Origin of the sequence: Agrobacterium sp. 10MFCol1.1, from assembly GCF_000381165.1 — a bacterium.
Taxonomy (GTDB): Bacteria; Pseudomonadota; Alphaproteobacteria; order Rhizobiales; family Rhizobiaceae; genus Agrobacterium; species Agrobacterium tumefaciens.
Genome location: NZ_KB906078.1, coordinates 228,188 through 285,108, shown reverse-complemented (window position 1 = coordinate 285,108; position 56,921 = coordinate 228,188). Strand labels below are relative to the sequence as shown.

Below are 56,921 nucleotides of genomic sequence, written 5' to 3'. Positions count from 1 at the left end.
AGGACATGGAGCTGCGGATCGGCCCAGACGGCGTTCGCCCGGTTATACGTGATCGCGACCGCGACATGGACCGACGAGGACCTCCGCGCATGCGTGGCTGCGGCGAACGCGAAGCCCGCGCCGCCGCCCGCGAGGCAGGCCTGCGCGACCCCGAAATCGTGCGCGTCACCCCCGGTCGCGTCGTCGTCCAGGGCTTCACCCGCCGAGGACCGGAGCGCATCACATTCGCGAATGAACGCGGCTGTCCTGAACTCTAATACACTAATCAACGGAACCCGCCGACAGGCGGGTTTCTTCATTTCGGTGATACAAGAAATTTCCAAGCTAAAGTACACCGCGTCGCTAACGCTGCCGGTCCTGTTGATTTCAAACTGTCTGTTTGGAATTTTATGGCAGATGGGGTGTCTGCCACGTTTAAGCACCTACCGCGTTGAAATCGTCCATGCGAAGAATATTGCGATGCAATCGAGCGCCTAGTGAAAGATGTTGACCCGTAAGAAAATGCTGATTTAATATATTACTTATATTTGAGGTAATTATTATGTCAGCACTTAGATTTTTGGTTTCATTGTATATTGTTGTCTATCACATGCTGGTGGTTTCACCGTGGGATTTGCGGGTGGTCTCTCCAATTTTCCACAAAGGCTGGATCGGAACCGACTTCTTTATAATCTCGTCGGGTTTCATCATAGCAATCGCATATAAAGAAAAACTCCAATCGAAAAAACTTTCTCCCCGTGATTTCATGAGGGGTCGATTACTTCGCTTGTGGCCACCACACGCAATAATCATGATGCTTTTTCTATGTTACTTTCTGCTCACAAAGGCGGCTGGATTTACAACTAACGACCCTTCATTTTTTGCGCCCTCCGCATTCGTGTCGCAACTATTCCTGACTAATAGTTTTATTTTTACGGATCAGGCTTGGAACGTACCCACGTGGACGCTGTCTGCACTCTTAGTCTGCTACGCGATCTATGCCTTTTCCATTCCCTATTTCCCAAAGGTTGGCAGTCCGCACCATATCTTGGTGGGAGCTACTTTTTGGTTGTCTGCAGCAGCGATCGTCGTTTTTGTTTTATTAGGAAAGTCGATTGCGCACTTACATGAGGACTTGGCTCTTGTTCGCGCCATACCGCTTTTTTTCTACGGGGCGATATTAGGCCATTTTTCACTGGCGATTGGATCGCAGCACATTAAAAATCGAGGCACGCGCGCCATTTTCTTGGTAATCTTTGCGTTAATCGTCGCGCATTCATCGTCAGGAGCCATAGCAGACACTATCATCTTGCTGCTGACGTCGGGGCTAGTGTTACTATGTTCTGATCTACGCAGCGGGAGGCTCATGCATGCCCTCGGGCGTCTATCTTTCGCAATCTATTTGCTGCACGTTCCGATGATCTACGTCTATTTCCCAATCATCAGAAGAATTGCTGGTCTAGATAGGACGGATGGCGCGTACATAACGCTTTGGCTGACTTTCCCCCTGATAGTCGTTGCCGCAGCTTATGTCTTTGAGAGATTTGTCGAGCGACCTTTGGCCAAGCGTCTCAAGCCGGCGGCGCAGGAGCATCGGACAATAAGTGCCACCGCTTAGGTCACACGTAGAGATACCGATCGACAACGGGTGGAACTGTGACAATATCGCGAAATGAGCATGCCATCTCAGACCGCAAGCAGTCCCTTCGGCGGCAATCCCTCAGTGATAAGCACGCGCTGGACGATAAGAGGATCTTGGTCGCAGGGTTTGGAACCTGCTGCGACGGGAGGCGCGCAAGGGCCAATGAGAACATATGCGACACGAAAGTGGCAGATGGGGTGGGATTCGAACCCACGGTACGCTCTCACGCACGCCGGTTTTCAAGACCGGTTCCTTAAACCACTCGGACACCCATCCATCGGTGGTGAGGCTTTATAGCGTTTTGAAAAAGGCCGTCAATCCCGATGGCGCACGCGCGCACAGCCTCTTCGCATCCGTCAGCAACTCATTGTCCTTGTGTCGTTGCAGGCGGCAGCAGAGACCCCTCGCCCGAAGGAAGTGCCGGACTTTGCTGAGGCGAGTGGAATAGCGCCAGACTTAGCACGATTGCCACAAGCACCAATAAAAGCGCCACGAAGAAGATTCCGGATTTATCCATGCGTCTGCTCATGTCCAGTTATGTTAGGCGCGAATATGTGCAATTCGAGGCAATCGAAGAATAAAACGACCTCCTGTCAAGTTGCCTGACAGATTTGGACAGTTGATCTTCCTAAATTCCTCCTGCTTGAGCAAATTTTATGCGTAGGCGTACTGTTTGGGACGGAAGTGGCCTATCGCGTCAGTAATATTGTCATTTATATAGCCGCATCGCTCCCGGGCATTGCCCAACTTTCCCCGAGCGATCAACCTGCCCCGCCCGTTTGCGGGGCTTTTTTCTTTTATACTACCGAAAAACTGCGACCGGCGGATAAAGGCTGGGTGTGCGTTACCTGCTTTATGGTTTAGACACCGATGCTCGGTCCGCCATCGCCGTGCCGAAAACCGCCCCGGAAAATATCCTCGAAAAGGTTCAGCAGCGCCGGCGGTAACGTGTCGGAAAACTCCATAATGATCTCGTTGGCGCGATTGTAGCAATAGATGGCGCAAAGCGTCAGCACCAGCAGCACGATCCACGGCCAGATTGGCTTGCGCCTAGGCGGCGCCCCATTGGGTTGTTGCGGTACAGTCATCCCGGTACCTTCCGTTTAGGCCTTGACGCGCGGTTCGCCTCCCGGCGCATAGGCGGTTTTTTGCAGGAAACGGAATATGTTACCGCACTGACCGCAGCGGATCATGAATTCCGTTGGATCGACCGAGGCACGCTCGGTGCGGAATCCACGCGGCATTTCATCAACGCGAAAATCAAGGTTACGGCGGTCTTTCTCATCCGATTCCGACACCTCGGCAAAACCCTGATGACCGCATTTGGAACATTCGAGTTTCCGGGAATATCTGTCGCGCGCTGCCATATGCCGTCCTTTGCTTGCACCCTATCAGGTAGCAGCGGCAAAACAGCATTTCAATGGCGATCGCCGCAGGTTAAAGCTTTGCCCGTCTGTTTTCAGTGTGGAAAACGCGTCCAGTGGCAAGAACAAGTCGGAAGCTCATGCACAACGAAGCCCCCCTGCTTTCATCCTCCCTGATACGGCGCGCAATCATCATTGCCGTCATTATTATATGCTTTGTTGCTGCCCTCAATATCGGCGTTAAATGGTACGGCGAGCGGATCCTTCAGGCGGGCCACACGACAGCAACCGACGCGGTGGAGATCACAATCGGCAATGACCGGCTGAAACTTGCGAAAAACACGCTGCGTGTACCTTCCGACCGCCATGATGGAGAGCGAGAGCGGGCCGATCTTTATCTCACCTGGCCGGATCTCAAGGGATATGAAGACTCCAATCGCGCTGTTTTCGATGATCCGGCGCAGGCAGCAGGGCTTATTTTCATCCAGCTATCGCAAAGCACGATGTCTGAGGACATGTCCGGCCGTTTCGGGCCGATCTATGCCCGGTTGACGGACGGAGAGCCTGTGCCGCTGAAACACGGCCTCACACTGCACCGCCTGCGTGCCGACGCAGGTTACGGCAAGGAAGTCATATTGACCGGGCAGCGCGTAGGCGAAAGCGACTATGTCGTGCGCTGCCTTCTGCCGCAAACCCAGCAGGCGTCGACGGGCAGCGACTGCCAGAGGGACATCCACGCCGGCCAGGACCTCAGCCTGTTCTACCGATTCTCCGCAACCTTGCTCCCGCAATGGAAAGAACTCGACGCAGGCGTGAAACGCTACATCGAGCAGCGCCTCGTAAAAGACTGAAATCCGTGAAAAGGCGTGAGACAGATTGCGCCCGAAAAGTCGCATTTTATGGAGCGTGGATACCTTTCATAAACCACTTGGTAACGCCATCCCGATAAAGTTTCTTCCCGGAGCACTCGGGCGGGGCGCGTCCGAGCGGAACAGAAATATGCGATTGAAGAGTTCAGCAGTGTTGAAAAGTCTATTTGGGGCAGATTCGCGCAAAGCGGGTGCGACGTCTTTGGTAAGGTTCGTTGCGTTGACCCTTGCTGCGGCGTTCATAACCGCAACATCCGTTGGCACCGCACAGGCGGACCCGAAATATGCGGGCATCGTCATTGATGCCAAGACCGGCAAGGTTCTCTATGGCGAGGATCCGGATGGCCTGCGCTATCCTGCCTCGCTGACGAAGATGATGACGCTTTATCTTACGTTTGAGGCGCTCAATTCCGGGCGCATTTCGCTCGATTCCAAGGTGCCGGTTTCGGCCAACGCCGCCAAGGAGCCTCCTTCCAAGCTCGGCGTGCGCGCCGGTGGCAGCATCACGGTCGAGCAGGCAATTCTTGCGCTCGTCACCCGTTCCGCCAACGACATGGCCACCGCACTCGGTGAATATATCGGCGGCTCCGAAGACCGTTTTGCCAGAATGATGACCGCCAAGGCCCGTGCGCTCGGCATGACCCGCACGACCTATCGTAACGCCAACGGCCTGCCAAACACGGCGCAGATGACGACGGCGCGTGACCAGGCCCGCCTTGGCATCGCCCTTCGCCAGCATTTCCCGCAATATTACGGCTACTTCTCCACGCGCACCTTCAATTTCGGCAAGCAGGTCATCGGCAACCACAATCGTCTCGTGGGAACCGTTCGCGGCGTAGATGGCATCAAGACCGGTTATACCCGTGCTGCCGGAAGCAATCTTGCAACATCGGCGCAGCTAGACGGTCGCTCCATCGTCGCCGTCGTTCTTGGCGGCCGCTCGAGCGCTGCCCGTGACGCCACCATGCGCAAGCTTGTTGCAACCTACCTGCCGCAGGCTTCTCGCAGCGGCAACAGCAACCTGATTGCGCAGACGAGATCGGCACCTGTCGAAGAGCCAGTCGCTGTGGCTGTTGCTGCTCCACCTGTGGCAGTCGCGGCTCCGTCCGCAGCTGTCGCTGCGACAGATTCCGGCCTGCCGCATGCCGGCCCCGTACCGCAGACCCGTTACGAGGACGCGCCGGTTACTGCCTTTGCAGGCTCCTCTTCCAATGCGGCCGTAAAGGCCATGGAAGCCGCCACCTGGCAGAAGGGCAAGGATCCTATTTCTCAGGTAGCCGTCGCGCCTGACCGCAAGTTGATTACCAACTCGACCAAGGTGGACAATATCGTCACCGCGTCCACGCCGGCATCTGTACCCTCCACCCCTTCCGTTTCGGCAAAGGCTGAAGCTCCGCAGGGCGGCTGGGTGATCCAGATTGGCGCATCGCCGGATGAAAACTCGGCACGTGGCCTGTTGCAGAATGCGCAGGAAAAAGGCGGCGCCGCCCTTCGGTCCGCAAAACCCTTCACGGTGGCCTTCAGCAGAGAAGGCTCCCAGGTATACCGCGCCCGCTTCGGCGGCTTCGACGGCCAGGCCGCCGCGGTAAATGCATGCAATGCATTGAAAAAGAAAGGCGTCAGCTGCTGGGCGTCACTCCAGTAATCGACGTTCGCGCAGGCGGTGTCTTATTTGTTGAAACATCGCCTGTCTCCTCGAATTGTGTAATGTGTAGCGAGGCTTTCCAAGATGGCAGTTAACGAGAACTATTCGGACATTGCGTCTGGCAACGGGCAAGGCAGTCTGTCGGTTCTGCATCCCATTCACGAGGCGGCAATGCGTATTGCCGATCTCGGTCTTAACCGCTCCAAGGCAAAGACGCGTGATCTCGTCAGCCTGCTTCTGTCGCACGGCGCCCGCGCCTGGCGTGCCAATCAGCCGGAAGCCAATATCCACCTTCATGTCGGCCGCCGCTGCGGGCGTGCACCGGTCCATATCCGGATCCGCTGACAAACCGAACATAACCGGACGAGACAAAGAAAAACCCCGCGGAGCCTGTGCACCGCGGGGTTTTTGTTGATTGACAATGAAGAAACGAGGCGGCTTACGCCTCGCTCTCCGGTGCCTCTGGCGTATCCGGCAGAGTGTCTGCCACATCTTCGCTATTGCCGTTTTCCGCCTCTTCGTCGCCCTCAGGCTCGTTGATACGTTCCACGGAAACCACCTTCTCATCCTTGGCGGTGGAGAAGATCGTCACGCCCTTGGTGGCGCGGCTTGCGATACGGATGCCGTTTACCGGCACACGGATCAGCTGGCCGCCATCGGAAACCAGCATGATCTGGTCGCCTTCGTCCACCGGGAAGGCCGCAACGAGTTCGCCGATTTCCGTCGTCTTCGAGGTATCGGTGGCGCGGATGCCCTTGCCGCCACGACCCGATGTGCGGAAGTCGTAAGACGAAGAACGCTTGCCGTAGCCTTTTTCAGAGACGGTCAGCACGAATTCTTCGCGTGCCTTCAGTTCCTGATAACGCTCTTCGCTGAGTTCGCCTTCTTCCGCGACTTCCTCGCCAACCAGTGCGATATCTTCCTCATCGACCCCGGCGGCACGCCGCTCGGTGGCCGAACGCTTGAGGTAGGCCGCACGCTCCCACGGTTCAGCTTCCACATGGCCCACAATGGTCATGGAGATAATGCGGTCGCCATCCGCCATGTTGATACCGCGCACGCCAACCGAGTTGCGGCCGGCGAAGACGCGGACATCGTCGACGGGGAAGCGGATGCACTGGCCGAGTGCCGTCGTCAGCAATACGTCATCCTGGTCGGTACAGGTTTCGACGGAGAGGATTTCATCGCCCTCCTCGTCCAGCTTCATGGCGATCTTGCCGTTGCGGTTGACCTGCACGAAATCGCCGAGCTTGTTGCGGCGAACCGTGCCGCGCGTCGTCGAGAACATCACATCGAGCGTTTCCCAGGTCGTTTCGTCCTCGGGCAACGGCATGATGGTGGTGATGCGCTCGCCTGGTTCCAGCGGCAGCATGTTGATGAGGGCCTTGCCCTTCGACTGCGGCGTACCGATCGGAAGGCGCCAGACCTTTTCCTTGTACACGATGCCGCGCGAGGAGAAGAACAGCACCGGCGTATGGGTATTGGCGACAAAGAGACGGTTGACGAAATCTTCGTCGCGCGTCGCCATGCCGGAACGGCCCTTGCCACCGCGACGCTGTGCCCGGTAGGTGGTCAGCGGCACGCGCTTGATGTAGCCGAGATGCGAAACGGTGACGACCATATCTTCGCGGGAGATGAGGTCTTCATCATCCATGTCAGGACCGCCTTCAACGATCTCGGACCGGCGTGGCGTGCCGAACTCGTCGCGGATGGCAATAAGCTCATCCTTGACGATCTGCATGATGCGCAGCCGTGAAGACAGGATTTCGAGATATTCGCTGATTTCCGCACCGATCTTGTTCAGCTCGTCGCCGATTTCGTCGCGGCCAAGCGCCGTCAGGCGGGCAAGGCGCAATTCGAGAATGGCGCGTGCCTGCTCTTCGGAGAGATTGTAGGTGCCGTCTTCATTGATGCGGTGGCGCGGATCGTCGATGAGACGGATCAGGCTTTCCACATCCTGCGCCGGCCAGCGCCGCGTCATCAGCTCCTCACGGGCCGAAGCCGGATCGGGAGCATGACGAATGACGCGGATGACTTCGTCGATATTGGCAACCGAGATCGCCAGACCGACCAACACATGCGCGCGGTCGCGCGCTTTGCGCAGCAGATACTTGGTGCGGCGGCTGACGACATCCTCACGGAAGGACACGAAGGCGCGCAGCATGTCCAGCAACGTCATCTGTTCAGGCTTGCCGCCGTTCAGCGCCACCATGTTGCAGCCGAAGGAGGTCTGCAGCGGCGTGTAGCGATAGATCTGGTTCAGGATGACTTCGGCATTGGCGTCGCGCTTCAACTCGACGACGACGCGATAACCCTGGCGGTCGGACTCGTCGCGCAGATCGGAAATACCCTCGATGCGCTTTTCCTTGACCAGTTCGGCCATCTTCTCGATCATCGTCGCCTTGTTCACCTGATAGGGAACCTCGGTGATGATAATCTGCTCGCGGTCGCCGCGCATCGGCTCGATGGTCGCACGGCCGCGCATGATGACCGATCCGCGACCCGTCTCATAGGCTGAGCGAATGCCGGAACGGCCCATGATGAGCGCGCCGGTCGGGAAGTCCGGGCCGGGAATGATCTGCATCAGTTCAAGCAGCTCAATCGCCGGATTGTCGATGAGGGCGATACAGCCGTCGATGACTTCGGAAAGATTGTGCGGCGGAATATTTGTCGCCATGCCGACGGCGATGCCACCTGCACCGTTGACCAGAAGGTTCGGGAATTTCGCGGGAATGACGACCGGCTCATGCAAGGTGCCGTCATAGTTGTCGCGGAAATCCACCGTTTCCTTGTCGAGATCGTCGAGAAGCGAATGCGCTGCCTTTTCGAGACGGCACTCGGTGTAACGTTCGGCCGCCGGCGGATCGCCGTCGATGGAGCCGAAGTTGCCCTGTCCGTCGATCAGCGGCAGGCGCAGAGACCAGTCCTGCGCCATACGCGCCAGCGCATCGTAAATCGCCGCATTGCCGTGCGGATGGAATTTACCCATCACGTCACCGGTGACGCGGGCGCATTTGACGTATTTCTTGTTCCAGTCGATGCCGAGTTCGGACATGCCGTAAAGAATACGGCGATGAACCGGCTTCAGACCGTCACGGACATCGGGAAGCGCGCGGGAAACGATAACGCTCATGGCGTAATCGAGATAGGACCGCTGCATTTCCTCAATGATGGAAATCGGTTCAATGCCTGGCGGAAGTTTTCCGCCGCCGGGGGGGCTCTGGTCAGTCAAAACGGATCACATTCTCTGTTAAGAATCGGATGGATTTTTATAGCGGAAACAGCCACGTTAAGCCAATTTCCCGGCGAGTTTTGAACAGTCTTTTGCGTCATTTGCAAGACATACCCCGCTTTTCGCCATTTAGGTTGGCAAAAGCGACGCCGCTCCCTTTCAAAGCGAGTACGACTTGCGTAGGCTTCGGCCTAAAAACAGAACAGGCGGGGAAAGAATGGCCAGCAGCGAAACGCTCATCAACGCGCTTACAACACTTCTGGTCACGCTCGATCCGCCCGGTCTCGCGCCCGTATTTCTCGCACTCACGGTTGGAATGACGCGCGACCAGCGCGCCCAGGTGGCCCTGCGTGGTTCGATCATCGCCTTCGGCATTCTCGCCATCTTCGCCCTGTTCGGTCTCACCATCCTCAACCTTCTCGGCATTTCGCTGGGTGCCTTCCGCATCGCCGGTGGTCTGCTGCTGTTCTGGATTTCCTTCGAGATGATTTTCGAGAAACGCCAGGAGCGCAAGGAAAAGACCTCGGAGATTGCCATCACCAAGGACCATCTGCACAATCTGGCGGTCTTTCCGCTCGCCTTGCCGTTGATCGCCGGGCCTGGCGCCATTTCCGCGACCGTGCTCCTGGCGGGAACGATGAAGACGACGCTCGAAATGGTCGTGCTTATTCTCATCCTCGCCTTCGCCATGGCCCTCGTCTACGCCACCCTGATCGTCTCGGAACGCATGGACCGTTTTCTCGGCAATACCGGCCGCGCGATCCTGACAAGGCTGCTCGGCGTCCTTCTTGCCGCGCTTTCCGTGCAGTTCGTAGTGGACGGAATAAAATCGGCCTTCGCATTCTGACGACCATCGGTTCACAACAAAATGCCGCAACCGGCCGGATTTGCGAAAAATCCGCCCTTTGAATCCGGCTCCTGCCTCGGTTAAAAGACGCGCATCTTTTTTCCGCACCAGAAAGCTCTCTCCATGCGATCCACGCTGCGCCGCCTCATCCCGGATGCCGCTCCCGTCAGTAACCGGGAAAGGCTGCGCGCTGCGGCGGGCGCCTTCGTCGGCATTTCGCTGACCGGACTTCTGGGCAGCCTTGCTTTCCGCTTAGACCCTAGCCTGCCCGCCATGATCGCGCCGATGGGCGCCTCGGCGGTGCTTTTATTCGCCGTGCCATCCAGCCCCCTTGCGCAGCCCTGGTCGATCCTCTGCGGCAACATCGTGTCGGCTTTCGTGGGCGTGACGGTGGCTCTACTCGTTCCGGATATTTTCCTTGCCAGCGCGCTTGCCATAAGCCTTGCCATTGCTGCCATGATGGCGCTGCGCTGCCTGCACCCGCCCAGCGGCGCGGTGGCGCTGACGGCCGTTCTCGGCGGTCCCGCCGTGCATGGTCTCGGCTATGGCTTTATTCTCTGGCCGGTCGCCGGAAACTCGCTCATCCTTCTCATCCTCGCGCTCGTTTATAACAATGCCACCGGCCGCGCCTATCCGCACGGCCTGAGGTTGGGAAAGGCCAGCCACGGCACGGCAGACCCGACTCCGATACAGAAAATCGGCTTTTCCTCAGCCGATCTGGACGAGGTGCTGAAGGAATATGACGAGGTTCTCGATATTGATCGCTATGTGCTGGAGATGATTTTGCGCAAGACGGAATTGCGCTCCTGGCGCCGCCGCGCCCTCCATCTCGATTGCGCCAGCGTCATGTCGCGCGATGTGGTCGGCGTCGCCCCGGATGATAGTCTGCGCCACGCCCATTCACTGATGCGCAACCGCCATTTCAAGGCTCTGCCCGTGACCAACGACAGGGCCGAAATCCTTGGCATCGTCACTCAGACGGATTTTCTTGAAAAGGCTAGCTGGAGAAACGGCCGCCCTTCCATCGGTTTCCTGCAGCGCCTGCGCCTTATTCTCTCAGGCACAAGCGCACCCAACGATACCGTCAAGGATATCATGACATCGCCTGTTAGAACCGTGCAGCCGGAAACGGCGATCGAGGAAGCAATCATCCGCTTTGCGGAGGAAGGCCTGCATTACCTGCCGGTGATCGACGCCAACGGCAAAATGGTGGGTATTCTTTCGCAGTCCGATGTCATGGTTGCGATGCTGGCGGACAAAGCCGCGGCATAGGTCGTCGCGACCTTGAAGCGGGCAACCGGTTCGACCGGCCCCCGCCCCGTCAATCACGGTCCCGATCAGAACGGGATATCGTCGTCCATGTCACTGGAGAAGCCGCCGGAAGGCTGGCTGCCGCCACGCGAGGCACCGCCGCGGGCCGCCGGCTGCTGGTCGTAACCGCCACCGTAGTTACCGCCGCCGCTGCCATAATCTCCACCGCCGATGTCGCCACCGCTGCGGCTGCCGCCGCCACCTTCGCCGCGACCGTCGAGCATCGTCAGCGTGGAGTTGAAGCCCTGCAGTACCACTTCGGTTGAGTAACGGTCGTTACCGGTCTGGTCCTGCCACTTGCGCGTCTGCAGCTGGCCTTCGATATAGAGCTTGGCGCCCTTTTTCACATATTGTTCGACAACCTTGCACAGGCCTTCGTTGAAAACGACGACCGTGTGCCATTCTGTCTTTTCCTTGCGCTCGCCGCTGTTGCGGTCCCGCCACGTCTCTGAGGTGGCGATGCGCAGATTGGCGATCGGACGGCCGTCCTGCGTCCGGCGAATTTCGGGATCGGCGCCAACGTTCCCAATCAGAATTACCTTGTTTACGCTACCAGCCATCTCGTCATCCTGTCCGCCAGCCATCGTGACCGGCAATTGCATTTCAAAAAATCCCGCACACAATAACCATCGCCGCCCGCAAAGGGCACCGCAACGGGGAACAATCCACAGCGAATAATCCCGACTTTCTCAGAGAGTATATTCGCACTTGCAATTTGTTCCTTTTTTGTTCTATTAAATCACGAAATTCGAGTCAAGTGAGCCGAAAAGCCATCGATCGATAGGGAATAAACCTCGACACGTCCGGTTGCGTCACTACATAAGGACGCGCCGCCATCAGGCCTGTTAATTTTGTCCGAGCTTTATCATGAGTGAACTGAAGACGATTTCCATCCGTGGTGCCCGTGAGCATAACCTCAAGGGTATCGATCTGGATCTACCGCGCAATAAGCTGATCGTCATGACCGGGCTCTCCGGCTCGGGCAAGTCGTCGCTCGCCTTCGACACAATCTATGCCGAGGGCCAGCGCCGTTATGTCGAGAGCCTCTCGGCCTATGCGCGCCAGTTCCTCGAAATGATGCAGAAGCCGGATGTAGACCGCATCGAGGGGCTTTCTCCGGCGATTTCCATCGAGCAGAAAACCACCTCGAAGAACCCGCGCTCCACGGTCGGCACGGTCACGGAAATCTACGACTATATGCGCTTGCTGTTTGCGCGTGTTGGTGTGCCCTACTCGCCGGCGACGGGCCTGCCGATCGAAAGCCAGACGGTCAGCCAGATGGTCGACCGTATCCTTGCCTTCGAGGAAGGCACGCGCCTTTATATTCTCGCGCCGATCGTGCGCGGCCGCAAAGGCGAATATAAAAAGGAACTCGCCGAGCTGATGAAGAAGGGCTTCCAGCGCGTCAAGGTGGATGGCCAGTTCTACGAAATCGCTGACGTTCCCGTCCTCGACAAGAAGTACAAACACGATATCGATGTGGTGGTGGACCGCGCCGTCGTGCGCCCGGATATGGCAGCACGCCTTGCCGACAGTCTCGAGACCTGCCTCAAGCTTGCCGACGGGTTGGCAGTGGCCGAATTTGCCGACAAGCCCCTGCCGCCGGAAGAAACCTCGGCTGGCGGCTCCGCAAACAAATCGCTCAATGAGACCCACGAGCGTATGCTGTTTTCGGAAAAATTCGCCTGCCCGGTCTCCGGCTTCACCATCCCGGAAATCGAGCCCCGGCTTTTCTCCTTCAACAATCCCTTCGGCGCCTGCCCCACCTGTGACGGTCTCGGCTCGCAGCAGAAGGTGGACGAAAACCTGATCGTGCCCGAACCTGCACGCACCCTGCGGGATGGCGCGATCGCCCCCTGGGCCAAATCGTCTTCCCCCTATTACAACCAGACGCTGGAGGCGCTGGGCAAGGCCTTCGGTTTCAAGCTGTCGAGCAAATGGACGGACCTTTCTAAAGAGGCGCAGCACGCCATTCTTCAGGGCACTGACGACAAGATCGAGTTCAACTATCAGGACGGCGCGCGCTCCTACAAGACGGTGAAGAATTTCGAAGGCATCGTTCCCAATCTGGAGCGTCGCTGGAAAGAGACCGACAGCGCCTGGGCGCGCGAGGAAATCGAGCGTTATATGTCGGCAGCCCCCTGCCCGGCCTGCGCCGGCTATCGCCTGAAGCCGGAAGCGCTCGCCGTCAAGATCAACAGGATGCACATCGGCGAAGTCACCCAGATGTCGATCCGTATGGCACGCGACTGGTTCGAGACGCTGCCGGAAAATCTGAACGCCAAACAGAACGAGATCGCGGTTCGCATCCTCAAGGAAATCCGCGAACGTCTGCGATTCCTCAACGATGTCGGGCTGGATTATCTCAGCCTGTCACGCAATTCCGGCACGCTTTCCGGCGGAGAAAGCCAGCGCATCCGGCTTGCTTCGCAGATCGGCTCCGGCCTCACCGGCGTTCTCTATGTTCTGGATGAGCCGTCCATCGGCCTGCATCAGCGTGACAATGCCCGTCTGCTCGATACGCTGAAACATCTGCGTGATATCGGCAATACGGTGATTGTGGTCGAACACGACGAGGATGCCATTCTGACGGCGGATTACGTTGTCGATATCGGCCCCGCCGCCGGCATTCACGGCGGTCAGGTCATCGCCGAAGGCACGCCGCAGGAGGTGATGGCCAATCCGAAATCGCTGACCGGCAAATATCTATCCGGCGAACTTGGCGTCGCCGTGCCGGCAGAACGCCGCAAGCCGAAAAAGGGCCGCGAAATCAAGGTTTTTGGCGCACGCGGCAACAACCTGAAGAATGTGACTGCGGCCGTTCCCCTTGGCGTTTTCACCGCCGTTACCGGCGTGTCGGGTGGTGGCAAATCCACCTTCCTGATCGAGACGCTCTATAAGTCGGCAGCACGCCGGGTGATGGGCGCGCGCGAAATTCCGGCCGAGCATGACCGCATCGATGGTTTCGAATTCATCGACAAGGTGATCGATATCGACCAGTCGCCAATCGGCCGCACGCCACGATCAAACCCCGCCACCTACACCGGCGCATTCACGCCGATCCGTGACTGGTTCGCCGGTCTGCCGGAGGCGAAGGCGCGCGGTTATGCACCTGGCCGTTTCTCCTTCAACGTCAAGGGCGGCCGCTGCGAAGCCTGCCAGGGCGACGGCGTCATCAAGATCGAGATGCACTTCCTGCCTGATGTCTATGTCACCTGCGACGTCTGCCACGGGAAACGTTATAATCGCGAGACGCTGGATGTGACCTTCAAGGGCAAGTCCATTGCCGACGTGCTTGATATGACGGTGGAAGAAGGCGTTGAATTCTTCGCCGCCGTTCCGGCCGTGCGTGACAAGCTGCAAGCGTTGTTCGATGTCGGTCTCGGTTACATCAAGGTCGGCCAGCAGGCCAATACGCTCTCCGGCGGCGAGGCGCAGCGCGTCAAGCTCGCCAAGGAACTGTCGAAACGCTCCACCGGCCGCACGCTTTACATCCTTGATGAGCCGACGACGGGTCTCCATTTCCACGACGTCAACAAGCTTTTGGAAATGCTGCAGGCGCTGGTGGATCAGGGCAATTCCGTCGTGGTAATCGAGCACAATCTCGAAGTCATCAAGACGGCCGACTGGATCATCGATATTGGCCCCGAAGGCGGCACGGGCGGCGGCGAAGTGGTGGCAACCGGAACGCCGGAAGACATCGTCAAGAACGAGCGCTCCTATACCGGCCATTTCCTGAAGGAACTTCTGGAACGCCGGCCAGCCGGAAAACGCGAGGCTGCGGAGTAATCCGCACCTTTCGCAGCAAGGGTACGTAAGGCCGATAGCCCGAGGAGGAACAGTATATGTCGACATCAGGCACGATCCGCACCGGTATCGGCGGCTGGACTTTCGAGCCGTGGGAAGGCACGTTTTATCCGGAAAAACTGCCGAAGAAACGCCAGCTGGAACATGCTAGCCGGCAATTGACGGCGATCGAGGTGAACGGCACCTATTATAGCAGCCAGAAACCCGAGACCTTCGCCAAATGGGCGGCGGACGTGCCTGAGGATTTCGTTTTCTCCCTGAAGGCAAGCCGCTTCGTCACCAACCGCAAGGTGCTGGCCGAGGCGGGTGAATCCATGACGAAGTTCCTGACGCAGGGACTGACGGAGCTCGGCCACCATCTCGGCCCGATTCTCTGGCAATTCGCGCCGACTAAAAAATTCGACGCCGAGGATTTCGGGGCGTTTCTGGCATTGCTGCCCGAAAAACAGGACGGCATTAGCCTTCGCCACGTGGTCGAAGTGCGAAACCCGACATTTCAGGTGCCGGAATTCATCGATCTTCTCGCCAAACACAAGGTCGCGGTCGTCTGCGCCGACCATCACGATTATCCGATGCTGCCTGACGTAACTGCCGATTTCGTCTATTGCCGCCTGCAAAAGGGCGAAGACGATATCGAGACCTGTTATCCGAAGGCCGAGATTGACCATTGGGCAAAACGGGTCAAGACCTATGCGGCGGGCGGTGTTCCGGATGACCTGCCGCTGATCGCTCCCGATAGAAAAGTCGATAAGACCCCTCGCGATGTCTTCGCTTTCTTCATCACCGGCGGCAAGGTCAATGCACCAAACGGCGCACAGGTATTGCAGAAATTGATCTGACTGGCTCAGCCAGCCATTTCTTTCGCCGGGTTGAAATCGACTGCCGCGAACGCCGCCTCGATCACCTCGGTTCCAGCGCCCGGCCGTGTGGCGTCGCTTGAAAGGATTTGCCGGAAACGGCGCGCGCCGGGCATGCCCTGAAACAGGCCGACCATGTGGCGGGTAACGTGGTTGAGGCGCCCGCCGGCGGCGATGTAGTCGGCGGCGTAGGCTATCATCGCATCACGCAGCCCCATCCAGTCAGCTTGCCGGGCCTCTTCGCCATAAATGCGATGGTCGACATCGGCAAGGATGGACGTATTGTGATAGGCCGCACGGCCAAGCATCACGCCGTCCATATGGTGCAGATGGAGGCTTGCCTGATCGAGATCGGAGATACCGCCGTTGATGCCGATGAAGATGTCAGGATTTTCCCGCTTCATGCGATAGACGAGATCATAATCGAGCGGCGGCACCTCACGGTTTTCCTTCGGCGAAAGCCCTTGCAGCCAAGCCTTGCGCGCATGGATCCAGACCGCATCCGCGCCCGCCGCCACAACCCGCGAAAGAAAATCCGGCAGCACGGCTTCCGGCTCCTGATCGTCCACGCCGATGCGGCATTTGACCGTGACCGGCACCTTCGCAACAGCCTTCATTGCCGCCACGCATTGCGCGACAATCTCTGGCTCGCGCATCAGACATGCGCCGAAAGTGCCGGATTGCACCCGGTCCGAAGGACAGCCGACATTAAGGTTGATCTCGTCATAGCCATAATCGCCGGCGATCCGCACCGCCTCCGAAAGCTTGACCGGATCCGACCCACCGAGTTGCAATGCGACCGGATGTTCCTGAGTGTGATAGTTGAGCAACCTGTCGCGCTGGCCATGGATGATGGCGTCGGCAACGATCATTTCCGTATAAAGCAGCGCACGCTTCGACAATTGCCGGTGCAGAAATCTGCACCTCGTATCGGTCCAGTCGATCATCGGGGCCACGGCAAAGATGCGAGACCCTGATGTCACCGCTTTTTTGTAGAAATTCAACTATTTACGCTCGCTTACTAGGGTAAAATTCTGTGATAGTTTTTCATCGAGCAGCACCAATGTTCATGACTCTTGGTCACTATCACGGCAAGAAGATAATAGACGTCTCGATTGATTATACCGCGCAGATCCTTTGAAAAAAAGGCAAGCGTGTAGTTTTTAACAAAGCGAAGAAATTCGACCAGAACCCTAACGCTGAAGCATATACGGTTTATCTAGAGCGAAATCGATGAGGCTGGTGGGCTTGAACGGTTGAATTCGGATCGCTTAACACTATCCGATGCGAGCGATCGCTAGGTCAAAAATTGTGGGCGATGGTGCCGCTCGTGACGAGCCTCAGCTCGTTCTGGGAACAATTCCCAAGGTCGCGCATTAGTGGTCGTAGACGGCACTAAACACGTACCAATACGCCAAGCAGCGCGGGCGTCGTCCAATTCTTAATGGAGATTACTTTTCGGGCTCATAGAGTCGGACCGAAGTTCGGTTCCGAAATGAGAAATTATATAATCGCCTGACCAGTATTCTCTGATCGACGTAATATTAATTTTTGTGGGGCGCGGATGAGTTTTGGTTCGAAATTTTTGAAAAGTTTGTTTCAAAGTTCTCGTGAGGCGGAGCTTGAAAAATCATGGCCGACTGATTTTTACTCAACTGTTCCACATCGCTATTCCGTAAATCTTCACAGGTACAAAAAGATAGAGTATCAGCTCGATCCCAAAGCATTGTCGAGCGGCTTTACTCACAATGAAGAGCATCATAAACGTGACATGAACCGCTTCTTCACGTTTTGCCTCATATATGATCAAATTAAAAAAGAAAATATATCGGGTGATATCGCTGAACTTGGAGTATATAAGGGAAACACATCTTATATATTGGCGAATTTCGCAAGGGCGCTGGGGCGTACTGCATATCTGTTTGATACGTTCGAAGGCTTCGATCCGAAAGATATCCAGGGCATTGATTCATCGATCCCTTTGCAGTTTTCCGATACCAGTCTTGAAAAGGTGCGGGAATTTGTTGGCGAGGACAATGTCGTCTACGTAAAAGGGTATTTTCCAGAGTCGGCTACGCAAATTCCGGACAACCTAACGTTTTCCGTCGTTCATCTTGATTGCGACCTTTACAATCCGATGATGAGTGCGCTGAACTATTTCTACCCAAGAATGGTCGAAGGTGGGTTTATCGTTGTCCATGATTATTCGAGCTTGCACTGGGATGGCGCCGAGAATGCAGCTGACGAGTTCTTTTCAGACAAGCCTGAATGCTTGATACCATTAGCGGACAGCGGCGGCAGTGCGATAGTGCGAAAGGCACGGGCATCTTCCGATAAATTCAACAATTGGCGAATTAAGCGACTTCATGATTTGTCGGTAGGATCCTGGGTTCCCCCCCGAGTTTTAAAAACTTATTTGAAAGACGGATGGGCTGAAGTTGAAGACTGGGGTGTCTGGGGCCTGGGCGATCGCCATACGATGTCCTTGATAATTCCATTCGTACCGGAAACAGCCATTAGACTGATATTTGATGTCGATGCTCTCTTACTTGGCAGACAGATAGAGCAGACTGTTGCCGTTCTGGTCGATGGTACCAATATTGCCGAGTGGAAATTTACATCCAAAAATAAACGTGGCGATCGGGAATTGATCATTCCTTTACACTTGCTGCGAAGGGACCAGAATGATGAATCTCCCCCGACTATCTTCTTCGAATTTAGACCCGAGTTTTTTACATCTCCACATTCCCTGAAGCCATCAAGTGAGGATACGCGTCCGCTTGGACTTGCGATTCACAAATTGAAGATAGAGGTTGAGTAGAGAAACTGGCCATTGCCCCATTTCGAGAAGGTCTCGGGTCTTTTTTTTGCCGCTGGCTTTTCTGACGGGGTACGCTACCGACCAAGCGATGATCAACGATTGAGTTTTCCGAGGATCGTCTTGCAAACTCGCACATATATCAGGGCGGAGAACTCGGCCTCTGAACGATCGTCTGGTCGCTGGCGGTACCCACCTGCTCCTGCCGCAAAAGAAGATTAAGTTCGGTCGGCCAGCCGGGAATTCGTCTGACAAGGAGGTCGGGCGCGAATATGTGATTGTCTTTGTGTTTCGGCTACCAGGTGGTGACGGGAAGGGAACTAAGCCCGCAACTGCGCATTGTCTAAATGGTAATCAACAAACCGGAGGAATCCCATGAAAACACTTGCGGACATTTTCGAGCACACATTGCAGGACGTCTACTACGCGGAGAACGCCATAACGAAAGCGTTGCCCAAAGTCGCGAAGGCAGCCAAAAGTGCCGAACTAAAGAAGGCCGCCGAAGATCACCTTGCAGAGACCAGGGATCAGATCAAGAAGCTTGACCAGGTCTTTAAATCCATTGGCAAGAAAGCCTCCGGGGAAAAGTGCGACGCCATTGAGGGCTTGATCAAGGAGGCCGAAGGTCTCATGGAGGAGGCAGAAGGAACTGCGCTCGACGCTGGCCTCTTGGCGGCCTGCCAGGCAGTCGAGCACTACGAGATCGCTCGCTACGGTTCGCTCCGCGAATGGGCGAAGGATCTCGGCCACGATGAAGCCCACAAAATTCTGAGCGAAATCCTCGACCAGGAGAAAGCGACGAACAACAAGCTGACTAACCTTGCGGTGACGGCCATCAATAAGACGTCCGCCGCCAAGAAAGCTGCGTAACTCGCGTTTGCGAAGGTCTCCCCAATTTGGGAGACCTTACTTTTTTGAACACTTAAAACGCGAGCCCTACCCCTCCTTCAAGTCTCATCTTGAGCCCACCTTACTGCAGCCTCGACGCGAGCCTAAATTTCACACCTCGTAACCGCCGAATCGAGAGACCTGTAAGAGCTGCTATTTTCACTGAGCAAATTCGATCATCGGGTGCCAAGGCTAAGATTTTTTCGCCGTTTGCAAGCGCTTGTCTATACCGGAACTACCTCTTTACGGCTGCGGTCATTTTGAACTGGAAATCGCCCAGGAATCGGGGGACAAGACTTGCAGTTCTAAAAAAGACGACAGGAAATCCCATGGCCGCCACCGTCATTCCAGTTCCAGAACCCGTTCTTCTGCCCGTAGAGGGCACAAACGAGATGTTCCCCGTGCGGCGGGTCTATTGTGTCGGCCGCAATTATGCCGATCACGCCATCGAGATGGGCCACGATCCTTCAAGGGAACCGCCGTTTTATTTCCAGAAAAATCCGGACAACCTTCTGCCTGCGGGTCAGGATTTCCCCTACCCTTCGCTGTCGTCGAACGTGCATTACGAAGTCGAATGCGTCGTGGTGTTGAAAAGCGGCGGTGCGGATATTCTGGCAGGCGATGCGCTGGGCCACGTCTGGGGTTACGCGGTTGGCATCGATATGACACGCCGCGACCTTCAGGATGGTTTGAAGAAGATGGGACGCTCGTGGGAGGGCGCAAAAGCGTTCGAATATTCCGCGCCGGTCTCCGCCATCGTTCCCGCAGACAAGATCGGCCATCCGTCGACCGGTGCGATCTGGCTCAATGTCAATGGTGAGCGCAAGCAGACAGGCGATCTGGCGCAGATGATCTGGAAAGTGCCGGAAGTGATTGCCGAGCTTTCCAAGCTGTTCACGCTTGCCGCTGGCGATGTCATCATGACCGGCACGCCCGCGGGCGTCGGCCCTATCGTGCGCGGCGATCGGATCGAGTGTGGTGTAGACGGTGTCGGCACTCTGTCCGTAACGGTCGCCTGATCGCTATCGGCGCATAATCCAAAGGGAGAGAACCGCCATGCCGCTTTATCGCCTCGCAGATCGGGTGCCGCAGACCCCCGCCACGGATCGCTACTGGGTCGCACCCGATGCGAATGTCATTGGCTCGGTGATACTTGCCGAGGATGTCGGCATCTGGTTCGGCGCGACGCTGCGCGGCGATAATGATCCAATCAGCATCGGTCGCGGCACCAATATTCAGGACGGCGTGATGGTGCACAGCGATCTCGGTTTTGCCGCCACGATCGGCGAAATGTGCACTATCGGCCACCACGCCATCATCCACGGCTGCACCATCGGCGACAATTCGCTCGTCGGCATGGGCGCAACGATCCTGAACGGCGCAAAGATCGGCCGCAACTGCCTGGTCGGCGCCAATGCGCTGGTGACGGAGGGCAAGGAGTTTCCCGACAATTCCCTGATCGTCGGATCGCCGGCGCGTGCCGTCCGAACGCTGGATGACGAGGCCGTCGCCAGCATCCGCCGCTCGGCGGAAAATTACATCGAAAACTGGAAGCGTTTTTCGAAGGATCTGGAAGTCATCGAAGAATGACGGATGGCGGGCAAGAACGCCCGCTGTCGCCAAACGGAGTTACCCCGCGCAGGCGGCACACAGACCACGAATTTCGATAGTGGTCTTTTCCGCTTTGAACCTGCTGTCCTTGACCCAGCGCTCGAGGCGATGGTCGATCTCGTGATCGTGGAACTCGTTCACCTGGCCGCAGGATTCGCAAATGGCAAAGGCGACGGTGCCATGGTGATGCGAGCAGCATTCGGCTTGCGTATGGGTGCAGGCAACAAAGGCGTTGAGACTTTCAAGCCGGTGCACGAGACCATATTCCACCAGCTTTTCCAACGCCCGGTAGACCTGCAGCGGCGCGCGAAAACCATCGTCGCGCAGCTTGTCGAGGATCACATAGGCGCTGAGCGGCGCATGCGCATTCGACAGGGCATTCATGACCAGCGACTGGTTTTTGGTAAGGTTCTGCGCATTCATGACTTGCCTCCTTCATCTGCGGAGCGGGAAAAACCCGGTGCCGGCAACAGGCTTACAACGAACAGGATCACGGCGGCAACCACGATGGACGGCCCTGATGGCGTGTCGTAACTCAGCGATCCGAACAGGCCGCCAACGACGGCAACCGCTCCGATCAGAGACGCGACCACAGCCATCACCTCAGGCGTGGAAGAAAAACGTCTGGCTGTCGCCGCCGGTATGATGAGCAGCGATGTGATCAACATGATGCCGACCACCTTCATGGCGATGGCAATCACCAGCGCCATCAACAGCGTGAAGATGAGCTTGGCGCGTTCCGGGTTCAACCCCTCGGCCTCGGCCAACTCGGTATTGACTGTGGAGGCCAGCAGAGATCGCCACAGGAACACCATGGAAACCAGCACCACCAGCCCGCCGCCCCAGATCAGCGCGATATCGCTGCGGGTAACGGCCAGAATATCCCCGAACAGGAAGGAGACGAGATCGATGCGCACCCAGCTCATGAAGGCAACAATGACGAGGCCGATCGCCAGCGCCGAATGAGAGAGTATGCCGAGGAGCGCATCGGCGGAAAGCGCCTGCCGCCGTTGCAGAAAAATCAGCAGGATCGAAACCGCCGAGGCTACAAGAAAGACGCTGACGATGAGGTTGATCTGCAACAGCAGCGACAGCGCAACGCCAAGCAGTGCCGAATGGGCCATCGTATCGCCGAAATAGGCCATGCGCCGCCACACAACGAAGCAGCCAAGAGGCCCGGCGGTGAGCGCAACACCGATGCCGGCGATCATGGCGCGAACGAAGAAATCGTCAAACATGCCGCTCTCCCTGCTGGTGGCTTGAAGTGGCGTGTCCGTCATGCTCGTGGCCGCAGCCGCAGTCCCCGTGGTCATGATTATGGTCGTGATGCTGCTCATGCGCATGATGATGGCCATCATCGGGGTGGCAATGTTCGGTCACCGAACCATCCGCGTGCTGCACCCGGCCATCGGGCAGATGGGTGTGGTCGTGATGGTGGCTGTAAACGGCAAGCGCCTTGGCGGCCGACCCACCGAAAAGTCGCATATATTCCGGGCTCTGGCTCACCGCCTGCGGCGTTCCCCGGCAGCAGACATGACCGTTCAGGCATATTACGGTATCGGTTTCCGCCATGACCACATGCAGGTCATGCGAGATTAACAGAATTCCGCAATTGTTTGAATTCCTGATATTTTTTATCAAATCATAAAGCGCGATCTCCCCGGAGAAATCAACGCCCTGCACGGGCTCATCGAGAACCAGCAGATCGGGCTTGCGCGCAATGGCGCGGGCAAGAAGCGCCCGCTGGAACTCTCCGCCAGAAAGATGCTGCACCTCCGCGTCTGCCAGATGCGCGATACCCGTGGCGTTCAGCGCGGCGTCGATTTCGCGCGCGGGAAGCGGCCCGGTCAGCGTCATCAACCGGCGCACAGACAGCGGCATGGTCCAGTCGACCGAAAGCTTCTGCGGCACATACCCGACCCTCAGACCGGCAATGCGCGATACCGCGCCCTCGCTCGGCTTCAAGACACCGATCGCCATTTTCGCGCTGGTTGATTTGCCCGAACCGTTCGGCCCGATCAACGTGACGATCTCACCCTTGCTGACGGAAAACTCCACGCCGCGCACGAGCCAGCGACCGTTGCGCTGCACGCCGGCATTGGAAAGTGACACCAGTATCTCTTTGCCCTCATGGGCGGAATGAAGCATGGGATTGTCCGATCGGCGATGTTGCTTACCGCTATCGCATACGTTATAGAGTTACGCAATAAATGTAATAACATAACTATACTTCTTCAAGTGGAGTGCATTTCATGAGATCGTTCGTGATCCCGCTCATGGCATCGGTAGCAATAGCGGCGGCCGCCTCCGGCGCCACCGCCGCCCCAAATGTCGTGGTCTCGATCAAGCCTGTCCATTCCCTCGTCGCGGCAATCATGCGTGGCGTGGGCGAACCGCAACTCATTGTAGACGGCGCAGCCTCACCGCATACCTATAATCTGCGGCCTTCCAATGCCCGCACGCTGGAAAAGGCCGATCTGGTCTTCTGGGTCGGGCCTGGACTGGAGGCATTTCTGCAGAAGCCGCTGGAGGCGTTGACCAGCAAGGCAACAGTGGTCGAACTGGAAGATGCCAAGGGGCTGGCAAAGCTTCCCTTCCGCGAAGGCGGCCCTTTCGAGGCGCATGACGATGGCGAAGAGGCCCATGGAGAACATGCCGGCCATGCGGACAGCGAAGACGCTCATGCTCATGATCATGCGCACGATGACGGCGACCATGAACACGGCGCGTACGACACTCATCTGTGGCTCGATCCGGCCAACGCCAAGGCCATGGCCCAGACGATAGAAACCGCGCTGATTGCCGCCGATGCCGGCAATGCGGAAACCTATCAGGCCAATACGAAAAAACTGATCGACGATCTCGATGCGCTCGACAGCGAAATTGCGGAAACGGTCAAGCCTGTGAAGGACAAGCCTTTCATCGTCTTCCACGATGCCTATCAATATTTCGAGCATCGCTATGGCGTAAAAACGGCGGGATCTATCACCGTCAGCCCCGAAACCCTGCCCGGTGCCGATCGCGTCAGGGAGATGCAGGAAAAGGTTCGCCAACTTGGCGCGACCTGCGTTTTTGCCGAACCGCAATTCGAGCCGAAACTGATCTCCGTCATAACCGAAGGCACGGCGGCAAAGTCTGCGACGCTCGATCCCGAAGCGGCCACGCTTGAACCGGGTCCCGATCTATACTTCAAGATGATGCGCGGCATCGCCGGCTCGCTGAAGGATTGCCTGTCCTGATCCGGACAGGCGTTCCTTCTATCAAGGCTTCGGCGCCATTGAGGACCAGACCGGGCGGCTGATGCTTTGCAGCGTTTCTGGCGGCGCACCGTTGATGCGTGCCAGCAGAGCCTTGGCAAGCTCCCTGCCCGCAAGCTTGATGTCCTCGTTGACTGTGTGGATTTGCGGCTGGATCCAGTTCAGGAATTCGGCGGATTGTTTCGACACGATATCGATATCCTTGCCGATCCTGACACCGGCTGCCTCAAACCCCGCCACAAGCGCAATCGTGCTGCTGCCGCTGATGGAGACAATGCCGTCAGGGCGATCGTCTGATTGCATCAGGCGCTTGCCGAAATCGCGGATCTTGTCGAGCGGCGTCTCGATGGTGATGGCATCCAACGGGAATTCGGAAACGCCGAAATCCCTGATACCGCGGGTGAACCCCTTGCGGGCGTGGTCGTGGAACGCAAACCGCGATGGCGGCACGATGATGGCGATCCTCTTTCGCCCACATTGCGCCAGCCGCTCTACGGCCTCATAGGCATAAGCCTCGTTATCGAAATCGTGATAGGCGTGCTCAATGCCCATGTCGGACCGCCCATGGGTAACGAAGGGCATTTTGCGCTCCGTCATAAAACGGACGCGCGGATCGTTCGGCTCGATTTTAGAGATAATCACCCCGTCCGCCGAACCGGTTTCGAGAATGTAGCGGATCGGCACCATGGAATCCTTGGCGTGGGTATGAGGGGTAACGACGAGGTGATATTGCGTCGTCGCAAGAACCTCGGTGATGCCGAATACCATCTGGCTGGTGAAGCCCATCAATTCCTCGTCGACGCTCAGCACCAGCGCGATCACATTGGTCTTGCCGGTGCGAAGGCGCACACCAGCTCGGTTCGGCTGGTAACCGATCTGCTGGGCAATCAGCCGCACGCGCTCCTTGGTTTCTGCGCCGATGTCAGGCGCATCCTTAAGCGCGCGTGACACGGTGGTGATGCCAAGACCCGTCATGTAGGCGATGGTCTTCAAGGTCGGGCGCTCGCCCGTTGTCGCTTTCGCTTCGTCCCTGCCGGAATTACCAGTATCGTTCATGTCATTTCGCCACGCTTTGCAGAACAATAATCATAGATAGCTTTTTGTTTCTTGCAAAGGCAAACGTCGCCGGTCGTCGTCACACCCGATCCGATCTTCGGGCCTTTGGCTATAACGATGTAGGGCGTGAAAAATATCGAACAGACTTATTCCGGATTACCGGCCTTAAGCGCTCGCGAAACTTCCGCTCAAGAGAGAAACAATGCCAAGAAACTAGATTAATTAGTATCAATAATTAATTGATATTTATAAACAAAGGTCAATAGATATCAAGGCATCCGTACCCGTGGTTTTCCAATAGTACCAACGGGCATTTTTCGCGCATGAAGTTTCACTCCGAAGACATGACGGAACGATTGTTTTACGGTAACGTTGCCGGAGGGAGGAGATTGCCGAGCTGAGCGAGCTGGATAACGGCTGGCTGGCGGGCATGCATCTTCCCCAGATTCCGACACAAGCCTGCGTCATAATGGCCAGCTTATCCTATTTGAATTCGTCCATGCAGGGTCCCATCATGATTTCTTCCTCCACGCCCGAAACCGTCATCGATCTGGCCGGGCTCTGGCGCCTGACCTCGGTGGAAGGAGACTACACGACCGACCTTACCGTGCCGGGAGACGTTCACAGCGCACTCAAAAACGCGGGCATCATTCCAGACCCCTATCATGGTGCCAATGAAAATGCGGTGCAATGGGTCGCGCATCGGGACTGGATCATAGAGCGGACCTTCATCCTCGATGACGCTGATGCCAGCTGGTATCTCGATATCGATTATCTCGATACCGTCGCGATCGTCTTCGTCAACGATGTCCCGGTCTTGAGTTCGGACAATTGCTTCCGACGTTACCGTCCCGATGTGTCTCGCGCCGTGCGGCCCGGTGAAAACACCATTCGTATCCATTTCCACTCCAACATCGCAGCCGGGGCGGAACGGCAGGCGCGGCAACCTTTTTACATTCCCTATCATGAGGGCAACTCGCCGATTGCCAACGGCAACATGTTGCGCAAGCCACAGTGCCATTTCGGCTGGGACTGGAATATCGCGATTGCTCCGCTCGGCCTTTACGGCAAAATCCTGCTGAAGCGCCTCGATACGGCACGGGTCGAACACGTCGTCACCTCACAACATCATGTCGAGGGCGGCGTCGAGCTGCATGTGGCAATCACGCTGTTTGCCGAAGGTCCGGCCAGCCTTCCGCTCTACCTTTCCCTCAACGATGAAAGGCTGCGGCTTGATTGCGGCGTGGGTGCGGGTGAGACGGTGGTGCGCCACGTTTTCTTCGTGGAAGACCCCGCGCTCTGGTGGCCGGCGGGCAGCGGGGAACAGACGCTCTACACGTTGGCGGTGGAGTTGCCGGATGAAACCGTCACCCGCAGGATCGGCTTCAGGACCATTGAACTTCTGACGGACAAGGATGAGGCCGGTAGCCGATTTGCCTTCCGCATCAACGGCCGAGAAATCTTCTGCCGTGGCGCGAACTGGATTCCATCCGATGCGCTTTATTCGCTGACCAGCCGCGAAAAAACCGAAGACCTTCTATGTTCGGCCGTCGAGGCCAATATGAACACGATCCGCGTCTGGGGCGGCGGGTTTTACGAGGAAGACTGGTTCTACGATCTCTGTGACCGTCTCGGTCTTCTGGTCTGGCAGGATTTCATGTTCGCCTGCAACCTTTACCCCTGCAGCGAAGACTTTCTCGACAATGTCGAACACGAGGTCGACTATCAGGTAAAACGCCTGTCCTCCCATCCGTCCATCGCGCTCTGGTGCGGCGACAACGAATTGGTGGGTGCCCTCACCTGGTTCGAGGAGCCCCGCAACAACCGCGACCGTTATCTCGTGGCTTACGACCGCCTCAACCGCACCATCGAAAAGGCGCTGAAAAAAGCCGCCCCCGAAGCACTCTGGTGGCCCTCCAGCCCGGCTTCAGGCTACCTCGATTATGGTGATGCCTGGCATGCGGATGGTTCCGGCGACATGCATTACTGGTCCGTCTGGCACGAAAACAAATCGTTCGACAATTACCGCTCGGTCAAGCCGCGCTTCTGCTCCGAATTCGGTTTTCAGTCCTACACTTCCATGCCTGTCATCCGCACCTATGCGGAAGAGAAAGACATGAACATCGCCTCCCCGGTGATCGAACTGCACCAGAAGAATGTCGGCGGCAATGAGCGCATCGCTGGCACCATGTTCCGCTATTTCCGCTTTCCGAAGGATTTCGAAAATTTCGTGTATCTGAGCCAGGTACAGCAGGCGCTGGCCATCCGAACCGCGGTCGACTACTGGCGCTCGCTGAAACCCCATTGCATGGGAACGCTCTACTGGCAGCTCAACGATACTTGGCCGGTTGCCTCATGGTCGAGCCTGGATTACGGCGGCGGCTGGAAGGCGCTGCACTATGCTGCCCGCCGTTTCTTCCAACCGGTCTCGGTTTCCGCCATTCCCTCGGAAGACGGACGCCGATTAAGTTTCTCCATGGTCAACGACACCGCGGAAGATGTCGAGATCGACATGAATATTGTCGCCCTCACGATGGAGGGTAACCGCGTGCCGCTGAAATCTGCCAACGGCACGTGCGGTACGGACAAGGCGGCGACGCTGACCGAAATCGACATGGACAGCCTGCCTGATGGCTCCATTCTTGCCTGGAACTTCATAGCATCCAACGGCATGACAGGCGAAGGCCATCATGTGCGCGACACCTACAAGTCTCTGGAGCTCCAGCCCGCTGGGCTGACGTTCTCCACCGCCACATTGAAAAACGGCCAGCTCGAAATCGATGTCACCGCAGCCGGTCTTGCCCTCTTCGTCATGCTGGAGGCCGATCAGCCCGGGCGTTATTCCGACAATCTGTTCGATCTCGCAGCGGGCGAAACACGCCGGATCATCTTCACCCCGAAGGCGGGCAGCGGGCAGCCGCAGTTCCGTATCTTCGATCTTTATACCTGCCAATCCTCGCATTGAAACCACGCGGCGAAAGGCTTAACCATCCTTAGCGGAACGGCAGGCAACGTTGCGCCTGCCCTCATCTTTCAAAGGTTTGCCGGCTTCTCCGGCAACCATTCATCAGCAAGTGGAGGAAGACCCATGGTTTGGCAACCGGCCGAAAACCGATATACATCCATGAAATACAATCATTGCGGAAAGACTGGCCTGAAGCTGCCGGCGATCTCTCTCGGGCTGTGGCACAATTTCGGCAACGACACACCGCACCAGACCAAACAGGCCATTTGCCGCCGCGCCTTTGACCTCGGTATTACCCATTTCGATTTGGCCAATAATTACGGCCCACCACCCGGCAGCGCCGAAACTGCCTTCGGCGAAATTCTGAAGACGGATTTTAGAGGCTACCGCGATGAAATGATCATCTCGTCCAAGGCGGGCTATAACATGTGGCCCGGTCCCTACGGTGAATGGGGCAGCCGCAAATATCTGATATCGTCCTGCGACCAGAGCCTGAAGCGCATGGGGCTGGACTACGTCGATATCTTCTACTCCCACCGTTTCGATCCCAACACGCCGCTTGAGGAAACCTGCGGCGCACTGGACCAGATCGTGCGCTCGGGCAAGGCGCTCTATGTCGGCATCTCGTCATACAACTCGAAACGCACCCGTGAGGCCGCCGCGATCCTGAAAGATCTCGGCACGCCCTGCATCATCCACCAGCCGAGCTACTCCATGATCAATCGCTGGATCGAGGAAGACGGTCTGGTCGATACGCTGGAAGATCTTGGCATTGGCTCCATCGTCTTTTCGCCGCTGGCGCAGGGCATGCTGACGACGAAATATCTGGGTGGCGTTCCTGATGGCAGCCGTGCATCGCAGAGCAAGTCACTCAACCCCGCCTTCCTCAACGAGCGCAATGTCGAAAACATCCGCGCGCTCAATCGCATTGCCGAGCGGCGTGGCCAAACGCTCGCGCAGATGGCAATCGCCTGGGTGCTGCGCGGTTGTCGCATCACGTCGGCGCTCATCGGTGCGGGCCGTGTCGAACAGGTCGAGGATTGCGTGAAGGCACTCGACAATGCCGATTTCTCCACAGAGGAGCTTGCGGAAATCGACGGTTACGCGAAGGACGCGGATATCAACCTCTGGGCAAAATCCGCTGAACGCGTTTAATACTTGAAACAGGCTGCCCGGTTTCCAACGGGCAGCCTGATCGACGCAAAAGCTGGACTGAAATCTCCAACAGAAAGATTAACGTCCCCGTCTAACCATTAACAACCATTACATAAATGTAATTTTAAATTCAGTTTCCGTTCATTCGTTTATTCGTAAGTTCTCCTTATCGAAACACGAGAGGAAACATTCATGAAAAAGTTCGTCACCATTCTTCTGGCTGCAACTGTTCTTGCTGCTCCAATGGCCCAGGCACAAAGCCGCCACGACGATCGTCATCGCGGTGTAACCGTCGAGCGTCACACGACCACCAAAAAGGTCATCGTCAAGAAGCACCGTTGGGATCGCGGTCAGCGCCTCTCGCCAGCAGAGCGTCGTCATTTCGTCGACCGCCGCGACTATCGCCGTTACCGCCTGGCAGAGCCGCGTCGCGACCAGCGCTGGGTACGCGTCGACAACCAGTTCCTGCTCATCAACGCCGTCACCGGCCTGATCGTCGGCCTTTCTGCGGCACGCTGAGTAAATCGACGGATGATATGAAAAAGGCCCGCTTGCGCGGGCCTTTTGTCGTTTATCGTTATAGCCGATCAGAAAATGTCGGCGCCGCTGCCCCACGGGCCATGCGGCTTGTCGACACCGTCGGTGCGTTCGAAGCCATGCGCCCCGAAGAAATCGCGCTGCGCCTGAATAAGGTTTGCGCTGCCGCGGGCGCGACGATAGGCGTCGAAATAACCAAGCGCGGAAGCGAGTGCCGAAACCGGCAGACCGGAGAGAACCGCGTAGGAAACGACACGGCGCAGGGCGGCGTCGGTGTCCTTGACGATGCCGGAGAAGGCAGGCGTCACGATGAGGTTGGCCACATGCGGATCCTTGGTGAAGGCCGAGGTGATCTCATCGAGGAATTCTGAGCGGATGATGCAGCCGGCGCGCCAGATGCGGGCGATCGTCGGCATCGGCAGGTTCCAGTTGAACTCCTTCGATGCGGCCGACATGACGGCAAAGCCCTGTGCGTAAGCACCGACCTTGGCGGCCAGAAGCGCGCTTTCCAGATCGGCGATAAAGGCCTTTTTGTCAGCCGGTGCAGCTGCAACGGTCGGCAGGCCGAAGATCTTCTCGGCAGCTTCGCGCTCGTCCTTCTGCGACGACAGGATACGGGCAGCCACGGCGGCCTCAATGGCAGTTGCGGCGACGCCCATGTTCTGCGCCTCGATAACCGACCACTTGCCTGTGCCCTTCTGGCCGGCCTTGTCGAGGATCAGATCGACCATCGGCTTGCCGGTGATCGGATCGGCAGCGCGCAGAACCTTCTCGGTGATTTCGATCAGGTAGGAGTTGAGACGGCCCTTGTTCCATTCACCGAATACATCGGCGATTTCAGACGCACTCATCTTCAGGCCATCACGCAGGATGCCGTAGATTTCGGCGATCATCTGCATGTCGGCATATTCGATGCCGTTATGGATCGTCTTGACGAAATGACCGGCACCGTCGTTGCCGAGCCATGCCACGCACGGATCGTCATTATACTTGGCGGAAATGGAGGTCAGAACCTTCTCGACGCGCTTCCAGCTATCTTCGGTACCGCCGACCATGATCGACGGTCCGTGACGCGCACCTTCTTCACCGCCGGAAACGCCCATGCCGATAAAGGTCAGGCCGCTATCCTTCAGATTGTCGAAACGGCGGATCGTATCGCGGAAATTCGCATTGCCGGCGTCGATCATGATGTCGCCGTTCGAGAGATGCGGCTTCAGAATTTCCATCTGCTGGTCAACTGGATCGCCGGCCTTGATCATGATGATGATCGGGCGCGGAGGACGAATGGCGGCGACGAATTCCTCGATGGTTTCGCAAGGGATCAACTGCCCCTGCAAGTCCCCAGCCTCGGCGTAGAATTTTTTCGTCGCTTCAGGGGTTCGGTTGAATACGGCAATCTTGTTGCCCTTTTCCGCGATGTTCAACGCCAGGTTCGAGCCCATGACGCCGAGACCGATCAAACCGATTTCTGCCTGTTCCACGGATGTGCCTCCATCTTGCTTTTAGGTGGTCGTGTTGTGGCACTGTAATGAACAAACGGCAAGGCTAGGGGCGACTGAAACGATTAAATTTTGATGACGCAAATCAGCTTTGCATATTTGCGACAGGTCGGGGGAAGGTCGTAACCAATGCGCCCCCACTATGAAGGTCGTGGGCGGTCGTCGCCATCGTCCAGCGCCCGCCAGGCAGCGCCGTCCATATCCTCATATTGCCCTGATCGCACCGACCAGAGGAAGGCGAATAGCCCGAGCGCTCCGAGAAACAGGGCGACGGGGATGAGATAGATCAACATATTCATGCCGGTTGCGCCCCCTCGCCCGCAAATCCGGTCGGCACGCTCTGTTGCGCAGAAACGGCTTCAGCCGTTCCGGCAAGACGCAGCGCATTTGCAACAACGATGAGCGACGATGTCGACATGGCGATGGCCGCGATCATCGGCGTCGCATAACCGGCAATCGCAATCGGCACGGCAATGACATTGTAGCCGATGGCAAGCGCGAAGTTCTGCCGGATAAGCCGTCCGGCCCGCCGCGATGTCTCGATGGCGACAGGAACGGCATCCAGATTCTCGTGCATGAACACGAAGTCGGCGGCTTGCCGGCCGATATCGGCGGCGGTTGCCGGTGCCATGGAAACATGTGCTGCAGCCAGCGCCGGCGCATCATTGATACCGTCGCCCACCATCAGAACCTTGCGTCCCTCGCCTGCCAGTGCCCCACAGCGCCCCGCCTTGTCTTTCGGCGACAGGTCCGCGTTCCATTTCGCAATGCCCAGACGCTGCGCCATGGCCTTCACGGCCGGCACCCGGTCCCCGGACACGATTTCCAGCACCAGTCCTTGTACAGAAAGGCTGCGCAGTGCCTGTACGGCGCCAGGACGCGGATTGTCCTCGAAACCGAAACTCGCCAGATACCCGCCGTCAAGCGAAAGCACCACTTCCGATCGCGCGTCGCCGTTTTCCATTTGCGATTCATCCGGGCAGGCAAAACGGCGGTTGCCAAGCCGGTAGGTTCCCGCCGGCGTGAGAGCCTCAACACCGGAACCGGGAATTTCACGCACCGCTTCGTAGACCGGTAAAATTCCGCCATAGGCTGCATGCAGGGCTTTGGACAGCGGATGGCGTGAATGGGCGGCAAGGCCAGCCGCAATCGCCATCGTGGCGGGGTTCACATCGCCGGTTTCCACCAGTCGCGGCTTCCCGACCGTCAAGGTACCTGTCTTGTCGAACAGAACGGTGTCGATTTCGGCCAGTCGCTCCATCGCCGAGCCTTCCTTGACCATGATGCCATGCCGAAAGAGCCGGCCTGCCGCCACAACCTGCACCACCGGAACAGCAAGGCCAAGCGCACATGGGCAGGTGATGATGAGAACCGCAATCGCGATCAGCATCGCCTGCTTCCAGTCACCGCCCAAAACGCCCCAACCGAGAAAGGTCATGAGAGCAAGAAGATGTACGACGGGCGAATAATAGCTCGCGGCACGGTCGGCAATCCGCCGATAGCGCGCCCGCCCCCCTTCCGCCGCCTCCATCAGCCCGATCACTTCCGACAGAAACGAATCCTTTGCCGATGCGGTCACCCGCGCGGCGAGCGAACCGGTGAGATTGAGCGTGCCTGCCTGAAGCAGATCACCCGCCTCCACCCGACGCGGCGCGCTTTCGCCGTTGACAATGGACACGTCGAGATCGCTGCTTCCGCTAATGACCATCGCATCCACCGCCACGCGGTCACCGGCAGCAATCGCAATCGTCATGCCGGGTAGCACATCGCCAAGCGGGCGATATTCCCGCGTTCCGTCCTCACCGACAACGGTTGCGCCGCGTGGTGAAAGCCGGGCCAGGCCCGCAATGGCCGAGCGCGCCCTGTCACGCATGATATGGTCAAGCGTGCGGCCGATCAGCAGGAAGAACAGCAGCGACACGGTCGCGTCAAACCACGCATGTTCGCCATGATGAATCGTCTCCCACAGCGAGATTGCGTAGGATAGCGTGATGGCGAGCGCGATCGGCACATCCATATTGGTGCGCCCGTGCTTCAGCGCATTCCAGGCCGACTGATAGAAGAACCGGCCGCCATAGATCAGCGCCGGCGCGGCGATCATCGCCGAAATCCAGTGGAACATGTCACGCGTCGCTGCATCGGCCCCGGACCAGACGGACACGGACAGCAGCATGATATTGGCGGAAGCAAAGCCGCAGAGCGCCACCGCCCTGATCAGTTGCGAGCGCAACACGTCCGAAGCATCCTGTCCGCTCGCGAAAAGATGCGTCCGGTATCCGGTTGCAAGGATTGCGCGGGCAAGTTCGGCGGGATCTGTCCTGATGCCATCGACATCCTCTTTCCAGACAATCGCCACCCGTTTGGAGGACAGGTTCACGCGCGCCTGCTCCACCTGGCGGAGACGGCGCAGCGCCGTTTCGATGGTGGTGATGCAGGCGCCGCAATAAACGCCGGGCACGCTGAGATCTGTCTGGCGCAGCCCCTGCCCCAGATCGCGGCTTGCCAGCATCAGCTCCTCTGATGATGGTGGGTTGACCGGTTCGCCGAGTTGAAGCGACCCTTCCGTCCCCGGTGCACAGCAGCTCATTGACGCCCCCTGATCACCGCGATCCGCGTGCCTTCATGCACGATGATCCTGCCGTCTTTTACGGCAGTGACCTCGACGATCCATTGGCCGGGCAGCATGTCATGCGGGCCGGTGAAGACCCCGGTAGACACCGGGATCAGCTCCATGTCGAAATTCTGGTGCTCGCCGACCGGCCGGCGAAAACGCGCCGTTACGGTATCCGTATCCACAGGGCCGGTATCTGGATGAAACACCTCGTAGCGCACGGTCTTTTCATTCACCACCAGCCTGCCCTTGATACCGGTCGCGGCCCTTGCCTTGGCGGCCTCGGCCTTGGCGTTGAACTGCTGGCTGGCAACATAGGTATTGGGCACCACCAGCCCGCTCCAGCTGGTGACAGCGTTCCAGGCCATCACCATGTTGACGGTGATGACGATGCCGAAAAACATCACCATAACACCCAGCATATGCCAGCCGGTGAAAATGAAACCGGACGTCTGGCGATTGGTCGTTGTCATTTTTTCACTCCCGGAGCGTTGAAGACGGCGTCGTAACGGGCCGTCTCATGGCCGCCCGTATCGCTGACGATGAATTCGAAATTTTCAGCAGCCCGCGCGACGTGACTGCCCGGCAGGGTGACGAACACCTTCAGCGTTGTCGCCTCGTCCGGTTCCACCATCACCTCGAAGCTGCGAGAGGCTGCATCCGGCACGCCGTTTAACTTCATCACCGCACTTGGAATGCCCTCTATCGTCAGGCTCATTAGGCGCGGTTGCGGCACCATGTTGAGGATGCGAACGGTATAACCGTTGCGGATGGACCCGTTCGATTCCAGCACATATTGCGGGTTGCGGTCGTGCAGCACGTTAAGAGCCAGCCGCTCGCGCGTCACCAGAGCCAACAGCAAGCCGATGCCGACTGCAGCCCATATTGCTGTGTAAAGAAGCGTGCGCGGGCGAAAGACGATGCGCCAGTCGAAATGGCGAATGCTGTTTTTGAACCCGCCGTCCTCGTTGCGCACATTCGCAGGCCGGATTGCGTGCTGGCCGTTGCCGGTCGCAAGCGCCATGTTGGACTGGTATTCGGACAGCGTCGCATAGGCGATCAGCCCGCGTGGCTTACCAATCTTGTCCATCACCCCATCGCAGGCATCGATACAGAGCGCGCAGGTGATACATTCCAGCTGCTGCCCGTCCCTGATGTCGATGCCCATGGGACAGACTGCGACACAAGCATTGCAATCGACGCAATCGCCGACGCTCTCCCCTGTGGCCGCAGCCTTTTTGGCGTGCCTCGTGCGAGGTTCACCGCGCCAGTCATTATAGGTCACGACCAGCGAGTTCTCATCCAGCATCGCCGCCTGAATGCGCGGCCAGGGACACATATAGGTACAGACCTGCTCCCGCATCAGCCCGCCGAAAACATAGGTCGTGGCGGTGAGTATCGCGACGGTCGTATAGGCGATCATCGGTGCCTGCCCCGTCAAGAACTCCCTCGCCAGCGTCGGTGCATCGGCAAAATAGAAGATCCATGCGCCGCCGGTCAGAACGCCGATCACCAGCCAGATTGCGTGTTTCATCACCCGCTTGCGCAGCTTGCCGAACGTGAAAGGTACTGCATCGAGCTTCATGCGGGCATTCCTGTCGCCCTCGATCGCCCGCTCGACGACCAGAAACAGGTCCACCCAGACGGTCTGCGGACAGGTATAACCACACCACGCGCGTCCCACGGCGGAGGTTATGAGAAACAACCCCAGACCCGCCATGACCAGCAATCCCGCGACGAAAAAGAACTCCTGCGGCCAGATTTCGATGAAGAAGAAATAAAAGCGCCGGTTGGCAATATCGATCAGCACCGCCTGGTCGGGCGCATAGGGACCGCGATCCCAGCGCAGAAACGGCGTCAGATAATAAATGCCGAGCGTGACCAGCATAACCAGCCACTTGAACCGCCGGAACCGGCCCTCCGCGCGCTTCGGGAAAATTTTCTTGCGCGCTTCATAAAGGGGTTTACGCGTTTTTGCGGAATTGACAGCCTCCGCTTCCAGCCTTTCGACGGGCTGTTGCGGGCGGTCCTGTCCGACGGGATAGATGTTCATGATTGCAGTCCGTTTTTATCTCCTTGCTTTCTCCCATCTCACCCGCGAAACATCCTTGACTTACATCAAGCGCGGACAAAGTGGCGCAGCCTGCGGCCTGCATTAAAACAGGGAGGATGAGATGCCAGTCATGCAGTCAAAAATAATTCATCTGTCGGTGGAAAAACCATGGAGCCATGTCTTTGATTTCGCCTCCGACCCGCAAAACATGCCGCACTGGGCCGCCGGTCTAGCAGGCGGCCTTAAACCAGACGGCGAGGACTGGATCGCCGATGGCGGCCCGTTGGGTGAGGTCCGCGTCAATTTCGCGCCCTTAAACGAATTCGGCGTGATAGACCACGTCGTGACATTGCCGGATGGCATGAAGGTGTATAACGCGCTGCGGGTAACACCGAATGGCAGCGGTGCCGAAGTCAGCTTTACCCTGCTTCGCCTGCCGGACATGACGGACGAGGATTTCGAACGGGATGCGGAGATGGTCCGGGTCGATCTGGAGAAACTGAAGTCGCTGCTCGAAACGGATTGAAGGATAAAACGATGACCACGAATACGAATGACCGGCGCATCGACTATGTCGAATTCAACGTCGCCGATATCGAGCGCAGCAAGGAATTTTACGGCGGCGCTTTCGGCTGGTCCTTTAGGGATTACGGCCCGCAATATTGCGAGTTTTCCGATGGCCGGCTGACCGGCGGTTTCACCACCACGGCACCTGTGTCAGCCAAGGGTGGACCGCTTGTCATTCTTTACGCCGCCGATATCGAGAATGCGCACCGGCGTGTCGAGGCAGCCGGTGGGCAGATCAGCGTCGCCATATTCACCTTTCCCGGCGGACGCCGTTTTCATTTCACCGATCCGGATGGATACGAACTGGCCGTCTGGTCTGATCGATAAGAAAAAGGGCCGCATCGAGCGGCCCTTTCCATTTGTTGACTGTTACGTTCACTCGCCACCGCCCAGCGAGTGCACGAAGATCGCAAGCTGCTTGACCGTGGTATCACCAAGCCGTTCACCCCAGGCGGGCATGACCCCGTGTTTTGGCGACCGTATCTGCGCAACGATCCCCTGCTCGCCACTGGCCTTCAGCCAGATCGCGTCGGCCAGGTTGGGCGCGCCGAACTCGCGGTTGCCCTTGGCGTTCTCACCGTGGCACGAGGCGCAATTGTCGGCGAAAATCTGTTTACCGGGTTCTACGAGCGCCGGGTTGGAAGGCGTTCCTGTCAGGCTGACCACATAGGCGGCGACCTCGCGGATTTCCTCGGACTTGAGGATATCGCCGAAGGCCGGCATTTCCGACAGGCGCGTATCGGGATCGTCGGCAAAACGAATGCCGTGCTTTACCGTCGTATAGATATCCTCGACGCTGCCTCCCCACATCCAGTCATCGTCGTTGAGGTTGGGGTATCCCTGCCCGCCTTCCGCACCCGAACCGTGACACTGGATGCAATTGACCTTGAAGGCGGCAGCACCGCCGGAAAGGGCAAATTGCCTTAGCGTCGGATCGGCCTCAATCTCGGCGAGCGAGGAACTGGCGATTCTGTCGGAATAGACGCTCTGCGCCTGTTTGGCGTCCGCCATATCGGCGGCGATCTCGGAACGGCTGCTCCAGCCGAGCAACCCTTGCGTTGCGCCATTGATCAGCGGCCATGCCGGATAGGCGATGGTGTAGCCGATGGCCCAGAGGATCGTGAAGTAGAAGGTCCAGACCCACCAGCGCGGCATCGGATTGTTAAGCTCGCGAATACCGTCCCATTCATGGCCGGTGGTTTCGACGCCGCTGATGTCATCAATGTGTTTTTCGGACATATCCTAGTCCTCCTTAAGCGGAATGCTGGCGGCGTCGTCCGCAGCTTTTTTCGATCCGGGACGAAGGGTGAAAACGACGACGCCGGCGAAGAACAGGGTCATGGCAAGCAGGCCCCAGCTATCGGCGAAGTGGCGCATGGCCGTGTAGGTTTCCATCGTGTCGCCTCCTCACCGATATCCGGCGGCATCGTCATAGGTCGAGAAATCGACCAGCGTGCCGAGCATCTGCAGATAGGCAACCAGCGCATCCATTTCGGTAAGCTTGGCTGGATCGCCATCGAAATCGCCGACTTTCGCTTTCGGGTAACGCGCCAGAAGCTCGGTCGTATCGGCGTTCGGATCGGCCTGCGCGTGAAGATCAGCCGCTGATTTCTCGATCATCTCGTCGCTATAGGGCACGCCAACGGCGCGGTTAGCCTTCAGCTCCATCGAGATATCCGTAATCTTCAACGGCGTGGTTTTGAGTAACGCGTAGGACGGCATGATCGACTCCGGCACGACGGAGCGCGGATCGGCCAGATGCTGCACGTGCCATTCATTCGAATAGCGGTCGCCCACGCGTGCGAGGTCCGGCCCCGTGCGCTTGGAACCCCACTGGAACGGGTGGTCGTACATGGATTCCGCCGCCAGGCTGTAATGCCCGTAACGCTCCACCTCGTCGCGGAACGGCCGGATCATCTGGCTGTGGCAGACATAACATCCCTCTCGGATGTAGATGTTGCGCCCGGCCAGTTCGAGCGGCGAGTAGGGCCGCATGCCCTCCACCTTCTCGATGGTGTTTTCGAGATAGAAAAGCGGCGCGATTTCCACGATACCGCCGATTGAGACGACGAGCAGCGAACCGACCAGAAGCAGAGTGGCGTTGCGTTCGATGACGCCGTGTTTGTCGAGTATGGACATCGGCCTCTCCTTATTCAGCGGGCTGCAGCGAAGGTGCGGCGTCATTGCGGACGCCCTCCTCGCGTTGATGACCGAGGATGGTCATCGTGACGTTGTAGGCCATGATCAGCGCGCCACTGAGGAACATCAGGCCACCCAGCGCACGCATCACGTAATAGGGGAACAGCGCTGCGACCGATTCCGCGAAGGAATAGACGAGGAAACCCTGCGTATCGTATTCGCGCCACATCAAGGCCTGCTGGATGCCGGCCACCCACATCACGGCGGCGTAGATGACGATGCCGATCGTGGCGAGCCAGAAGTGCCAGTTGACCAGTTGCAGGCTGTAGAGACGATCCCTGCCCCACAGTTTCGGCGTCAGATAATATATGGCACCGAAGGTGATCATGCCGTTCCAGCCGAGAGCGCCGGAATGCACATGGCCGATGGTCCAGTCGGTATAGTGGCTGAGCGAGTTGACGGCCTTGATCGACATCATCGGACCCTCGAAGGTCGCCATGCCGTAGAAGGCCACCGCCATTACCATCATACGCACGATGGGATCGGTGCGGATCTTGTCCCATGCGCCCGAAAGCGTCATCAGGCCGTTGATCATGCCGCCCCAGGACGGCATCCACAGCATGATCGAGAACACCATGCCGAGCGTCTGCGCCCAGTCCGGCAACGCCGTATAGTGCAGATGGTGCGGACCGGCCCAGATATACATGAAGATCAAAGCCCAGAAGTGGATGATCGACAGGCGGTAGGAATAGACCGGGCGGTTCACCTGCTTGGGAATGAAATAATACATCATGCCGAGGAAGCCGGCGGTGAGGAAAAAGCCGACGGCGTTATGGCCGTACCACCATTGCGTCAGCGCATCCTGCACGCCCGAGAAAGCGGAGTAGCTCTTGACGCCGAGGAACGACACCGGAATGGCGAGGTTGTTGACGATATGCAGCATGGCGATCGTCACGATGAAGCTCAGATAGAACCAGTTTGCCACATAGATATGCGGCTCCTTGCGCGTGAGGATCGTGCCGAGAAATGCAAGGAGATAGGCGACCCAGACGATCGTCAGCCAGATATCGACATACCATTCCGGCTCGGCATATTCGCGGCCCTGCGTGATACCAAGCAGATAGCCAGTGGCAGCCATGACGATGAAGAGGTTGTAGCCCCAAAATACGAACCAGCCCAGATTGCCGCCGAACAGGCGCGAGCGACAGGTTCTCTGCACCACGTAAAATGACGTGGCAATCAGCGCATTTCCCCCGAAAGCGAAGATCACCGCGGAGGTGTGCAGCGGCCGCATCCGGCCGAAATTGAAATAGGGCGCGATGTTGAGATCGGGAAAGGCAAGCTGAAGCGCCACCACGACCCCGACCAGAAACCCGACCACGCCCCAGAACACGGTAGCGACGACGCCGTATTTCACGACCTCATCGAAATATTCGGATTTCAGCCGGGCGCGCGCGGCCTGATCGACAGGCGCGAAAGAAACACGGCGCAGCAGAAGCACCGTGCTGACCAGAAGCGTAAAGAACAGCATCCACATATGGGCGGCGAAAAGACTGTCGTGAGCGAAAGCAGCCCCGAGCAGCGCGAGAAAAGCCCCAAGGGCCACGATCGCGGTTTCTAACGTGTAATTCATTGTTGGTTTCCCCCAACGTGCAAGCAGACCGACGAAAGGCTTGGCGCGCGCTTTACGAAGCGGAAACGGGCCTTTGCATCGGTTGGAGCATTGCCACCGGCGTGGGGAAGCCACCTTGATCCAGATCAAGAAAGAGAAGCTGTCGCAGCACCGGCAAAACCGAGCCGGGATTTGGCGATAAGAAGTACGTAGAAACTGAAAGAACGGACGCCGACGCGCGACACCGGCTTTATAGGGCTTGCGTCAGCCCTTCATTTTCAGCGGCAGCCCGGCTGCGACGAAATAGACTTCATCGACGATGGCCGCGACGCGCTGGTGTAACCTTCCGGCGTGATCGCGGAATTCGCGCGCCATGCGGTTTTCCGGCACAATGCCAAGGCCGACCTCGTTAGAGACGAGAATCAGTTTCGCCTTGGTGGACGCGATTGCCGCTGCCAGCGTGGCGAACGCCGTCTCGATATCGGCGTTCTCCATCATCAGATTGGTGAGCCACAATGTCAGGCAGTCGATCAGGATGACATTGTCCGGCGCATCCAGCCGTGCGAGCACGGCAGCGATATCAACGGGCGCCTCGTGTGTCGTCCACTCCTCGCCGCGCCGGGCCCGATGATGGTCGATGCGATCGCGCATCTCGTCATCCCATGCCCGGCCGGTGGCCAGATAATGCAGGCGCCCGTCGGCTTTGCCCGCAAGGTCCTCGGCAAAACGGGACTTGCCGGAGCGCGCGCCGCCTAGAATGAAAACGGAGCGGTTTTTATCTGTCATAAAGAACCTGGAAGAAAAGAAAAAGACGGACCGGCATCATTGCGGTGTCGCAAGCCAGAGACAGCCGTACATGAAGGGAACGATTCGTAGAAAAAGGCGTCCCCCGGTTACTCACGCCGGACTGCCGATGATACCGGGTCGGAGACGACAAAACCTGTCCGCACGATGCGGGACATTGACAGCCTTGGCAACTCCGGATGCCGGAAACACCGGTCCTGACAAAAAGCTAGGTGCGAACGGTCATTCTGTCAATCGGCGCGCGGTGTCTACGAAAAATCAAGCGGAACCGGTACGCAAAACCTTGACCCGGAACCGGCAGACCTTTCCGTCCGCGACGGGATTGATAAAGCCACTTGGTTACCGGAACGTTAGCAGAAAACGAAATGACGAAGCTGCAACGCGGCGGGAGAATGTTTGCCCATGGAGGCCACTGCCATTGCCTTGCCATGGCCTTCAAATCAATATGGCCGCGAAGATTCGCAAACAGCAAGGTGACCTGCCCGTGATGACCGTCATGGACTATATCTCGATCGTCGTTTTTATCGTGTTATGGGCCACCTATACCCACCTCACGACGGGAACGACGCTGTTTTCGCGAACCAGCCTCAATCAGGCGATGGCGGAGCGTCGACGCGACTGGATTTACAATTCTCTCAAGCGCGACTTGAAGATGATCGACACGCAGATCATGGCGGGTTTGCAGAATGGTACCGCTTTTTTCGCGTCTACCTCGATCTTTGCCATCGGCGGCTGCTTTGCTCTTCTGGGGGCGACAGATCGGGTCGAAACCGTGTTTCGCGACCTGCCCTTCGTGCAGTATGCCGGGCGCACGGCCTTTGAACTGAAGGTCATGGGGCTAACCTGCCTTTTCGGCTACTCGTTTTTCAAGTTCGGCTGGTCCTACCGCCTGTTCAATTATTGCACGATCCTGTTCGGTGCCATACCCATGGTCCATGATGTCAACGCGGATCGCGACGCTGCCGAGCGTGCCGCTGAAAACGTCATAAAGATGAACATCATCGCTGCTAAGAACTTCAATGATGGGCTGCGGACGATCTTCCTGTCGATCGGTTATCTCGGCTGGTTCATCAGCCCCTATGTCTTCATCGCAAGCACGGTCATCATCATAGTGGCGCTGTTGCGCCGCCAGTTCTTCTCCGAGGCACGCCGCGCCATCATGGACAGGCCCGGGCCTTGAAATAGCCTTACTTCACGGGCCAAGCCCTTGAGTAGACAACGGCTTCAGACAGCTGAAACAGCGGGAATTATGGAAACAGAAACAGCTGCAATCGACACCCGCCGCAAAGGCCGCATGGGCGGTCTCGATACACTGCGCGGGCTGGCGCTCATCGCCATGGCGTCTTATCACTTCACGTGGAATCTGGAGTATTTCGGCTATCTGGAGCCGGGTACGGCAACCACCGGCCTGTGGAAGCTTTATGCGCGCGCCATTGCAAGCTCGTTCCTGTTCCTCGCCGGTTTCAGCCTGTTTCTCGCCCATGGCAAAGCCATAAACTGGCCGTCCTTCGGCAAGCGTTTTGCAATGGTGGCGGGCTCGGCGCTGCTCATCACCATCGCTACCTATGTCGCCTTTCCGGATAGCTTCATCTTTTTCGGAATCCTGCACAACATAGCCGCTGCAAGCATTGTCGGGCTGCTGTTCCTGCGGGCACCCCCGCTGGTGACGCTGCTTTTCGCGGCTCTTGCCTTTGCGCTGCCGCAATACGTCCAGTCGGATTTTTTCAACAGCAAATGGCTGGCATGGGTCGGTTTCTCCACCATGCCGCCGCGCTCGAACGATTATGTGCCGCTCTTGCCGTGGCTTGCGCCCTTTCTTGCCGGACTTGCGGTTTCGCAATTCGTCACACCGCGCAGCTGGCTGGACCGTTTTCGCAACCCAAGCTCTCCCCGCAATCTGATAGCAACAGCGGGCCGTCACAGCCTTGCCTTTTACCTCATTCATCAGCCGGCGCTGATTGGCCTCGTCTACGCGGTATCACTTGTGGCACCGCCTCCTCCTGTCGACCAGGTGGAGCTTTACAAATCGAGCTGTGAAAAAAGCTGCGTCCAGCAGGCTAACGGCCAGGAATTGTGCCAACGTTTCTGCGGCTGCACGCTTGAAAAGCTGCAGGCAGAAAGCCTGTTTGACATCATGATGGAAGGCAAGCTCAGCGCCGAGCAGCAGACGAAGGTCAGCGACGTGGCGCAACAGTGCACGGTTGAGGCGCAATAAAGGACGACACACGTCAATCCACGCTCTGCGTCATCCTCGGGCTTGACTCGAGGATCTATCCACGTCGCGTAAAATCAAAAGCATGACGAAGTGAGAGGTTTTCCTCTCCGCGGGAAATCCAGGGCCATCACGTCAAGCGCAACGGCGGGAAACCTGCATCAGGTCCCTACGCCGATTTCGGCAAGGCGCGTGAGGCAGGCCTCTTCGACATTGTCGAGTTCAGCCAGCGTCTCTTCGATGTCCTTGCGCTTTTGCCTGAGATCGGCGCGCTTCTCATCGACCTTCTTCATCAGAAGCACAAGCTGGCCTGATTCGCCCGGCGGCTCCTTGTAGACGTGAATGATCTCACGAATTTCTGCGATCGTGAAACCGATACGGCGGCCGCGCAGGATTTCCTGAATGAGACGCCGATCCGCAGACCTGAAAAGCCTCGTACGCCCGCGTCGCTCAGGGTGAATGAGGCCCTCATCCTCGTAGAATCGCAAGGTGCGGGTGGAAACACCGAATTCGCGCGTCAGTTCGGTTATGCTATAATACTTGTCCAAGGGCCTATCCGATTCATAACCGGACAATTATTATTTGACCTTCACGTAAAAGTCAATTTTCCTGCCGCTTTCGCCTGTTCGGGCCTATCCCGAAATACCGTACCACCAGGTAGCGATGCCCAGAAACGAAAAAAAGCCGACAATGTCCGTTACCGCCGTCACGAAGACAGCAGAGGAAACGGCGGGGTCTGCCCCGAACCTGTCGAGAACCAGCGGAATGAGAATACCTGCCAGCGCCGCCGCCAGCATGTTGAGACACATGGCGGCAGCAATGATGCCGCCGATATGGACATCCTGGAACCACACGCCTGCAACGATGCCGATGGCACAGCCGAACAACAACCCGTTCAGGATGCCAACGCCCGCTTCACGCCTGATAATGCGGGCAGCGTTGTGAATATCTAGGCTTTTGGTAGCCAGCGCCCGCACGGACACGGTCATGGTCTGCGATCCGGCATTGCCGCCCATGCCGGCAACCGTCGGCATCAAAATCGCCAGCGCAATGATCTGCTGGATCGTCGCATCGAAAAGGCTGATGACGGAGGCAGACAGAAAGGCGGTAAGGAGGTTGACCGCAAGCCACGGCACACGCGAGCGCGAGGTGCTGGTGATGCTGTCAGACAGTTCTTCGTCGCCCACACCGCCAAGGCGCAGCAAATCCTCTTCGGCTTCTTCCTGAATGACGTCGACTACGTCATCGATGGTGAGCACGCCAACCAGACGGCCGTTATTGTCCACCACGGCGGCGGATAGAAGGTCGTATTGTTCGAAAAGCTGCGCCGCTTCTTCCTGGTCCATTTCGGCCGGAATGGAGTGGTTGGTCTCGTGCATGATCGTTTCGATCTTCACCTGACGCTTGGCGCGCAGCACCTTGTCGAGATCGAGAGCGCCGACAAGCTTGAACGTGGGGTCGATGACGAAGATCTGCGTGAAGGAATCCGGTAACTCCTCCTCCTCACGCAGATAATCAATGGTCTGTCCCACGGTCCAGAACGGCGGCACGGCAACGAATTCCGTCTGCATGCGACGGCCGGCAGAGCTTTCCGGATAATCCAGCGCCCGCATCAGCCGCACCCGTTCGGTGAACGGGAGTTGCGAGAGGATGTCCTCGCGGTCCTCGTCGTCGAGATCCTCGAGAATGTAGACGGCGTCGTCCGAATCCAGTTCGCCGATACCGGCAGCGATCTGCTCATTCGACATCTGGTCGACGATATCGAGACGGATGCCTTCATCCACCTCGGTCAGCGCCGTCATGTCAAAATCGGAACCCAGCAACCGCACGAGCGCGTGGCGCTGCTCCGGCATGATCGACTCCAGCACGTCGCCGAGTTCAGACTCATGCAGCCGCGCCACATTCTTGCGCAGGAAAAGCAGATCGCGGTCGGCAATCGCCGCCCCCACCATCGCCAGAAAGTCGGATCGGACAGAGCCGTCCTCGGCGTAGATATCGGAGGGTGCCTCTGTCGGTTTCAACTCTTCGGGCGCGAGAAGATCGTCGTCACGGTCTGTCATCTGGCGTCCCCTTCTTTAAATGCCGCAGTGCACGAATTTGCAGGCAGAATGGCGTTAAAAAGTATATTGTCAACAACCGGATAGGTGAAAAACAACGGGCTTCGGAACTGCGACGAAAATGGCATGGAGCGCCCTTTCGCAAGACCATGATCGAAGAGCGCAGCACTCCATGATCATGCAGCCGCAGACACTGCACCTCAATCCGCACAACGTCCGGAAAGCCCTTGCCGTTCCGTCGGAACCGATAAGATAGAGATTGACATATGTCGTCCATAGACGATTCTGAAAGAGCTTTTTTATATATGATTGGCCGTTGCCAAACGGTAAGTATCCCTGGGCGGCCAGGAAAATTTCAGGAAAATCACGACAATGAGCAAGACAGATTTCATCGGCAAGGCTTCCGCCGCCGCAGGTGGCTGGGGCGCGCTTAAAAGCGTTGGCAAACGGCTGATGGAATCCGGCGCGCCGATTTCCGGCGCACGCACGCTGCTGAAGGCAAACCAGCCGGATGGATTCGATTGCCCGGGCTGCGCATGGGGCGATCCGGAGCATGGCTCTTCCTTCGAATTCTGCGAAAACGGCGTCAAGGCGGTCGCTTGGGAAGCGACGGAAGCCCGGGTGCCGCCGGATTTTTTCGCCACCCGCACCGTCTCCGAACTGCGCCGCTGGTCTGACTACGATCTGGAAAAGCAGGGCCGCCTCACCCACCCGATGCGTTACGACCGGGCGAGCGACAAATATCTGCCGGTCTCCTGGGACGACGCCTTTGCCGAAATCGGCGGCGTTCTCAATAGCCTCGACAGTCCGGACCGGGCGGAATTCTACACATCCGGCCGCGCCTCCAACGAGGCAGCCTTCATCTATCAATTGATGGTTCGGCTTTACGGCACGAACAATTTTCCCGACTGCTCCAACATGTGCCACGAGGCAAGCGGTGTCGGCCTGAAAGCCTCGATCGGCGTCGGCAAGGGCACGGTGCTCCTGGAAGACTTCGAGCAGGCAGACGCGATCTTCGTAATTGGCCAAAATCCCGGCACGAACCACCCGCGCATGCTGGGCGACCTGCGCCGGGCAGCGCTTCGCGGCGCGAAAATCGTCGTCCTCAATCCAATCAAGGAAAAGGGGCTGGAGCGCTTCGCCGATCCGCAGGACAAGATCGAGATGATCACCGGCGGCAACACCAAGATCGCCACGAATTATTACCAGCCCCGGCAAGGCGGCGACATGGCGGTGGTGCGCGGCATGAGCAAGGCGATCTTTGCAGCCGACGACGCCGCAAGGACTGCCGGAGAATCTGCCATCATCGATTACGACTTCATCGGCGAACATGCGGTCGAGTTCGAGGCTTATCGTGATGCCGTCGAGGCGACCAGTTGGGAAAGCATTCTCGACCAGTCCGGCCTCACCCGCGCAGAAATCGAAGAAGCCGCCCGCATCTACATGAATGCCGGCTCCGTCATCGCCACCTGGGCCATGGGCGTCACCCAGCATCGCCACTCCGTCATCATGGTTCGCGAAATCACCAACTTCATGTTGCTGCGCGGCAATATCGGCCGCCCCGGTGCCGGTCTTTGCCCGGTACGCGGCCATTCCAACGTTCAGGGTGACCGCACGGTCGGTATCGATGAAAAAGCGCCGCCGGCGCTGCTAGATGCACTGGAAAAAGAACTCGGCGTCGCCATGCCGCGCAAACCCGGCCACAACACCGTCGAAGCAGTAGCCGCCATGCTGGATGGCAAGGCGCAAACCTTCATCGCGCTCGGCGGCAACTTCATGCGGGCAACGCCCGACAGTCCGCTGATCGTCAAGGCTTTTGAAAATCAGAAACTGACGGTCAATATCGCCACCAAGCTCAACCATTCGCATCTGGTGCCGGGCGAAATCTCCTTCGTGCTGCCCTGCCTTGGCCGAACGGAAATCGACCGTAATTCTGCCGGCAAGCCGCAGATCGTCACGGTCGAGGATTCCATGAGCATGGTGCATGGTTCCGGCGGCATCAATCCGCCAGTCTCGGAAGAACTACGCTCCGAAGTCGCCATCGTTGCCGGCATTGCGCAAGCGACCCTTGGCAATGCGCAGGTCGACTGGAAAGCGCTTGCCGAGGATTACGATCTCATCCGAGACATGATCGAGCGGGTCATCCCCGGTTTCGACAATTTCAACGAACGCGTCCGCGTGCCGCGCGGTTTTCGCCTGCGCAATACGGCCTCCGAACGGGAATGGAACACGCCGGCAAAAAAGGCCGTCTTTTATAGCGGCCCGCTTCCCGAACAGACCGAGCATCAGCAGGCGCTCACGGGCGACAATCTTTTCGTTCTGCAGACATTCCGCAGCCACGACCAATACAACACCACGATTTACGGCATGGACGACCGTTATCGCGGCGTTTATGGCGAACGCCAGGTCATCTTCATGAATCCTGCGGATATGGAGGCGCTGGGCGCCCACTCCCGCCAGCGCGTCGATGTCATCGGCGAATATGGCGATGGCGTGGAGCGGATCGCCCAAAATTTCCGGTTGGTCCCCTACAATATTCCGCGCGGCAGTGTCGGCGGATATTATCCCGAACTGAACGTGCTGGTGCCGCTGTCAAGCTATGGCGAAGGCAGCTTCACGCCAACGTCGAAATCGGTACTCGTCTCCTTCCGCCTGCTTGCCGGTTCCGCCTCTTGAACAGGATGGCTTGATGGGTGAGGAACAATCTGCAGCGGCTTTCATGGCAGCGGTGGAGCAGGTCGTGCAAGGATCGTCGCAGGCGCTTTCGGCCACGGGCGCGGCAATTCTTCTGGCCATCAATATGGATATCGCTACCGACAGCCGCAGCATCGCCAATCGGCTGGGACTTGCGCATGCCCTCGTCCTGCGCGAAATCTCCACCCTGTCACCGCGCTTTGTGCGGGTGGCGAAACGCGACGCCCGCACCCAGCGCAGTTGGCTGGAGGTCACAGCGGAAGGACAGGCGCTCGCCGTGCTATCCCCTCAAACCTGAAACGAACGGAGCATTCCTTGGCAATCAGGCCGATCCTGCCCTACCCCCATGCCGGTCTTTCAGAGATTTGCGCGCCGGTCACTGTTTTTGACGACCACCTGCAAAATCTGGTCACGGACCTGATCGACACCATGCGCGCCGCCCCCGGCGTCGGCATCACCGCGGTTCACATCGGTGTAAAACAGCGCGTCTTCGTGCTTGAGCTGACACCGGGAACCGTGTTGACATACATCAATCCCGAAATCGTCAGTCACTCCGCGCAGACCATGCGGCATGTGGAAGGCAGCGTCTCAATGCCGGGCTTCACCGAAGAGGTGGAACGTCCATCTGAGGTCGAGGTGAGGTTTCAGGACGTAACGGGCGTGGAACATCGAGAAAGCGCCAAGGGATTTCACGCCATCTGCATCCAGCACGAGATCGACCAGCTGGATGGTGTGTTCTGGCTGAAGCGCCTGTCGAAGCTGAAACGCGACCGGCTTGTGAAAAAATGGGAAAAATCCCGAAAGCCATGACGATCAGCTAGCGATCGAAAGAGCAAAGTCCGCGTCGCCCTTCAAAGTGTTGCTGACGGTGCAGATATCTTCGGCCGCATGGGCAATTGCGGCGCGCGTCGCCTCATCGAAACTCCCGGCAATCTCCATCCTGATATCGAAACGGATGATGCGATAGGGCTCCTGCGCGGATTTCTCACCGGAAACGTCAACGAGCACGCTCTCGAAGCCGTCCAGCAACCCCATGCGGCTCGCCGCAATCCGGGCGCTGAGCGCCAGGCATGCCGCAAGCGACGAATAAAGGAGGTCGATCGGATTGAAGCCCGGTTCAGAGACACCCGTAACAATTTCCAGGGCGCCGCCGGTCACTGTCGAAATCAGTGGGCGACCAAGCCGCCCGACCTTGGCGGTGGCGCCAACCGGCCTCAACTTCACCTTTCCACCATCTATCATTCAAATATTCCTAATTTAATCGCGTGCAACCAATCGCATGGAACCAAAACCTGTCTGGCGCTTTTTACTCACACAACGGTGAACGACCGTTGAACCTTTATTATACAGGGAGCTGGGACCTATGGTTACATCTACGCTCGTCAGCATTCTGATCACCTTCCTGGTGATCGTGCTCGTCTTGTGGCTCATCGCACGACTGCCCGTCGGCGGCGGCGCGAAACAGATCGCGCAAGTCATCGTCATCATCATCGGCATTATTTCGCTGCTGAAATATCTCGCCGTCTTCTGATATCCCGGTAGCGTGCGAACAGAAAAAGGCGGCGAAAGCCGCCTCTTTTTTGCGCCATTTTTCATGACACTCGATAGCTATTGGCGCGGCTCGAACTGGTAGGTTTTTTTGAGAGTGATATCGCGAACGCTGCCGAGACCAAGAAACGGCGTATTTTCAGCATCGAAAATCGCCCTGCCCTTCGCCACGATCCAGCGGATAGAACCATCAGGCAGATGCACCTTGTAGCGCTGGTCGAAAAACACGCCGGTAGTGATGCTTTCGAAAATTGCCCGCGCCACCTGATCGCGCATTTCCACATCTATTCTTTCGAGAATATCCTCAATCGACACACCTCGCGATGCCACCGCTTCGGAAAAGCCATGACACTCCGCGGTGACGGTGTCCATGATCAACCTATTGTCGGAAATGCTCCACATATAATAGCCGAGCGCATTGTCTGAATCCGCCTTGTCCCCCTGCACGAAAACCTCCAGACCTTTTTTTCTGACAAACGCTAACATCAGACCTCTAATATTCCACCCCTTGTTTTGAGGGGGTATTTAACCGGCTACTACAACGTGTATCGATATCCACCGAAATTTATTGACGAATGATCAGTGGGCCGGTTTTGAAAGCACGATAATTTCAGGGAAACCGTCGCAAAGCCAACCGCTTGCACCTACATGAGCAAGTAATGAAATTTCGAAGGAGGCTCATATGCTGCGAACCGCTCTTACTTTTGGATTGCTGTCGGTAACTGTTTTTCTCGCCGGGTGCCAGACATGGGAAAGTCCTTATCGCGGAAGCGGATGGCGGATGGATCAAGTCATGGATGGCGATCCTTACCGGGTCGGTGACGGTAATCATCAGGACAACGGCACGGCTTCGAATATCATTCGGCGCTGACGCAGCTCCAGCAAAATTGCATAACGGTTTCACGTGCCAAAATACGTGGAACCAGAGATCACGAGCGCGTCCAATGGTTTGTTTAAACCGGACGCGCTTCAGCTCATCTAAAGCAATTGACGGATTTCATCGACGTCAAATATTTCAAATTTTTTGGGAGAATGCAGCGCCAAACAATTGGCAGAAAAAGAAAAAACCCGCCGAAGCGGGTTTCTTTGGTGCGGTCGAGAAGACTCGAACTTCCACGGGTTGCCCCACAGCGACCTCAACGCTGCGCGTCTACCAATTCCGCCACGACCGCATCGTGGTAGGCGTCGACTTGCGCCGACGGGGGTGCATGTAGCAAAAGGATTTTGGGTGCACAAGAGCGTCGTGACAGTTTTTTGAAATTAAAAATCGGCACGGCCCACCCTATATGCAGGAAGCCCGGAAATGCTGGGGTTGCAGCCTTCTCATCATTTTGCGAGAAGGCTGTGGAAAGGACTTTTTCATGCTCACACGCACGGATATCGAGACAAATATGCTGCCCGTTCCCGGCTCGCCGCCTGTTCGCTGGCGAATCTCGGAAGGTCTCGTGCCTTACGAACTGGCTATAGAAGAGATGGAACGCGAAGTTGCCGCCATAGCCAATGGCGAGGCCGACGAAGTCGTGTGGCTTCTGGAGCACCCGCCACTCTACACGGCAGGCACCAGTGCCGATGTTGCCGACCTCATCGAGCCGGAGCGTTTTCCGGTCTTCGCCACCGGTCGCGGTGGCGAATATACCTATCACGGGCCGGGACAGCGCGTCGTTTACGTCATGCTCGACCTGAAACGCCGGCGCCAGGATGTCCGCGCCTATGTCGCCGCGCTGGAGAATGTCATCATCCGCACGCTCGACAAGATGAATGTCCGTGGCGAACGGCGCGAAGACCGGGTTGGTGTCTGGGTCAGGCGTCCGGAAAAACCCCTGCTTCCCGATGGTAGCATGGCAGAGGACAAGATCGCCGCGCTCGGCATCCGGTTGCGCAAATGGGTGAGCTTTCACGGGCTGTCGATCAATGTAGATCCCGACCTCGCGCATTTTTCCGGCATCGTTCCCTGCGGCATCAGCGCCTATGGCGTGACCAGCCTTGTCGATCTTGGATTGCCGGTTATGATCGGCGATGTCGATGTTCTGCTGCGAGAAGCCTTTGAGGAGGTCTTTGGCCCGGCAGTGCCCGAAGCCGGCTCCGGCGGCTGAAACCCGCCGCAACTTTTTTATCGCCTGCCAGTGCATGCAATATCGATCACCACAAGAGGAGGAACGACCATGTTCACAACGTCAGCCTATGCCTGCGATGACGGTTCTTCACCGATGAAGCTCGCGACCATCAAGCGTCGCGATCCCGGCCCGCGCGATGTCGAAATCGAAATCGAGTTCTGTGGCGTCTGCCACTCCGATATCCATACGGCCCGCAGCGAATGGCCGGGTTCTCTCTACCCCTGCGTCCCCGGCCACGAAATCATCGGCCGCGTCGGTCGGGTGGGCGCGCAGGTCACGAAATTCAAGGTGGGTGACCGCGTCGGCGTCGGCTGTATCGTCGACAGCTGCCGTGAATGCGCAAGCTGCGCCGAAGGGCTGGAGCAATATTGCGAAAACGGCATGACCGGCACCTATAACTCGCCTGACAAGGCCATGGGCGGCGGCGCACATACGCTTGGTGGTTATTCTGCCCATGTGGTCGTCGATGATCGCTATGTGCTGCGGATCCCCGACGGGCTCGATCCAGCAGCCGCAGCACCCCTGCTCTGCGCCGGCATAACCACCTATTCGCCGCTGCGGCACTGGAATGCAGGTCCCGGCAAGCGCATCGGCGTCGTCGGTCTCGGTGGCCTCGGCCATATGGCAGTCAAGATCGCCAATGCCATGGGCGCTACGGTCGTGATGATCACCACCTCCCCCAGCAAGGCAGAAGACGCGAAAAAGCTCGGTGCCCATGAGGTGATCGTTTCACGCGATGCCGACCAGATGAAGAAAGCGGCTTCCAGCCTCGATCTTATCATCGACGCGGTTGCCGCCGACCACGACATCAACGCCTATCTTGCGTTGCTGAAGCGGGATGGCGCACTGGTGCAGGTCGGAGCGCCTGAGAAGCCGCTATCGGTGCACGCATTCAGCCTCATCCCCGGCCGCAAGACCTTCGCCGGCTCGATGATTGGCGGCATTCCCGAAACCCAGGAAATGCTGGATTTCTGCGCCGAAAAAGGCATCGCCGCCGAAATCGAGATGATCAATATCGATCAGATCAATGAGGCTTATGAACGCATGATAAAAAGCGATGTGCGTTATCGCTTCGTCATTGATATGAAGAGCCTGCCACGCCAGAAGGCCGCCTGACCTCGTCGAGGGGGAGCGCCCTCTGACGCTCCCGTTTCCTCGTCAGACCTTTTGGTTGAAAGCGCAGCCCTACCCATGACCAGCCAGACCGGTTTGAACGATGTCGCCAAGGGCATGATGATCATGGCGGGCTGCATGTTCGTGCTGCCCGTCATGGATGCCATCGCCAAATACATGGCGGTGAGCGGCGGAATGTCACCGGCGCAGGTCACCTTCTACCGCTTCTTTTTCCAGCTTGTGTGCACCCTGCCCCTGCTGCTGCTGGTCTCACCCAAAGCGCTGTTCAGCGCCAGACGACCGTGGATGAACTGCCTGCGCGGCGTGCTGCATGCCAGTGCCAGCCTGATATTCTTCGCCGCCGTCAAATACATGCCACTCGCCGATGTCTTTGCCATCTATTTCGTCGAGCCATTCATGCTGACGATGATGTCGGCCCTCTTCCTCGGCGACAGGGTCGGCTGGAAACGCTGGACAGCGATTGCGGTGGGTTTCGGCGGCGCTCTGATCGTCATTCAGCCGAGTTTTGAGATTTTCGGCTGGACATCGCTCCTGCCGGTCGCCTGCGCATTTCTCTACACGCTCTACCTGTTCCTTAACCGCGCTATCGGCGATGCCGACAGTCCGCTTGTCATGCAGACCATGTCCGGCATTGCCGGCACGGTGTTCATGGCGGCAGCCCTTCTGGTCGGCGACGCCTACGGTGACAAGGATTTCGCGATCTTGCTTCCGCAATCCGGCTTCACCCTCACCCTGCTCATCGTGTTAGGGTCGATATCCGGCTATATGCATCTCCTGATCGTCAGGGCCTTCAGGCTGGCGCCGCTGTCGCTTCTGGCACCATTCCAGTATTTCGAGATCATCTCGGCGACGGTTCTCGGTTATGCGCTGTTTTCGGATTTTCCGACGCCATCGAAATGGCTCGGCATCCTCATCATCGTCGCATCCGGCCTTTTCATCATCTGGCGCGAGCGTGTGCAGACGGAAGCGAACCCGCCGCTCGACGGACAATGACACCCAGAACGCTTTCAGGCGCCCGAGGGCTGCGGTCCTTCGTCGTGATGGTCCTGCGCCTCCACAAGGCTACCGAGCAGCCACAGCGAAACCTCGGCGGCCTCTCCGGCGGATTTGAAGCGGTATGAGCCGCTATATTTCGGCGTATCGAAAAACGTAACGACGAAACCGTCACCGCTTTCCAGACTTTCGACCCTTATCCGCTCGGGATCGATCATCAGGCACACATAATGGGATCCCATATTGCGCATGAAGCCGGCCTTGTTGTCGTGCAGCCGCACGAAGGCTGCGCCGCCATCCACCGTCATATGCAGGCTTCTGATCGCCTCGGTGGGAAACGCGCGGGCAAAATCCATGATCGCCTGCCCCACATCGTGGTTATTGTCCTCATCCGTTGCCCGTGTCATGCGCCAGGCATAAACAGCGAAGACCGCAAGCAGCACGAAAACGATTATCCAGACCGCCATATTCATGCGGGAAGGCTCCCTCAGCACCGAAACATCGCGATTCGCGAATCGAAACGATGCGAACCCGGCTCAAGCTCTTAAACACCGAGGCTTGCGTGAAGTGTGGCTCTCCGGCCTCGACGCGAAAATTGCTCCGATCTGTCTGCGCGATGTGCAGGTCGAGCAATCAGAAACGCTTGAGGAAAGACGCCTTTGCCAGCAGCCATTGCCGGCGAAGCTGCGACAGTTGCACTTCGCCTTCAAACACGCCCGCTCCCGCCTTTCTGGCAGCGGCGATGACCGGGCCGGACAAGGCAACGGGAAGATAGGCCGCAAAGACATTCCGGGACATCTTGGCGCGTCTCGCCTTCTCGATGTGATCAAGCGCGTGCGTTGCAAAAATCTCGATGGCGATGCCGATGCGTTGTTTGTCGTCGCCTTCCAGAAACGTCTCGCGATCAAGCCCAGCAGCCGCGAGCATATCCGCAGGGATATAGACCTGCCCACGACGACGGTGCAGCGGCATCAGCATTAGAATGCCGGCCATGGCCTGCGCAACCCCCGCATGTCCCGCAGCTTCCGCACTTGCTGGAGTGTCTTCCGGCGAAAGCACAAGGCTCGCCAGCTGGATCAGTGCCGAGGCGGTCTCCCCCGCATAGCCTTCGAGCGCGTTACGATCCACGAACAGATCGTCATAAAGATCGAAGATGCGCGCCTCGATCATATTGGCAAGAACCGGTCGCGGCAGGCGATGTTGCTCGATCGCCAACGAAAGAGCGGCAGCAACGGGGTGAGACTGGCTGTCCCCATGCGCATTGCCATCAAGGAGATCGCGCCACCATTGCATACGAACTTCGCCAGGCAGCGCCTCGCGCACGGAATCGCGGATTCGGGCAATTTCGGCATTGAAGGCGTAAAGCGCGGCAAGCGCTGCGCGCTTGTCGGCCGGAGACAGAAGGCACGCGAGATAGCGGTCGCGATCGGTGTCGCGCAGCGTCGCGAGGCAGACGTCTAGATTCTCTGTGGGTGCCATGTTTCCCCGCGCGAAACGTCCTGTCAGCCTTCGACGGCAATCAGCGCCGCAGCCACGGCGCGCGATTCCGAAAGCATGATATTATAGGTGCGAACGGCAGCACCCGTGCTCATCGGATCGACCGAAATGCCCGCTTGCCTGAAGGCTTCGCGCAATTCCTTCGGCAAGACCCGCATGCCATCACCCGTGCCGATCAAAAGCACCTCGATATCCTGCGCATCAGCCAGAACCTTGTCGAAATGCTCAAGCGTCAATTCTTTCACATCAACCGGGCTCCAGCCGTGAATGCCGGAAGGCAACAACAGGAGAGAGCCGCGGTGCGACATGTCGGCGAAACGGAAACCGCCATTGCCATAGGCATCGATGGGCGCCCGGCCGGGAAAATGGGCCGGGCGTATTTCAATCCCGCCGGCCATCAGACGGCAGGCTTGCCGCCGATGGCATTGCCGGACTTCTCATCCTTCTCATCTTCCGCATCCTTGCTGTCGGGACGCAGCTTGAAGGCGATCAGCACCGGAGCCGCGATATAGACCGAGGAGAAAACGCCGATACCGACGCCGAACAACATGGCGAAGGTGAAGGAACGGATGACCTCGCCACCGAACAGATACAGTGCCAGCAGTGCCAGAAGCACGGTCAGACCGGTAAGGATCGTGCGCGAAAGGGTCTGGTTCAGCGATACGTCGATGATCATCGAAAGTGGCATCCTCTTGTATCGCCGGAGGTTTTCACGGACACGGTCGTAGATGACCACCGTATCGTTCAGCGAATAACCGATGATCGTCAGGATCGCCGCGATACTGGTCAGATTGAACTCTATACCCAGGAAGACGAACAGGCCGATGGTGAAGACCACGTCGTGCACCATCGAGATGACCGCACCCAGTGCAAACTGCCACTCGAAGCGAACCCAGATGTAGATCATGATCGCCGCCATGGCGAGCACAACGCCAATCGTGGAGGTCACGGTCAGGTCACCGGACACGGCCGGACCAACGACTTCCACGCGACGGAAATCATACTTGTCCTGCAACTCGCCGCGCACCAGGGTGATTGCCGACTGCTCGGCATTTTCGCCGCCGTCCTGCGCCTGAATGCGGATGAGAACGTCCTGCGGCGTGCCGAAATTCTGTGCCTGGATTTCACCGAGGTTCAGCTGGTTCAGACGCTCGCGAATATCTGCGAGATCGGCCTCACCCTGCTTGGCGCGCACTTCGATAACCGAGCCGCCCTGGAAATCGATGCCGAGGTTCAGGCCCTTGGCGACGAAGCCGCCGACGCAGGCGAGCATGATCACACCGGTGATCATGAAAACCACACGGCGATAACGCATGAACGGAATGTCGCGACCGTCGAACATGGCGGTGCGTACACCCTTCGGCAGATGTTTCGGACGGCTGCGGCGAACCCAGTAGCCAAACATCCAGGCCGTCAGCGTATAGGCCGTGAAGACGGTGGTGATGATACCGACCGCAAGCGTGACGGCAAAGCCCTTGACCGGACCCGTACCCATGTAGAACAGCACGCTTGCAACGATCAGCGTCGTCAGGTTGGCGTCGATAATG

Annotated in this window: 56 protein-coding genes and 2 tRNA genes (2 of these 58 running past the window's edge); 29 read left to right on the top strand and 29 right to left on the bottom strand. The window is 57.8% G+C overall.

The genetic code is table 11. The features are described 5' to 3' along the window. Both F617_RS0118480 and F617_RS0118475 read left to right on the top strand, forming a co-directional pair. Positions 1-257: the 3' portion of a hypothetical protein gene (locus tag F617_RS0118480; RefSeq protein WP_003515252.1), read on the top strand. The gene continues 82 nt to the left of window position 1, outside the view; the window shows 257 of its 339 coding nt (coding positions 83-339); its start codon lies beyond the left edge, outside the window; its stop codon occupies positions 255-257. Between the two features lie 284 nt (positions 258-541). Further along, the gene (locus F617_RS0118475; protein ID WP_019566269.1) at positions 542-1,597 is read left to right on the top strand and encodes an acyltransferase; all 1,056 of its coding nucleotides are present in this window, start codon (positions 542-544) and stop codon (positions 1,595-1,597) included. Positions 1,598-1,807: 210 nt separating this feature from the next. On the opposite strand, the gene F617_RS0118470 is transcribed toward F617_RS0118475, so the two are convergent. The 3 genes from F617_RS0118470 to F617_RS0118460 all read right to left on the bottom strand — a co-directional run bounded on the left by F617_RS0118470 (position 1,808) and on the right by F617_RS0118460 (position 2,988). Beyond that, a tRNA-Ser gene (locus F617_RS0118470) sits at positions 1,808-1,897 on the bottom strand. A 584-nt stretch (positions 1,898-2,481) separates the two neighbouring features. Beyond that, positions 2,482-2,709 carry a hypothetical protein gene (locus F617_RS0118465; protein WP_019566268.1) on the bottom strand — a complete coding sequence of 76 codons (228 nt, stop codon included), beginning with the start codon at positions 2,707-2,709 and terminating at the stop codon, positions 2,482-2,484. Between the two features lie 15 nt (positions 2,710-2,724). After that, the gene (locus F617_RS0118460; protein ID WP_003515255.1) at positions 2,725-2,988 is read right to left on the bottom strand and encodes a hypothetical protein; all 264 of its coding nucleotides are present in this window, start codon (positions 2,986-2,988) and stop codon (positions 2,725-2,727) included. Positions 2,989-3,125: 137 nt separating this feature from the next. On the opposite strand from F617_RS0118460, the gene F617_RS0118455 reads away from it, so the two are divergent. The 3 genes from F617_RS0118455 to F617_RS0118445 all read left to right on the top strand — a co-directional run bounded on the left by F617_RS0118455 (position 3,126) and on the right by F617_RS0118445 (position 5,844). After that, complete coding sequence (locus F617_RS0118455; RefSeq protein ID WP_019566267.1) at positions 3,126-3,836, top strand: hypothetical protein; 711 nt, start codon at positions 3,126-3,128, stop codon at positions 3,834-3,836. Between the two features lie 148 nt (positions 3,837-3,984). Next, on the top strand, positions 3,985-5,499 hold the full coding sequence (locus F617_RS0118450; protein ID WP_003515257.1) for a D-alanyl-D-alanine carboxypeptidase family protein: 1,515 nt from the start codon (positions 3,985-3,987) through the stop codon (positions 5,497-5,499). An 84-nt stretch (positions 5,500-5,583) separates the two neighbouring features. Beyond that, positions 5,584-5,844: a hypothetical protein gene (locus F617_RS0118445; protein WP_019566265.1), complete on the top strand. Its 261-nt coding sequence runs from the start codon at positions 5,584-5,586 to the stop codon at positions 5,842-5,844. A 94-nt stretch (positions 5,845-5,938) separates the two neighbouring features. On the opposite strand, the gene gyrA is transcribed toward F617_RS0118445, so the two are convergent. Next, positions 5,939-8,731, bottom strand: coding sequence for a DNA gyrase subunit A (gene gyrA / locus F617_RS0118440; protein WP_019566264.1), 2,793 nt, complete (start codon positions 8,729-8,731; stop codon positions 5,939-5,941). 217 nt (positions 8,732-8,948) lie between these two features. Here gyrA and F617_RS0118435 point away from each other — a divergent pair, with 217 nt between their 5' ends. Both F617_RS0118435 and F617_RS0118430 read left to right on the top strand, forming a co-directional pair. Then, positions 8,949-9,578, top strand: coding sequence for a MarC family protein (locus tag F617_RS0118435; protein ID WP_003515260.1), 630 nt, complete (start codon positions 8,949-8,951; stop codon positions 9,576-9,578). A 123-nt stretch (positions 9,579-9,701) separates the two neighbouring features. Beyond that, positions 9,702-10,850, top strand: coding sequence for an HPP family protein (locus F617_RS0118430; RefSeq protein WP_019566263.1), 1,149 nt, complete (start codon positions 9,702-9,704; stop codon positions 10,848-10,850). A gap of 65 nt (positions 10,851-10,915) precedes the next feature. Here F617_RS0118430 and F617_RS0118425 read toward each other — a convergent pair whose 3' ends face one another. Next, positions 10,916-11,491 carry a single-stranded DNA-binding protein gene (locus tag F617_RS0118425; protein WP_003515262.1) on the bottom strand — a complete coding sequence of 192 codons (576 nt, stop codon included), beginning with the start codon at positions 11,489-11,491 and terminating at the stop codon, positions 10,916-10,918. Positions 11,492-11,756: 265 nt separating this feature from the next. Here F617_RS0118425 and uvrA point away from each other — a divergent pair, with 265 nt between their 5' ends. Together uvrA and F617_RS0118415 are read left to right on the top strand one after the other, a co-directional pair. Further along, positions 11,757-14,678: an excinuclease ABC subunit UvrA gene (uvrA, locus tag F617_RS0118420; protein ID WP_003515263.1), complete on the top strand. Its 2,922-nt coding sequence runs from the start codon at positions 11,757-11,759 to the stop codon at positions 14,676-14,678. A gap of 56 nt (positions 14,679-14,734) precedes the next feature. Continuing rightward, entirely contained in the window at positions 14,735-15,535 is an 801-nt protein-coding gene (locus tag F617_RS0118415) for a DUF72 domain-containing protein (RefSeq protein ID WP_019566261.1), read from the top strand. Between the two features lie 5 nt (positions 15,536-15,540). On the opposite strand, the gene dusA is transcribed toward F617_RS0118415, so the two are convergent. Beyond that, positions 15,541-16,557, bottom strand: a complete 1,017-nt coding sequence (gene dusA, locus F617_RS0118410) for a tRNA dihydrouridine(20/20a) synthase DusA (RefSeq protein ID WP_026330936.1) — start codon at positions 16,555-16,557, stop codon at positions 15,541-15,543. A gap of 560 nt (positions 16,558-17,117) precedes the next feature. Between dusA and F617_RS0118400 the strand changes: the two genes are divergently transcribed. The 4 genes from F617_RS0118400 (at position 17,118) to F617_RS0118385 (ending at position 20,849) form a co-directional block, all read left to right on the top strand. Then, a complete protein-coding gene (locus tag F617_RS0118400; protein WP_245260819.1) occupies positions 17,118-18,374 on the top strand; it encodes a TylF/MycF/NovP-related O-methyltransferase in 1,257 nt (418 codons plus the stop codon). Positions 18,375-18,746: 372 nt separating this feature from the next. After that, positions 18,747-19,241, top strand: coding sequence for a ferritin-like domain-containing protein (locus F617_RS0118395; RefSeq protein WP_003515270.1), 495 nt, complete (start codon positions 18,747-18,749; stop codon positions 19,239-19,241). A gap of 347 nt (positions 19,242-19,588) precedes the next feature. Continuing rightward, positions 19,589-20,278, top strand: a complete 690-nt coding sequence (locus F617_RS0118390) for a fumarylacetoacetate hydrolase family protein (protein ID WP_013636158.1) — start codon at positions 19,589-19,591, stop codon at positions 20,276-20,278. 37 nt (positions 20,279-20,315) lie between these two features. After that, entirely contained in the window at positions 20,316-20,849 is a 534-nt protein-coding gene (locus F617_RS0118385) for a gamma carbonic anhydrase family protein (RefSeq protein WP_013636159.1), read from the top strand. A gap of 39 nt (positions 20,850-20,888) precedes the next feature. On the opposite strand, the gene zur is transcribed toward F617_RS0118385, so the two are convergent. Genes zur through znuC form a run of 3 tightly spaced genes read right to left on the bottom strand, consistent with a single transcriptional unit; the run spans position 20,889 to position 23,018 of the window. Next, positions 20,889-21,293: a zinc uptake transcriptional repressor Zur gene (gene zur, locus F617_RS0118380; protein WP_013636160.1), complete on the bottom strand. Its 405-nt coding sequence runs from the start codon at positions 21,291-21,293 to the stop codon at positions 20,889-20,891. Next, a complete protein-coding gene (gene znuB / locus F617_RS0118375) occupies positions 21,290-22,108 on the bottom strand; it encodes a zinc ABC transporter permease subunit ZnuB (RefSeq protein WP_019566258.1) in 819 nt (272 codons plus the stop codon). Before znuB ends, zur begins: the two co-directional genes overlap by 4 nt. Further along, positions 22,101-23,018: a zinc ABC transporter ATP-binding protein ZnuC gene (gene znuC / locus F617_RS0118370; protein WP_013636162.1), complete on the bottom strand. Its 918-nt coding sequence runs from the start codon at positions 23,016-23,018 to the stop codon at positions 22,101-22,103. The genes znuB and znuC overlap by 8 nt, the downstream gene beginning before the upstream one ends. A gap of 104 nt (positions 23,019-23,122) precedes the next feature. On the opposite strand from znuC, the gene znuA reads away from it, so the two are divergent. Beyond that, on the top strand, positions 23,123-24,109 hold the full coding sequence (gene znuA / locus F617_RS0118365) for a zinc ABC transporter substrate-binding protein ZnuA (protein WP_019566257.1): 987 nt from the start codon (positions 23,123-23,125) through the stop codon (positions 24,107-24,109). Between the two features lie 21 nt (positions 24,110-24,130). Here znuA and F617_RS0118360 read toward each other — a convergent pair whose 3' ends face one another. After that, entirely contained in the window at positions 24,131-25,183 is a 1,053-nt protein-coding gene (locus tag F617_RS0118360; RefSeq protein ID WP_019566256.1) for a LacI family transcriptional regulator, read from the bottom strand. 499 nt (positions 25,184-25,682) lie between these two features. On the opposite strand from F617_RS0118360, the gene F617_RS0118355 reads away from it, so the two are divergent. From F617_RS0118355 to F617_RS0118345, 3 genes are all read left to right on the top strand, one after another. Then, complete coding sequence (locus F617_RS0118355) at positions 25,683-28,148, top strand: glycoside hydrolase family 2 protein (RefSeq protein WP_026330935.1); 2,466 nt, start codon at positions 25,683-25,685, stop codon at positions 28,146-28,148. A 123-nt stretch (positions 28,149-28,271) separates the two neighbouring features. Then, positions 28,272-29,303, top strand: a complete 1,032-nt coding sequence (gene mgrA, locus F617_RS0118350; RefSeq protein WP_019566254.1) for an L-glyceraldehyde 3-phosphate reductase — start codon at positions 28,272-28,274, stop codon at positions 29,301-29,303. 192 nt (positions 29,304-29,495) lie between these two features. Continuing rightward, on the top strand, positions 29,496-29,822 hold the full coding sequence (locus F617_RS0118345; protein ID WP_003515287.1) for an RcnB family protein: 327 nt from the start codon (positions 29,496-29,498) through the stop codon (positions 29,820-29,822). 68 nt (positions 29,823-29,890) lie between these two features. Here the strand turns inward: F617_RS0118345 and gndA are convergent, their stop codons facing one another. The 5 genes from gndA to ccoG form a co-directional block, all read right to left on the bottom strand. Continuing rightward, positions 29,891-31,321: an NADP-dependent phosphogluconate dehydrogenase gene (gene gndA / locus F617_RS0118340; RefSeq protein ID WP_003515289.1), complete on the bottom strand. Its 1,431-nt coding sequence runs from the start codon at positions 31,319-31,321 to the stop codon at positions 29,891-29,893. Positions 31,322-31,479: 158 nt separating this feature from the next. Continuing rightward, positions 31,480-31,638, bottom strand: coding sequence for a cbb3-type cytochrome oxidase assembly protein CcoS (gene ccoS / locus F617_RS0118335; RefSeq protein WP_003515291.1), 159 nt, complete (start codon positions 31,636-31,638; stop codon positions 31,480-31,482). Beyond that, on the bottom strand, positions 31,635-33,926 hold the full coding sequence (locus tag F617_RS0118330; RefSeq protein WP_026330934.1) for a cation-translocating P-type ATPase: 2,292 nt from the start codon (positions 33,924-33,926) through the stop codon (positions 31,635-31,637). The genes ccoS and F617_RS0118330 overlap by 4 nt, the downstream gene beginning before the upstream one ends. Next, positions 33,923-34,423, bottom strand: coding sequence for a FixH family protein (locus F617_RS0118325; protein WP_019566252.1), 501 nt, complete (start codon positions 34,421-34,423; stop codon positions 33,923-33,925). Before F617_RS0118325 ends, F617_RS0118330 begins: the two co-directional genes overlap by 4 nt. Next, complete coding sequence (gene ccoG, locus F617_RS0118320; protein ID WP_019566251.1) at positions 34,420-36,003, bottom strand: cytochrome c oxidase accessory protein CcoG; 1,584 nt, start codon at positions 36,001-36,003, stop codon at positions 34,420-34,422. The genes F617_RS0118325 and ccoG overlap by 4 nt, the downstream gene beginning before the upstream one ends. 121 nt (positions 36,004-36,124) lie before the next feature. On the opposite strand from ccoG, the gene F617_RS0118310 reads away from it, so the two are divergent. Both F617_RS0118310 and F617_RS0118305 read left to right on the top strand, forming a co-directional pair. Beyond that, on the top strand, positions 36,125-36,529 hold the full coding sequence (locus F617_RS0118310) for a polyketide cyclase (protein ID WP_019566249.1): 405 nt from the start codon (positions 36,125-36,127) through the stop codon (positions 36,527-36,529). Positions 36,530-36,540: 11 nt separating this feature from the next. Then, positions 36,541-36,897 (top strand): VOC family protein, encoded by a 357-nt coding sequence (locus F617_RS0118305; RefSeq protein ID WP_026330933.1) that lies wholly within the window; start codon positions 36,541-36,543, stop codon positions 36,895-36,897. A 48-nt stretch (positions 36,898-36,945) separates the two neighbouring features. On the opposite strand, the gene ccoP is transcribed toward F617_RS0118305, so the two are convergent. The 5 genes from ccoP to cobU form a co-directional block, all read right to left on the bottom strand. Next, a complete protein-coding gene (gene ccoP, locus F617_RS0118300) occupies positions 36,946-37,809 on the bottom strand; it encodes a cytochrome-c oxidase, cbb3-type subunit III (protein ID WP_003515305.1) in 864 nt (287 codons plus the stop codon). Between the two features lie 3 nt (positions 37,810-37,812). Beyond that, positions 37,813-37,965 carry a CcoQ/FixQ family Cbb3-type cytochrome c oxidase assembly chaperone gene (locus F617_RS0118295; RefSeq protein WP_003502810.1) on the bottom strand — a complete coding sequence of 51 codons (153 nt, stop codon included), beginning with the start codon at positions 37,963-37,965 and terminating at the stop codon, positions 37,813-37,815. Positions 37,966-37,977: 12 nt separating this feature from the next. After that, positions 37,978-38,709, bottom strand: a complete 732-nt coding sequence (gene ccoO, locus F617_RS0118290) for a cytochrome-c oxidase, cbb3-type subunit II (protein WP_019566247.1) — start codon at positions 38,707-38,709, stop codon at positions 37,978-37,980. A 10-nt stretch (positions 38,710-38,719) separates the two neighbouring features. Further along, positions 38,720-40,342 (bottom strand): cytochrome-c oxidase, cbb3-type subunit I, encoded by a 1,623-nt coding sequence (ccoN, locus tag F617_RS0118285; RefSeq protein ID WP_019566246.1) that lies wholly within the window; start codon positions 40,340-40,342, stop codon positions 38,720-38,722. A gap of 243 nt (positions 40,343-40,585) precedes the next feature. Beyond that, positions 40,586-41,107 carry a bifunctional adenosylcobinamide kinase/adenosylcobinamide-phosphate guanylyltransferase gene (gene cobU, locus F617_RS0118275; protein WP_019566244.1) on the bottom strand — a complete coding sequence of 174 codons (522 nt, stop codon included), beginning with the start codon at positions 41,105-41,107 and terminating at the stop codon, positions 40,586-40,588. 505 nt (positions 41,108-41,612) lie between these two features. Between cobU and F617_RS0118270 the strand changes: the two genes are divergently transcribed. Together F617_RS0118270 and F617_RS0118265 are read left to right on the top strand one after the other, a co-directional pair. Continuing rightward, entirely contained in the window at positions 41,613-42,305 is a 693-nt protein-coding gene (locus F617_RS0118270; RefSeq protein WP_013636176.1) for a DUF599 domain-containing protein, read from the top strand. A 69-nt stretch (positions 42,306-42,374) separates the two neighbouring features. Then, the gene (locus F617_RS0118265) at positions 42,375-43,340 is read left to right on the top strand and encodes a heparan-alpha-glucosaminide N-acetyltransferase (RefSeq protein ID WP_019566243.1); all 966 of its coding nucleotides are present in this window, start codon (positions 42,375-42,377) and stop codon (positions 43,338-43,340) included. A 158-nt stretch (positions 43,341-43,498) separates the two neighbouring features. Here the strand turns inward: F617_RS0118265 and F617_RS0118260 are convergent, their stop codons facing one another. Continuing rightward, positions 43,499-43,885, bottom strand: coding sequence for a MerR family DNA-binding transcriptional regulator (locus F617_RS0118260; protein WP_003515319.1), 387 nt, complete (start codon positions 43,883-43,885; stop codon positions 43,499-43,501). An 84-nt stretch (positions 43,886-43,969) separates the two neighbouring features. Continuing rightward, a complete protein-coding gene (mgtE, locus tag F617_RS0118255) occupies positions 43,970-45,397 on the bottom strand; it encodes a magnesium transporter (protein WP_013636179.1) in 1,428 nt (475 codons plus the stop codon). A gap of 369 nt (positions 45,398-45,766) precedes the next feature. On the opposite strand from mgtE, the gene F617_RS0118250 reads away from it, so the two are divergent. Genes F617_RS0118250 through F617_RS0118240 form a run of 3 tightly spaced genes read left to right on the top strand, consistent with a single transcriptional unit; the run spans position 45,767 to position 48,898 of the window. After that, positions 45,767-48,070 carry an FdhF/YdeP family oxidoreductase gene (locus tag F617_RS0118250; protein WP_019566242.1) on the top strand — a complete coding sequence of 768 codons (2,304 nt, stop codon included), beginning with the start codon at positions 45,767-45,769 and terminating at the stop codon, positions 48,068-48,070. Between the two features lie 13 nt (positions 48,071-48,083). Beyond that, entirely contained in the window at positions 48,084-48,386 is a 303-nt protein-coding gene (locus F617_RS0118245; RefSeq protein WP_019566241.1) for a hypothetical protein, read from the top strand. 17 nt (positions 48,387-48,403) lie between these two features. After that, positions 48,404-48,898: a peptide deformylase gene (locus tag F617_RS0118240; protein ID WP_019566240.1), complete on the top strand. Its 495-nt coding sequence runs from the start codon at positions 48,404-48,406 to the stop codon at positions 48,896-48,898. Positions 48,899-48,901: 3 nt separating this feature from the next. Here F617_RS0118240 and F617_RS0118235 read toward each other — a convergent pair whose 3' ends face one another. Then, entirely contained in the window at positions 48,902-49,330 is a 429-nt protein-coding gene (locus tag F617_RS0118235) for an OsmC family protein (protein WP_003515329.1), read from the bottom strand. Positions 49,331-49,451: 121 nt separating this feature from the next. Here F617_RS0118235 and F617_RS27180 point away from each other — a divergent pair, with 121 nt between their 5' ends. Continuing rightward, positions 49,452-49,619 (top strand): Thivi_2564 family membrane protein, encoded by a 168-nt coding sequence (locus F617_RS27180; protein ID WP_003502827.1) that lies wholly within the window; start codon positions 49,452-49,454, stop codon positions 49,617-49,619. Between the two features lie 77 nt (positions 49,620-49,696). Here the strand turns inward: F617_RS27180 and F617_RS0118225 are convergent, their stop codons facing one another. Next, positions 49,697-50,122, bottom strand: coding sequence for a PAS domain-containing protein (locus tag F617_RS0118225; protein ID WP_003515332.1), 426 nt, complete (start codon positions 50,120-50,122; stop codon positions 49,697-49,699). A 196-nt stretch (positions 50,123-50,318) separates the two neighbouring features. Between F617_RS0118225 and F617_RS28035 the strand changes: the two genes are divergently transcribed. After that, the gene (locus tag F617_RS28035) at positions 50,319-50,507 is read left to right on the top strand and encodes a hypothetical protein (RefSeq protein ID WP_080580964.1); all 189 of its coding nucleotides are present in this window, start codon (positions 50,319-50,321) and stop codon (positions 50,505-50,507) included. Between the two features lie 216 nt (positions 50,508-50,723). Here F617_RS28035 and F617_RS0118215 read toward each other — a convergent pair. Next, positions 50,724-50,808: transfer RNA gene (locus tag F617_RS0118215), tRNA-Leu, on the bottom strand. Positions 50,809-50,997: 189 nt separating this feature from the next. On the opposite strand from F617_RS0118215, the gene lipB reads away from it, so the two are divergent. The 3 genes from lipB to F617_RS0118200 all read left to right on the top strand — a co-directional run bounded on the left by lipB (position 50,998) and on the right by F617_RS0118200 (position 53,877). Further along, complete coding sequence (gene lipB, locus F617_RS0118210; RefSeq protein ID WP_026330932.1) at positions 50,998-51,729, top strand: lipoyl(octanoyl) transferase LipB; 732 nt, start codon at positions 50,998-51,000, stop codon at positions 51,727-51,729. Between the two features lie 69 nt (positions 51,730-51,798). Further along, positions 51,799-52,866, top strand: a complete 1,068-nt coding sequence (locus tag F617_RS0118205) for an NAD(P)-dependent alcohol dehydrogenase (RefSeq protein ID WP_019566238.1) — start codon at positions 51,799-51,801, stop codon at positions 52,864-52,866. 75 nt (positions 52,867-52,941) lie between these two features. Then, complete coding sequence (locus F617_RS0118200) at positions 52,942-53,877, top strand: DMT family transporter (protein WP_019566237.1); 936 nt, start codon at positions 52,942-52,944, stop codon at positions 53,875-53,877. A 14-nt stretch (positions 53,878-53,891) separates the two neighbouring features. On the opposite strand, the gene F617_RS0118195 is transcribed toward F617_RS0118200, so the two are convergent. From F617_RS0118195 to secDF, 4 genes are all read right to left on the bottom strand, one after another. Beyond that, positions 53,892-54,350, bottom strand: a complete 459-nt coding sequence (locus F617_RS0118195) for a hypothetical protein (RefSeq protein ID WP_003515343.1) — start codon at positions 54,348-54,350, stop codon at positions 53,892-53,894. Positions 54,351-54,510: 160 nt separating this feature from the next. Continuing rightward, on the bottom strand, positions 54,511-55,356 hold the full coding sequence (locus F617_RS0118190) for a phytoene/squalene synthase family protein (RefSeq protein ID WP_019566236.1): 846 nt from the start codon (positions 55,354-55,356) through the stop codon (positions 54,511-54,513). Positions 55,357-55,379: 23 nt separating this feature from the next. Further along, entirely contained in the window at positions 55,380-55,772 is a 393-nt protein-coding gene (locus F617_RS0118185; protein ID WP_003515346.1) for an Mth938-like domain-containing protein, read from the bottom strand. Then, positions 55,772-56,921, bottom strand: the 3' end of a protein-coding gene (gene secDF / locus F617_RS0118180) for a protein translocase subunit SecDF (RefSeq protein ID WP_019566235.1). 1,415 nt of this gene lie beyond the right edge of the window; 1,150 of the gene's 2,565 nt are visible here — the last part of the coding sequence; the start codon falls outside the window, past its right edge — the gene reads right to left on this strand; the stop codon is at positions 55,772-55,774. The genes F617_RS0118185 and secDF overlap by 1 nt, the downstream gene beginning before the upstream one ends.

Coding starts and splice junctions, on each gene's coding strand:
- F617_RS0118475 (WP_019566269.1), top strand. CDS start 542: ATGTCAGCACTTAGATTTTTGGTTTCATTGTATATTGTTGTCTATCAC.
- F617_RS0118465 (WP_019566268.1), bottom strand. CDS start 2,709: ATGACTGTACCGCAACAACCCAATGGGGCGCCGCCTAGGCGCAAGCCA.
- F617_RS0118460 (WP_003515255.1), bottom strand. CDS start 2,988: ATGGCAGCGCGCGACAGATATTCCCGGAAACTCGAATGTTCCAAATGC.
- F617_RS0118455 (WP_019566267.1), top strand. CDS start 3,126: ATGCACAACGAAGCCCCCCTGCTTTCATCCTCCCTGATACGGCGCGCA.
- F617_RS0118450 (WP_003515257.1), top strand. CDS start 3,985: ATGCGATTGAAGAGTTCAGCAGTGTTGAAAAGTCTATTTGGGGCAGAT.
- F617_RS0118445 (WP_019566265.1), top strand. CDS start 5,584: ATGGCAGTTAACGAGAACTATTCGGACATTGCGTCTGGCAACGGGCAA.
- F617_RS0118435 (WP_003515260.1), top strand. CDS start 8,949: ATGGCCAGCAGCGAAACGCTCATCAACGCGCTTACAACACTTCTGGTC.
- F617_RS0118430 (WP_019566263.1), top strand. CDS start 9,702: ATGCGATCCACGCTGCGCCGCCTCATCCCGGATGCCGCTCCCGTCAGT.
- F617_RS0118425 (WP_003515262.1), bottom strand. CDS start 11,491: ATGCAATTGCCGGTCACGATGGCTGGCGGACAGGATGACGAGATGGCT.
- uvrA (WP_003515263.1), top strand. CDS start 11,757: ATGAGTGAACTGAAGACGATTTCCATCCGTGGTGCCCGTGAGCATAAC.
- F617_RS0118415 (WP_019566261.1), top strand. CDS start 14,735: ATGTCGACATCAGGCACGATCCGCACCGGTATCGGCGGCTGGACTTTC.
- F617_RS0118400 (WP_245260819.1), top strand. CDS start 17,118: ATGAGTTTTGGTTCGAAATTTTTGAAAAGTTTGTTTCAAAGTTCTCGT.
- F617_RS0118395 (WP_003515270.1), top strand. CDS start 18,747: ATGAAAACACTTGCGGACATTTTCGAGCACACATTGCAGGACGTCTAC.
- F617_RS0118390 (WP_013636158.1), top strand. CDS start 19,589: ATGGCCGCCACCGTCATTCCAGTTCCAGAACCCGTTCTTCTGCCCGTA.
- F617_RS0118385 (WP_013636159.1), top strand. CDS start 20,316: ATGCCGCTTTATCGCCTCGCAGATCGGGTGCCGCAGACCCCCGCCACG.
- zur (WP_013636160.1), bottom strand. CDS start 21,293: ATGAATGCGCAGAACCTTACCAAAAACCAGTCGCTGGTCATGAATGCC.
- znuB (WP_019566258.1), bottom strand. CDS start 22,108: ATGTTTGACGATTTCTTCGTTCGCGCCATGATCGCCGGCATCGGTGTT.
- znuC (WP_013636162.1), bottom strand. CDS start 23,018: ATGCTTCATTCCGCCCATGAGGGCAAAGAGATACTGGTGTCACTTTCC.
- znuA (WP_019566257.1), top strand. CDS start 23,123: ATGAGATCGTTCGTGATCCCGCTCATGGCATCGGTAGCAATAGCGGCG.
- F617_RS0118360 (WP_019566256.1), bottom strand. CDS start 25,183: ATGAACGATACTGGTAATTCCGGCAGGGACGAAGCGAAAGCGACAACG.
- F617_RS0118355 (WP_026330935.1), top strand. CDS start 25,683: ATGCAGGGTCCCATCATGATTTCTTCCTCCACGCCCGAAACCGTCATC.
- mgrA (WP_019566254.1), top strand. CDS start 28,272: ATGGTTTGGCAACCGGCCGAAAACCGATATACATCCATGAAATACAAT.
- F617_RS0118345 (WP_003515287.1), top strand. CDS start 29,496: ATGAAAAAGTTCGTCACCATTCTTCTGGCTGCAACTGTTCTTGCTGCT.
- ccoS (WP_003515291.1), bottom strand. CDS start 31,638: ATGAATATGTTGATCTATCTCATCCCCGTCGCCCTGTTTCTCGGAGCG.
- F617_RS0118330 (WP_026330934.1), bottom strand. CDS start 33,926: ATGAGCTGCTGTGCACCGGGGACGGAAGGGTCGCTTCAACTCGGCGAA.
- F617_RS0118325 (WP_019566252.1), bottom strand. CDS start 34,423: ATGACAACGACCAATCGCCAGACGTCCGGTTTCATTTTCACCGGCTGG.
- ccoG (WP_019566251.1), bottom strand. CDS start 36,003: ATGAACATCTATCCCGTCGGACAGGACCGCCCGCAACAGCCCGTCGAA.
- F617_RS0118310 (WP_019566249.1), top strand. CDS start 36,125: ATGCCAGTCATGCAGTCAAAAATAATTCATCTGTCGGTGGAAAAACCA.
- F617_RS0118305 (WP_026330933.1), top strand. CDS start 36,541: ATGACCACGAATACGAATGACCGGCGCATCGACTATGTCGAATTCAAC.
- ccoP (WP_003515305.1), bottom strand. CDS start 37,809: ATGTCCGAAAAACACATTGATGACATCAGCGGCGTCGAAACCACCGGC.
- F617_RS0118295 (WP_003502810.1), bottom strand. CDS start 37,965: ATGGAAACCTACACGGCCATGCGCCACTTCGCCGATAGCTGGGGCCTG.
- ccoO (WP_019566247.1), bottom strand. CDS start 38,709: ATGTCCATACTCGACAAACACGGCGTCATCGAACGCAACGCCACTCTG.
- ccoN (WP_019566246.1), bottom strand. CDS start 40,342: ATGAATTACACGTTAGAAACCGCGATCGTGGCCCTTGGGGCTTTTCTC.
- cobU (WP_019566244.1), bottom strand. CDS start 41,107: ATGACAGATAAAAACCGCTCCGTTTTCATTCTAGGCGGCGCGCGCTCC.
- F617_RS0118270 (WP_013636176.1), top strand. CDS start 41,613: ATGACCGTCATGGACTATATCTCGATCGTCGTTTTTATCGTGTTATGG.
- F617_RS0118265 (WP_019566243.1), top strand. CDS start 42,375: ATGGAAACAGAAACAGCTGCAATCGACACCCGCCGCAAAGGCCGCATG.
- mgtE (WP_013636179.1), bottom strand. CDS start 45,397: ATGACAGACCGTGACGACGATCTTCTCGCGCCCGAAGAGTTGAAACCG.
- F617_RS0118250 (WP_019566242.1), top strand. CDS start 45,767: ATGAGCAAGACAGATTTCATCGGCAAGGCTTCCGCCGCCGCAGGTGGC.
- F617_RS0118245 (WP_019566241.1), top strand. CDS start 48,084: ATGGGTGAGGAACAATCTGCAGCGGCTTTCATGGCAGCGGTGGAGCAG.
- F617_RS0118235 (WP_003515329.1), bottom strand. CDS start 49,330: ATGATAGATGGTGGAAAGGTGAAGTTGAGGCCGGTTGGCGCCACCGCC.
- F617_RS27180 (WP_003502827.1), top strand. CDS start 49,452: ATGGTTACATCTACGCTCGTCAGCATTCTGATCACCTTCCTGGTGATC.
- F617_RS0118225 (WP_003515332.1), bottom strand. CDS start 50,122: ATGTTAGCGTTTGTCAGAAAAAAAGGTCTGGAGGTTTTCGTGCAGGGG.
- F617_RS28035 (WP_080580964.1), top strand. CDS start 50,319: ATGCTGCGAACCGCTCTTACTTTTGGATTGCTGTCGGTAACTGTTTTT.
- lipB (WP_026330932.1), top strand. CDS start 50,998: ATGCTCACACGCACGGATATCGAGACAAATATGCTGCCCGTTCCCGGC.
- F617_RS0118205 (WP_019566238.1), top strand. CDS start 51,799: ATGTTCACAACGTCAGCCTATGCCTGCGATGACGGTTCTTCACCGATG.
- F617_RS0118200 (WP_019566237.1), top strand. CDS start 52,942: ATGACCAGCCAGACCGGTTTGAACGATGTCGCCAAGGGCATGATGATC.
- F617_RS0118195 (WP_003515343.1), bottom strand. CDS start 54,350: ATGAATATGGCGGTCTGGATAATCGTTTTCGTGCTGCTTGCGGTCTTC.
- F617_RS0118190 (WP_019566236.1), bottom strand. CDS start 55,356: ATGGCACCCACAGAGAATCTAGACGTCTGCCTCGCGACGCTGCGCGAC.
- F617_RS0118185 (WP_003515346.1), bottom strand. CDS start 55,772: ATGGCCGGCGGGATTGAAATACGCCCGGCCCATTTTCCCGGCCGGGCG.